Below are 57,671 nucleotides of genomic sequence, written 5' to 3'. Positions count from 1 at the left end.
GACCGGGATGATCCAGTTCATACAGGTTGCGGTATCGGGGCTGCTCCTGCCAGAGCTGCTCGTGACTGCCTCGCATGGATATGCCGCCCTGCTCCATAAAGATCACCTCGTCCATATGCTCCATTCCGGTCAGATGATGTGTAATCCAGATGAGCGTTTTGCCCTCCAGCACACGAAACATTGTCTGCATTAGTTCATGCTCTGTCAGCGGATCGAGTCCCACCGTTGGCTCATCCAGTAGAACAATGGGGTGATTTTGAAGCAAAATCCGCGCCAGTGCAATTCGTTGTCTTTCTCCACCGGAAAAGCGCAGGCCCGTTTCCTGCATCCGGGTGTCGTAGCCATCCGGCAAGGAATCAATCAGCGTTCCCAGTCCTACCTGCTCGGTTACTGCACGAACCTCTTCCAACGTAGCATCGGGCCGTCCCAACCGAATATTGTTTGCTACCGTTGTATCGAACAAATACGGTTGCTGGTTTAACACTGCAAACAGGCTGGAATACGCTCCGCCTGTATACACGGGCGCACCTGCGACAGTGACGCTCCCTTCATCCGGCTGCAATGCCCCCTGAATCAGATTCAGCAGCGTGGACTTGCCCGCACCGCTGCGACCAAGCAGTGCAACCTTGCCTCCTTGCGGCACACGCAGGGAAATGTCGCGCACGCTCCATTCTTGCGTTGCTGCATAGCGGTAGCTCACGTTGTTCAGCAGTAGCTCGTTTGAGTTGCCAGATAGCTGGGCGGTCACATGTTCTACCTCTGTTTTGTCTACTGTGCCACCTGCTGCTTGCTGCCCTGCTTTCACAGAAGCCGATGCCGAAAACGATGCAGGTGCAGCAGGTGTAGGTGTATTCTTCTCTGACCCTTTCAGGCGCCGAAGCGAATCCTGATACTCCGGCGCATGGACCACCGCTTCTCCAGCGCGGACGAAGGCATCCAGCAATGGAAAAGCAACAAGCGCAAAGGATGCCAGCCATGTTGCCTCTATGCGGTTCTCCGCTACCAGCCCTCCAGCCCATACGGTCATCATCACAATTCCGCCACCTACGAAGCACTGTGCGATCCAATGAGAACGCCATTCGCCCCGCCGAAGTGAATTTTCCACTACAGCAGCCTTGTTTTGCCGTTGGGTGAAGGAAGCCAGAAAATGTCCAGTCCGACCGCTCAGTACCAAGTCACTCATGCCGAATAAAGCATCGGTTAGCTCCTGATAGGCTGTATTCCGTTCCTGCTTGAACGTTCGCCGTTTGGCGAGCGAGGTCCACAGCGAGATGGCTGGGGCGATAAAAAGTAAAAATCCGCAATACAGTGCCATCATCAGGGCAAAGGTTCCGTCCATCCATCCGAGTGCTGAAATCCCCAGCGCATAGATGAGCAATGCCGATATCGCAGGCAGAACCAGCTTCAAATATATGTTTTGAAGCTGCTCAATATCCTCGGCCAGCAAACCCAACAGATCCCCTGTGCGAAACTTGCTGCGAATCATAAGTGCTTGCGGTTCTACCGCCCGATACAGCCGTACCCGCATACGGGACACGAGACGCAGCGCGGCATCATGCCCCACCAACCGTTCCAGATACTGAATGACTGCTTTACTAAAGCCGAACGTCCGTACAAGCACAATCGGAACGTACACCATCAATATATTTTCCGGTTTTAAAGCCGAACGGGTAATCAGATGACCGGACGTAAAGAGCAATGCGCCTGCACATCCAATCGCCAGAGCGCCCAAAAGCGCCGCAGCCAGAAAGGCCCAGAAATATTGTCTCAGATAAAATATAAACCAGCCTTGGCCGCTATTGTCCGTGACTCGCATATCGTCCGCCCCCTCCTTCCGTCATTCCCGTCAGCAAACGGTAATATCCTCCCTTGCGGGCAACCAATTGCTCATGTGATCCTGCTTCTTCCAGACGGCCTTGATTCATCATCCAGACACAGTCCATATCCGGCATCCAATGGAGTCGATGGGTCGCGAGAAACACTCTTTTATGTTGCAAAACAGATAAAATCGTCTGTTTTAGCTCCCATTCCGTCTCAATATCCAAATGTGCAGTCGGCTCATCCAGCAAAATCACTGGACGATTACTCAGTAAAGCACGCGCCAACGCTATCCGTTGCGCCTGTCCTCCACTCAGCGTCCGGCCCGCTTCACCAATCGGCTCATCCAATCCATTCGGAAGACCATCCACCAGCTCACGCAGTCCAACCGCGTCAATCGCCCATTCCACTTGCTCGTTGGATGCCTCCGGTTCATAAAACCGGATATTATCCGCCAAGGAAGCGCTGAACAGGTACGGATGCTGCGGAATATAGGCAATATGACGCTGCCATTCGGCTTTGTTATCACCAGCCAATGCCCATCCATTCACGTTCAGCTCGCCCGAGGTTGATTCAGCGAAGCCGCCAAGCAAACTGAGCAGCGTTGTTTTACCTGCACCGCTGGCTCCGACGATGCCGATCATACTCATATGCGGCTCAACACTCGCGGATATGTGGTCAAGCCGTGCGGAACCGTCCTCGTTGAGCAGGCATATATCCGACAACCTAATCGTATCCTGTCCCGTGATATTTAGGGCATTGCCGTCACCCTTAGCATTGTCTGTGCTGCCACTCCCCATAAGGATATCCACGGAATCTGTTTGTTGAGCCGCTTCATCCTCTGCACCGAGAATGGAGCGCATTGCACCCCAAGCCTCCTTGCCATCCAGCGAGGCATGATAGTCCGATCCCAACTGGCGTACAGGCATAAAATATTCCGGGGCCAGAATGAGTACCGCAAGTGCCGCTTCCAGTCCCACCGATCCGGTAATCAGTCGCAAGCCCAAGCCTACCGCCACAAAAGCCACCGAGAGCATACTAAAAAAATCGAGAGCAAAAGAGGACAGGAACGCGACCCGCAGTGTACGCATCGTAGCCGTGCGGTACTGGTCGCTGACCTTCCCGACCGTTTCTCCATGCTCCCGGCTACGGCCCAAAAAACGCAGCGTCTGTAGGCCGCGCAACGAATCCGTGAAATGATGCGATAACAGACGATAAGAACGCCACTGTTTATCTGCCTGCTTCCGCGCCGCCAAGCCCAGCAGGATAAAGAAGCCAACCAGGATGGGCATCGTAGCCGTCAAAATCACACCTGAAATTACATCCAATGTGAAAACAGACACAAGCACAAGTATCGTCACACACATCATGTCAATCATACGCGGAATGGACAACTCCAAATACGTGCGAAAACGATCCACTCCATCCAGCGCCAACGTCACCAGCTTCCCGCTACCTTCCTTTGCAGCAAAAACAGGCCCTCGCTCGAACAAACGAACAAGCAGACGCTCCCGCAAGGAAGCGCCTGATGCTTCGGCAAAACGGCCTGCTGTCCGGCGTTGCAGCCAGATCATCGTATGCCTCGCAGCAAAAGCCGCGAAAAACAACGCCAGTGGCGGCCAAGCCATCACCAGCGGATGTTTATCAAATAAAATCGTAACAGCCTTTGCCAAAAAAATCGCTTGCGCAATCACAGCGGCCCCCTGGGCCAGGGAAAGGGCGGCCAGCAGCAGCATTACCGGCCGAATGCCCTTTAATCCAAACCATGCTTTATCCATTAGTATTCCAAATGATCCTTTTCACTGAGACGCTTATGGAAAACAAAGTAGCTCCACGCCTGATAAGCCAGCACAAAGGGTAAAAGCGTTGCTGCAACAATCGTCATGGCTTTCAGTGTGTAATGACTGGAGCTTGCATTATATATCGTCAAATCAAATGCACTGTTGATCGAACTCACCATAAATCTCGGAAACAAGCCGACGAACAACGAAACGAATGTCAGCAAAATGATAGCTCCCGTCATCCCAAAGGCCCAGCCTTCGCGGCGCTGCTTCAGGAAATACCATGCCAGCACATAGGCGACGATCCCCACTGCAACTGCGGCATACATATAAGGGCCACGTCGTGTGAATACATCTGTTGCAAAATAAGTCCACACCACCATACCCGCGAGCAAAATACCTAATATCGGAAGGAATTTAGACGCAATCACACGGGCACGATCCCGCACTTCTCCAATCGTCCGCAGGGAAATAAACGTCAGCCCATGCATCAGGCACATCCCCACCACGGTCAGTCCAATCCATACCGTATATCCGTTAAACACATCGGAGAATCCGGCTTTCAAGTCCATGTTTTGCTGAATAGGTACACCCTTTACCAAAGCCGCAAAAGCCATACCGAACAGCATCGGCGGCAGAAAGCTGCCAATCAGAATGCAGGCATCCCACGTCCCTGTCCACCATTTTCCTTCTGCCTTACCCCGGAACTCAAAGGAAACTCCGCGTAAAATCAAACCAAGCAGAATAAGTACAAATACCAGATAATATCCGCTGAACATCGTCGCATACCAGTGCGGGAAAGCCGCGAACATCGCACCTGCTGCTGTGATCAGCCATACTTCGTTTGCATCCCAGAATGGACCAATCGTATTGATCATCAAGCGTTTTTGCTGGTCATTACGCGGCACCAGACCTGTAGCCATACCCACGCCAAAATCGAAGCCCTCCAGGAAGAAGAAGCCGGTGAACAGTACAGCAATCAATAAGAACCACAAATCATTTAACGTCAATGGTGTCACCCCCTTGAGCGAATGGATCATGAATTACCGTTTCCTGATATGGTTCGATATCCGGACCTTTGCGAGCTGTACGGACAAACAGGAATGCCAGCACACCCGTTAAAATTAAATACAGTGCGGTAAACGAGATCAGTGAGAACAGCACTTCCCCTGCCCCAACGGTAGGCGAAACCGAATCTTTGGTTTGAAGTAAACCAAAGACAGTCCAAGGCTGACGCCCCACTTCCGTCATGATCCAACCCGCAGTATTTCCAATGAATGGAAGTGATATACCGAGCATCATCAAGCGGAAGAACCAGCGATGCGAACCCTCCAATTTCTTACGGAATGTCAGATAAGCTCCGTACAAAGCAAGTGCAATCATCGCACATCCGGCCGCAATCATAATGCGGAAACTCCAAAAAGTAGTACGTACTGGCGGGATATAGTTGCCCGGTCCGTAAGCTTGTTCATATTGTGCCTGAAGCTCATTCATCCCCAATACCGCGCCGGACAGCTTGTTATACGACAACAAACTCAGAAGATAAGGAAGCTTAAATTCAAAGCTGTTTTCCTTCTTGTCAGGGTCAATGCCTGCGATAACCGTCCAAGGGGCAGGGTCACTACTGTTTTCCCATAACCCTTCACTGGCAGCCATCTTCATTGGCTGTGTTTCTACCAAATATTGAGCCTGTCCGTGACCAAACATCGGAATCAGCATCGAACTAATCAATGCGACAATAATACTCACTTTGAAAGAAGGCTTGAAAAAGTCCAGATTCTTTTTGTGCATCAGCTTCCATGCGCTAATTCCCGCAACGAGAAAAGCACCTGTGGCAATAGCTGCAAACAGTGTGTGTGGAAACTCCCACAACAGTTGTTCGTTCGTCAACAGAGCGAAAAAATCTTTCATTTCTGCGCGACCATTTTGAATCTCATATCCAACTGGACGTTGCATGAATGAATTGGCTGCCAAAATCCACAAAGCAGACAGCATCGTACCGATGGATACCAGCCACATACAGGTTAAATGGACTGCTTTGGACAGACGTTCCCAGCCGAATACCCACAATCCGATGAAGGTTGATTCCAGGAAAAAGGCAAGCAGTGCCTCAATCGCCAGCGGCGTACCGAACACATCACCGACAAACCGGGAAAAGTCCGACCAGTTCATCCCGAACTGAAACTCTTGCAAAATTCCGGTGACGACGCCCACTGCAAAGTTAATCAGCAAAAAAGTTCCCCAGAATTGAGCCATTTTTTTGTACAAATCATTTTTTTTGATTACATACATGGTCTCCATAATTGCCACCATCAACGACAATCCAATGGAGATCGGCACATAAACAAAGTGAAGAATCGTTGTGGTCGCAAACTGCAACCGTGCCAATTCTAATACGTCCATGATGTTATTCCTCCCCCTGCGCTTCTCTTAAGTATGAATAATAATAATTGGGCTCTGAATCCTTCTTTTATCCTTGTGATAGTATTCACATTATTACATATGGAACGATCACTTTTTATGAATGGCCCCCTCGGGCATCTTCAATACGGGATCTCATGATCGGGCTTCAGAATATCATCATTATATAGAATAGGTTTGAGTGAAATAGAATCGAAAGTGTGAACATCGTGTCAAAGTTGTGTCGTAATGATGGCAAATTTATGAAAACAGCTCTAATTCTCTAATTAGTGTGACATTTGCGATTGATCTATCCAAATTTTTTCAAACAAAAAGCCTCTCTTCGTTCGGAGACTTTTGCTCCGACATCCGCAAGAGAGACTTCATCAATTTAACCCACGGGAATCTATCAATCGCCATCCGTTCCTCTGTTCTTCTGAACCCGATTACGGTAGGAGGAAGGCGACATCCCCGCATATTTTTTGAATTTGCCATGAAAGTAATCGGCATTGGCATATCCGACCCGTCCTGCCACCTGATGCACCCTGATTCCCTGTGCAAGCAGTTCCCTTGCCCGCTCGATCCTCACCTTATCCAGGTAAGCGTTAAAGGCTTCGCCTGTATGACTTTTGAACAATTTGCCCAAATAGCCGCTGTTGTAATTAAACATATCCGCCAACAGCTCCAAGCGCAGGTTCTCATCATAATGGCTGTGAATGAAATCAATCAATTGTTTCATGATCGTTTCTTTACCGCCCGGATCGGTCTGACCAATCCATTGCAGCACATGCTCCAGCGACCGATCCACCAGCTCACCCAAGGTTGAATAAGCATATACATCCGTAATCAAGTGCGAATGCTCCTCCAGCACCGTCCGGCTCTGCTCCTGGCCAGCAGCATACTTGTTCAGCGCCAAGGTAAATGTCTGTGCAAACGCCGCCTTGATTGCAGCTTCTGTACGATAGATCTGAGGAAATTGGACCTCCATTTCCTTCAATACACGTATTGCAGCTTCACGATTCGCCATATCCAACGCGTAGTATAGCTTCTCTGCATAACGCATAGAGTCCGAGGTTTTATCAGTCGTTTCACACATTTCCTCGTCCGAAGTCTCCAAATCATGCAGGTCACGGGTAAGCATCACCCTTTCCGCACGGAACAGGAAAGTACGCTCCAGTAGACGCAGCGCCTGCTCAAAAGAGCTTGGAATATCATGTAGTCTGCCCACCGGATCACCAGCAGCTACGTATATTTCCGTTGTCCACGGCTTTAGTGCCTGTCGCCAGGAAGCCAGCAACCGAACAGCATCTTCTTGTATTTCCACCGTGGCAGGGAGTAGCAAGCCTGTATAAATTCCGGCTTCGAATACAATCCCCCTGCCCTGCTCCTGGCACATTTCCGTTAGCCGCAGCTTTGCTGCTGACTGCCGGGCTTGCCGATCCCAGTCGGGTATCCGCAGATCCAGCAGTACGACCTGATAGCTTCCCCAATCCAAAGCGGGTGGCGCTGGATGCTGGTCAGGATGTTCAGGAAACAGCAGGGTTTCGATCCAATCGCGCTCATGGGGAGACGGGCTCCCCCACTTGCCGTCTTCTTTTTCGCTCTCAATGCTTCGCCGTACCCGTTTCAGCTCTGTCGTCATTTCTTCTTCGTCCACAGGCTTTAATAAATAACCATCTACGCCAAAGCCCATCGCCTGCCGCGCATAATCAAAGTCCGCATATCCGCTTAAAATGAGAAAATGAAAAGGCTGACCGTTCATTTCGCGTATGCTTCGTATGACCTCCAGCCCGCTCATCCCCGGCATGCGTATATCAACAATGACCAGCTCCGGCCGGTGCTCCTTAAATTTATCCAATGCCTCGCGCCCGTTCCCTGCAGTATCTACAATATGAAAGCCGCAGTCTCTCCAATCAATAATGGAGGTCAATCCTTCACGGATCGCAGGCTCATCATCCACAATCATCGCTTTATACATTCGACTCCTCCTCCTTGGGTATTGAAAAGGTTACGGTTGTTCCTGCCTGCGGTACGCTCTCCATGTGCAGACCATAACGTTCGCCATACATCAGCGTCAGACGCTGGTGAACATTGCGCAGCCCGATACTGCTCCCTTCCGGCTCATCCGTGCCCATTATACGGTCTAGCAGACGGGACAACTGCTCTGCTTCCATGCCAATCCCATCGTCAGCCACTCTTATTTGCAGCTCTCGTAGCTCCATCGAAATATCGACTTTTACGGTAACGGGTTCTTCCTTGTTTTCAAGACCATGAATAATCGCGTTCTCTACCAGCGGCTGTATGATTAATGGAGGAATGGACATTTCCTCAGCGCTTTCTGCCAGATTCACTTCATAGACCAAACGATTTCCAAACCGGAACTGCTGAATTTGTAAATAGGATCGCACCATATCCAGTTCCTGACGCACCGTCGTTTTACCGCTGCCAATCTCCAGATTCCGCCGCATCAATCTGCCAAGCAATCGTACCGTCGTTGCAATCTCCGCTTCCCCGTTCAGATGTGCCTTCATTCGAATGGACTCCAGCGCATTAAACAGGAAGTGCGGGTTAATCTGACTGGCCATCATCTTTAGTTTGATATCCTTTTGCGCCATTTCGAGCCTGTTATTTTTCTCACTCGCTTCATAAACCTGCCCCATCAACTGGCGGATACTGGCAACCATATAGTTGAAGCGGCGGGACAAATCCCCGATTTCGTCCATTCCCTCCACGCTCGACACGACATGGAAATCCCCCGCAGCCACCTTACCCAGCTCATGGCTCAACCGCTGTAGCCGTTTGGTGATCAACCAGGAAATCATCGTAATTAGAACCAATGCCATGACCAGCACCGCAAGAACACATAATGCGCCGATCAAGCTGATCCGGTTCGCTCCCTGTACAATGTGTTCCGTCGAAAACACCGAAATAATCGTCAATCCGCTCACACTTGAGGCTGGCAGCAGCTCATCCACAATAATGTTCGAGGATTTCCCGTTTATTTTTGCTTCATATATCCCCTTACCTGCACCCTGTACATCAAAGCCCAAATGCAGATCCACCAATGTTTGACCCACGGACTGTGTATGGGTAGCCGCGACCACGATTCCGTTGCGATCCACAATCAGCGTTTCAAACGGTTCCTTGCTGAGCATATTGTTCAGCTCCGTCTGACTCAGCGCAATCATCAGAACTCCCTTGGTGTTGTATTCCGGAAAGGGAATTTGCCGCACTAGACTCAGCCGTTTTACCGGGTTATCCTCCTTATCCTGAATATAAAACCAGTTAATCGCCGTCCCCCCCAAGGCAGTCTGAAACCACTTCTGCTGCTCAATACCAGAATCTACAGGGATAAATTCCAGATTATTGACAAGCGTCGGATTATACGAATAAAAACGGATGGTCGCAATCTCTCTATATTGCTGTACATACTCATTAAAGTCCTTGTATTGATGATACGCATTCATCAGCTCTACCATGCCCGAATAACGGCGGTTCGCCATCTCCCTCAGCCTTTTATCGAACATCAGCCCATTTGAAATATCCGTGGGTACGCGCAATAAATTCGCAGTCTGGCTCTTGATCTTTTCCACGTTGTTCACCGTTTGGGCAATTGCACTGTCCAAAGCCTGCTCCCGTAAATAAAAGGTGACACAGCCACCCACCACCAGCACCGGGATCATGACAATCAGCACGTAGGAGAACAGCAACTTATTTCGCATACGCATATTATTCATCAGATGCCGAACTCCACGATACATGCCATTCCCCCCATTAGATAAGCGCTTACATTATTATGTATTCCTTAACTCACCGCATCACGATGTACACGATTCCAGTTTAAAGCTTCGCAACATCTATATCTATATTTTTTTGCAAAATAAAAATGTGGCGAACGGAGTCACCACACTTTACGGATCATGAACTATTCACGTACAAAAGGTTCGATATGCACACCCTGCGGCAGCTTTTGAGGATCGTCCGGGTTAATACGGTCATAGAACATGATGCCGTCCAAATGGTCCATCTCATGCTGTACCACAATCGCCGCGTAGCCCTTGAGGGTCAGTAGCTCCTGCGTTCCATCCAGCAAATTGGCCTTAATGCGAATTTTTTCATAACGCGGGACATATCCGGGTATGTAACGATCCACTGACAAACAGCCCTCGCCCTGTTCCAAATAAATCATGGACGTCGAATGGCTGACCAGCTTGGGATTAAACAGTGCATACTCTACCGTTTTGTCTCCATCCTGATAATAGACAGCACACATTCTTTTGTTCAGACCCACCTGGTTGGCTGATAATCCCACACCCGGACGCAGATCATAACGGGCTGCCATCTCTTCATTTTGACTATTTTTCAGATAATCCATCATCCATTGCATCTGTTGAATATCCTCTTCACGCAGCGGCAGGCATACCGGATCAACCTTCGTACGCAAAATCGGTTCCCCTTCGCGCACGATATCCTTCGTGAGAAGCATCTCCATCGGTTGATTGCTCATTCATCAGCCTCGATTCATTTAATAAATATACTCTCATGTGATCCTGCAAAATATGCGTAAAATCCCCGGTTTTACTGCAAGTTTTATCCCATAAATTATATCTATTAATGAAATGAATTGTCAAAATAAAGCGGCAGTGGAGTGTAAGCTAAACAATATGGCTTTTAATAATAATTCTCGTTGATCTATTGATTACAGTGACACAAAGTTTGCCCCTTTTTACATGATTTAAGTAGTCACCTTATGCCCAGGCGATTTTATCATGTATATAATTTTATTACTGTTCCGCAGGTATTGTTGCAATAATGTCTTTTCCTTTATAAGGAAGCGAAAAATTCTGCATATCATTTTTTCGGGCACATTGATACCTTCCGTTTCAGATCCTCCAATAGATTCAGCAATATCTTTCATTGACCGCAGGACCATTGGTCCTGCGCTTTTATTACCACCTACCCAAGCACAACAATTTTGGCATGGATGATATTGAAGCAAGGCGAGTTAAATTTGACGCACCTTCGTTTGAAGCAAGGTGTATGCAAATACCATCCCCCTTTATTCAAATTGAATAACTATGTAAAAAGCCCACTCCCCATTTATAGTTGAGGAGTGAGCTTTCATGTGAATCGAATCACCTGTCATCTCATTAGTCTTCAAACCTGTAAATAATACTTCCTTCTACTTAAGCATTATAAGAGACAGTACATTACAAGCCAGATTAGTAATTTACATCTTTTGGGTATTCGATGTTAATAGGTTTCTTTGTTCCATTAACATAAGTATACCCAGCATTTTCCGCTTCTCTTCCTTGATAGACATTTCCAAGATAATAATCATAATAATCATATCTAACAATTGTTGTATTATACTGATCGTAGTTGATAGCTGCGTAATAGTTTCTTGTATTGTACGATGAGCTTTCAGGGGGGCCAGTGTACACATCTGTAGTATTGTAGGTTTTAGACACTGTACCACTCACATTTCCTGTAAGACTTTCTTTAACTATATATGCAATATTCGCATCAACCGTTGCTGTAATTGAAACCGTTCCACTTACTGTTAGGCTAGAACTACGTGTTGCAGTCCGTCCTTTAGCCACACTAACAATAAGTGTTTGTTTCTGAACTGGCCCCACAGAATATCCAGTAATTTTATTATTACCAAGTGCATATTCTGACTTTACATAAACGCGATGATCCCCAGCTTGCGGCGTGATCACAGAATTTTTTTCAACAAGCTTTGGATCAACAAATTCAACGCGCGCATCTGGATTACCTTGTGTTTCAAATCTGGTAATTGCAGATGTTGGAACATCTTGAATACTGGACTCTGCAATTTCTGCGGTTGTGTTTTGAATGGTATTACCTGAATTTTCTTCAGCAAAAGACAATGGAGCAAAGACGGCTAGAGCAGTTGATAGGGATAAAATTACTGCGGTGAGTTTCTTCAAAAATCATCATCCTTTTTTCTGTTTTTTTGTAATACACTATATATATACTTCATAAAAATCCCATTTTCTTCTTTTTCTAAGCAAAAAATAGAAAAAATTATATAGTATGGATACAATCACTAAGGAGTGTGAAAAATGAATATAGATTCTAAAATAATCATATCCGCAATAATACTTGGTGCTTCTTTTATTTTTGGAAGCTATATTAACGCACATTTTAGTTCGAATGAAAAAATTCTTAACCCTCAGATATCACAAACTTCTTCAAGTGATAGTATTTTAAATAAAGAAGAAGCAGCAGCATATTTAAAGATTCCTGTGACACAACTGGATAATATTATAAAAAGAGATACTGAACAAAAAAAGAAACTATCGGTTTATGACACTTATCAATTTATTCCTTACGCTGATCTAGATGGTCAAATAGTGTTTTCAAAAGATAACTTAAATAAATGGTTGGATTTCATCACACAGAAAAAATAATTCACTTTTTCCTATTGCAAAGATATGTATTAGGTAACTAACATTCGTCTCGCAGTTGCGGTTTTGTATTGTACTTATTCACTTTATTTACTACTCAAAACTCCTAATTCTCGACCATATCCTGTAGCTCAGGAATAAGTGTCAGGAGTTTTTTATAATTATGTAGCTGTTGTTTGGTGATGCCAAGTTCCTGAGCAATATCCTCCTGCGTTTTTGCCAAAGTAAAATTATTTGACTTTGGCTCTTTTGGTGAATACTGGTTTCCCACTGTCTCCTGCGTGTTCAATCACATAAATCCTTTCTAGCTCAACAATACATTTGGCAAGCTTCAGCCATACATACTAAAAAGGCTAGACGGAATAACCGTCTAACCTCTGGAGAATAGTTGATTTTCTAGGTTCTACTGTGATCTTGAACTTGCAGCATTTTTACTCTCACATTCCTCCGTGTTGTCCAGTCGGCTCGTAAGTCGATCCTTTGTCTAGATGCTGAAGAGGGGGAACTACTATTGCTACTAATATAAAACCAGTAACTAAAAAAGATAGAATTATTTTACGCTTCATCTTCCTCCACCTCTTTAATCAAATTTCTGTATGCCGCCTTCGTCTCAGATGATGCATACTCCTGATAGGAATCATACAGCTTTACACATTTAATTATATACGATTTATTATTGATTAATGCAGATTTTGCCAAACAACTTAACAAAAAAGTAAATCCATCTGCAAAATCACTTTTGTTAAAGTAGTAAACCGCTAATTCACATGTAAAATGAACATAGCGTTCTGTAATGAATTGTTGATTGTACACACCTACACACTCAGGTTTATCCAGCAAAGCGAAAATTTCCGTTTCAAATTGCCTTAGAATATGATCAATATTTAAATGATGTCGATTAGCAGCTTTAACTACGTTATCTAATCCGGGAAGTGTCTCTTCTTTCTTTGAAGAAAAAAATGCTACATAATCAGCCAATACACTAACTTCACCAGCATGAAGTTTATTTACATAAGTGTTGGCTTTAGCCCATTCTTTATATCGCTTTTTCCATTCCAAGGTGATTTCATCGGTTTCCTTCACCCAGCTTAGTCAGCATATGTGTATGTATGTTGAAGTGCCTTCTCATAATCTTTATGGGCTTCACATACTTCAGCATGAAGTAGATGAGAAAACGCCCAATAAGCAAATGGTGGGGAAGCAGATTTCTTTAAATTCTCTTTTTTCGCATCATGATGTTGATCCAACTTGTATTGAATCTCTGCTTTAATCTCCAAAGCCTTAGCTGTTTCATCGAGCATATCCCATTCACGCAGAGAACGATACACATTCGCCAAATCCTTCAGAGCATCAAGCTGAACTATTTCATCCAATCGTTCGACAAAAGATTCAAAACGTGTAGCTACCTTGAGATTTTGACGTTGATCGTCTCCGACCTGAATTGTGAATATACGATAATGGCAGACTGCCAAGCGATCAGAATGTTGGTACTTCTCACCCTCAGCGATGTTCTCGTATAGGTAAGCCGCTGCTTCATTATAACCTTCTTCATAACAATCCTCGGCTAATTCAAAGAGATAATGGAGATAGGTCGGTTTATCCAGCAGGACACTTACTACTTTTTGTAAACAGTCTACGCGCTGAAACTGCACACAGCGATACAAGAACGGGCTAATTCTTTTCCAGTTCAGCGGTTCTTCCATAATGCACTCTTCAATGTAACGTTCATAAAAATGGTCTGCGGGTAAATCCATTCCTAACGTGATTCTATCTAATTGGTGCACCGAAATGGTACGATTGCCTGTTACAATACCGCTTACTGTGCCCGGATTCATGCCAGCGATGTGTCCAAACTTGGTCATACTCAATCCTTTCCGTCTCAGGTAGGTTTGAATTTCTGTGCGTATCGTGGGTGTGATTTTCATGGATAAGCCACCCTTTCAGCATAAAACCGTCATATGATGCATAGTTAAATAAATTATGTAGTTGAGAAACAAGTAGTAAAATAGATTTGTTTTATTGCTCATAATTGTACCATCTTTTGGTACAAAATCATATACCTCTCAGATATTTACTTAAGATACCTTTTTGGATAGTTTGCAAAGATTTCTTGATTAAGAGTATCATCACCTGATTGAACATTGATACTCATTTTCCTTTGTGTATTATCAGTAGATTCACCTTAAAATTGATGTGTGGAGCAGTCGAACAACGTCCACAATTTGCGTATGGTATCGAGTCGAAAAATAGGCTAAGTCGGGGAGTGGAAGTGCTAGGGGCATATTTGTGGAAAATGAATGGTAATTTGATTTTAATCACCCCTCACTTAAATTATATACTAATATATGGATGTTAATATGGATGTTAATATGGATGTTAATATGGATGTTAATAACAAAGAAACCTAGACATATTATCTAGGTTGTAACAGTGTACGTAGTGTACACATATGAATTTATAGTCTGTTCATCTTTTCACTTTTTAGCATTAGATCAAAGCGGGCAGGTTTGGGGCTGGGGTGATAATTCTCGGGGACAATTAGCCACCTTAAAGTCGGAACGCATCAAAATATGAGGTAACTGTCAATAATCAATAGAAGCCAAGAAAGAACGAGCGATCATACCATTAAATATGAATAGCCTTAATTATTCACAAGCTTAACTCTTAACTATCCTTATTAATTCAGCACCAAGCAAAAATCTCCTATACCAATGAAATGGTCAGGAGATTTTTGCCGTAATCAAACCTTTGGAATTAATCATGCGTATCTTTTCTTACTATTAAGACGGCTGTTCCAGTGCATCCGGTGTATCGCTGAACAGCTTCGCCTTGGGATTAGGCTGTGTCCAGGTGTTATAGTATTGCGAGTTTTTGCCGTAAGAATTATCAATCACGACATGCGGCATGTCGAGCAGGCAGGCGAGAATATGACCATGCAGCCGTGAGGTGCGAACCTCGCGGTAAGAGCTGAACAGCGTAACCGCTTTGTTCATGAGGTGGTCGGTGTACTTGTACCAAAAGGTACGTGTAGGCAGCGGACCGCCGATTTTCTTGTCCAGACGGTAAAACTTCTGAAAGTAGACGATCCCTTTCACTTCCAGCGGAGTGAACAAAGTATCCCAGTCCAGTCGGTGGGCGGCATCTGCCTCGTCGTCGAATTGCTTTTGCCCTCCTACGGTTTCAATATCCGTGCGCAGGAAGTACAGTACGTCCTTGACCGTTTCCGTAGTCGGCTTCAACGGCCAGAGCTGGTGCGCCATGTCCGGGCATAGCGTGATGCTGCACTGATTCAACTTCTCCTTGGCCCACTGATATGAACGTGTATCCCGCACAAACATATGTAAATCCGGGTGAGCATTGAACAGCGTAGCGACCTCATTCCCCTTCTGTTCAGATTGAAAATGGATCGTCTGCGGCATGATTACAATGCGGTGGCTCGGAAAATCCCGTACGATGCGTTCCCGCAGATTTTGGTGATTTGAATATAAATCACCAAAATTGCCACCTCCGTGACACACGATAATCCAGTCTCCCGGAATTTGAAGCTGATCGGGGATATCCATAGCACTGTAACGGGCACGAACACGGATACCGTTATCCTTGAAGAACGCCTCGGTGCCTTTCATGATGAGCACGTCCCCACCGTTGTTATACACGGGGTAGTCAACATAAATGATGTTCGAACCTTGGGGGACTACGTCGAGAATGACGCTCAGCTTATTTTTCAGTTTAGCCATGGGATGCGAATTCGGCATCTTTCAGTTCTCCCTTCCTGCGCTTCTTTTGTATGGTCTGAATGACAAATGTGATATCACTTTTATCAAAAATGATCCGTGATAGCGGAACATTGAAAAACATGGGGAACGAGAACAGTGAGAACGCCAACCGTATACAAGCGCCTACAAGCAAAGCAATCGCAATGCCGTCCAGACCAAAGATCGGTGTACAAATAAAAAATAGACCGACGGTGATCGCATAGGCTACAATTTGCCGGAACAATACTAGTCCCGGACGTCCCAGCGCGTTAAAGGCCGAAGCCAGAATCCAGGAGCCGCCTCCGATGATGCACTCCAGCGACAGCAGATAAAAGGTTAACGATGCTTCCAGAAAAGCGGGGCCGTACAGCAAACCCAGCATGTATCGTCCAATGAACAAAGCAGGCACGATGACGATCAACATCGCAGCCATGGAGATGCGAAAAGCACGACCGACGGTTTCGACAATTTTGCTGTGCTCCATTCCAGTCACCTTCGGAAAGGTTACATTCGTAACAGCGTTCTGCACCACATTGAACACACGCGACAGAGCATAGACGACAGAGTACAGACCGAATGCTTTGGGTGACAGCAGCGCCACGATGACGATTTTGTCTGTTTGGGTGGACAGCGTCCCCATCAATTCCATCCCGTAGACTCTCGCTCCATAGCTATAATAAGGGCGGAGCACCTGGCGGCTGGTGAACAGGCGGAAAGTACGCAAATTCATATGCTTGCGCAAACGGAGGAACGCCCATACCAGCGCAAGGAAACTCGCGGCAAAATTCACGGCCCCTGCCAACTGCACATTGAGCAGCCCCATCAGCCATAATGTCACCAGACCGATGAAGTTCAGCAGCGGATAGTAAAACAGCAGACCGTTATATACGCTAAACCGATCCAGTCCTTGCGACAATGCCGTTGTCAGTGCCGTAAGCACCGCCAGCGGAACCGCCGCCGCACAATAGAGCTGTGACAGGTGAACGATATCCGCACCATAGCCGTTCAGCCATAGCGGCATACATATCCACGCTACAGCTCCCGCCAGCATGCTGGCAGGCAACTGAATCCACAGCGACAGCGCCACCAGCTCCTCTGTCGTGCCTGTTTTCTTCTTGAGGTTATAAATCAGCGACGTAGGCAAGCCGAAGCTCAGCACGCTACCGATCAGCGTAGGCCAGAACAAAACCGCCGCCAGTTCTCCTTTCCCCTCGACTCCGAGCATACGTGCGGTCAGGATGGAAGTCAGGGTCGTGACGATCAGCACGAAAAAATTGTTAAAACTCGTGCGCATGATCGTTTTGGCGAGACTGTCACCCGTGAATACTTTCCTTGCTGCTGTCCATGTGCTCATGTTACGTCCAACTCCTGTTCCTTATTAAGCCTCTCGTCTCTATGTTCACATCGCGCTCCTGCCCACCTCCATCAGCCTACCGTTTTTTTGGAATTACGTTCAGGTAGCTGACCTCCGCCAACAGGCTCCTTCGGACTTGAAAAGATCGCCTTCAGCGCTTTTTTGTAGCCTTGAATGGCAGTATGATTTTTCTTGGGCTTCTCTCTCAAAATTTGATACAGCGTCGTCCAATACAGCGCAGCATAGCCAATCGGACCAGATCGCTCGTCCCGCAGCAGATGAATATGATTCATCACCCGCATATAAGTCACCTGCTCCATATTGTCGCGCGAGGACGGCGATTCGTGGTGAAGCAGCGTAAGCGCCGGGTTAATGTACAACGGACCGCTTTTCATGGCAATGCGCGAAAGTAACAGGTCTTCCCCTACGCTATAGCTTTGCAGCCAAGGCACAGGCTCCAGACTGCGAATCGCCTCGCGACGAAACGACATATTACAGCCGTGAAAAAACTCGGTTCGAAACGTCTTTTTCGCCTTGTGCCAGTTGTACATCGAGCCGGACTGACCGCTGAGGGACAGTTTTCCTTTGGACAAGGACTGTTGGAATGACAGCAGGCAACGAATGGTTCCCATGAAGCTGTTGCTCATTCCCTGTGCAATGCCACCGACACCAGCGGCCTGCGGATAAGCCTCATAGGTACATATCAGCTCGTTCAAGTAGTTGTTCGGCAGCTCAACATCATCGTCAAGGAACAAAATGATGTCACCCTGCGCAAGTTCAGCTGTCTTTACACGAGATAACCATAATCCCGGCTGCTCCTTGCGATGATATCGGTAGGTAATTCCTGCTCTGCCCAACTGACGTTCATAACGTTCCAGCACATGCCTCGGCAGTTCTCCATCATCAATAATCCACAGCTCGGTTTCACATGCCTCCGGTGCCCCAGCAATAGCAATTGAATTGATGCATCGGGTCAGATCGTCAACCCGATTTCGGGTGCACAGGGCAATGGACAAGCTTAACATCATACTCCCCCTTTATCCTGAAAATGTGTGTGGAATCAGATTACTGAACCGCCGGGCCTAAATATTCGTTATATTTTTGCTTGCGCGGGTTCAGAATGAACAGCACCCCCTGCTTGTATCCTTCTGCGGCATTAAAGTTACGGCGTAGTATTTCCTTGAACATCAGGTAGGACAAGGTCCATATAAGCGCTCCGTACTGGATGGCTCCCGCCTTTTTCAGAGCAAGAAAATAATAGTGATTGATCGCTGTAGCCTTGGCTACTTTGCCCGCCTTATCGCGCGAGCTTGGGGATTCATGATGAATGATCGTCAAGTCGGGATTGATAACCAATTTGCCATAACGGCTCGCCAACTGGCACATGTACAAATCGTCAGCCACGGCATAGCTGGTCATCCACGGATACGGCTTCATATCCCGAAGCGCATCCCGCCGGAACGACATGTTGCAGCCATGAAAAAATTCCGTATCAAAAACCTCCGTCGCTTCTCCCCAGCGCAGCAATGAACCTGCCAGGCTACTGGGCGAAAGCTTGCCGAGAGACGGAGACATCTGAAATGTCAAAATGCCCAGCAGCTTCCCTGCCCGGCTCGAATGTAGTCCCTTTGCAATCCCTCCAACACCCACAATCGTTTCATCCTGATCATAGGTATCGAGCAAGCGCCGGATATAGAGTTTATCATCCAGTTCGGCATCATCGTCAAAATACAGCACGATATCATACCGTACGAGAGACAACGCTTCATAGCGGGACAACCAAACGCCGGGACGATTTTTTTTATGATACTTCAAAATGCCTTGAGACAAGCCGGATACCATGTCACGGTACAGCTCGACCTGTTGGTCGGAAATATCGCCGTCATCCACAATCAGCAGCTCTACAGCCGTATGCTCCAGTTGCTGCTGTCCTGCAATAGATTGTATACAGCGTGTCAGATCTTCGATCCGATTGCGGGTACAAATGATGATGGAGACATCGGACATGCCATTACCTCCTGTGTGTGTATCCAGATGCTTTGGAAGAGATATTCAAAGTTTTTCCAATTGCTGGATGATATATGTTTATTGTATCTTTGACAGCGTTTAAGTGTATATACCTCTTTTGTATACTTTTTCAGTCTCCAAAAGGGTAGACAATACTCGAAAAAGGGCAAAAAAATAGGATCGGCTTCTAGCGCCAATCCTGATCTACCCTTGAAAGTCCAGAAACAACGTCGCATTCACATACCTACGTGCCATGGACAAAAAATAACTATTTTGCACCGATACCGCAGCTACCAGCAATGTATTCCGAACGGCTTGACACTGGATAGGGGTCAAATGCTGCAAACGACTCGTGTATTGATCTGCCGCCTGAATCAGCAATTCCTCTGTCGCACCTTCCTGACGCTGCTGCCCTGTACCGGAATTTTCGTTTTCTTTGGCAAGCCCGGCTCCTGCCACATCCAGCAGTTGATCTCCATTTGCATCCAGTTCCTCAAACAAGGTTGAATAAGCAGCGTACAAATCGACCGGCTGGATTAGATCATCCGTATCATCCTCCGGCTGTTGGAACAGGATATGAAATAACTGACGGATGGATTCAAAATCAAGGCATGATTTCAAATCCTCCACAATGAGCAGCAGTGCGGCCTGGTTGACTGAATATTTTTTACCGATCTTCGGTGATCCGAGAAATTCCTTAAAGTCACGTTTGACCCAATTCTGCATAGAGGCCAATGAAACATGACTATACTCGACCAGTTGGCCGAGAGAAACGATTTCCTGTAGCGAAAAAGCTGCGCTGTGTTTGCCCTTGATAATTTTATCCAGCACAGGCGTTACCTCAGTATACAAAAATGTCGGCATCGTACTGCCTGGACGGCCCGGATGGATATGGGTGCGTCTCCAGGCATCCTGAAGAACGGCCAACGGCTGCAATTCGCGGCGACCTTCCATCGCCAGCAGCAAATGGGCCATATCACGGCGTGTGAGGGTAAAAGACTCCATCTGCTTTCCTCCCTTTAAACCATTTCAAGTTCATTTGAACTCATCATACGCCCATAAACTAGGCTTGTAAAGTGAAGCAATGATCCGTGTGGGTTCTGTTTTGCCTTATTTTCCGTACAAATTGGAGGCAGGTGACCTGCTATGATTGGATATGAACCTTGTATATTTGCTTTTAAGTTCTTAAAATAAGTTCAAGTGAACTTAAAATGGAGTTCATTAAAAATTGAACGAAAAAGGGATGAGTGAAAATTACATGGGTATAGGTGTCAGTCTATTTTTGTTCGCGGTGTTGATTATATTTAGCGCTTTCTTCGTGGCTACCGAGTTTGCGATTATTAAAATCCGTTCCAGCCGGGTCGATCAGCTGGTAGTGGAGAACCGTAAAAACGCACTGGCGCTACAAAAGGTCGTCAATAATCTGGACGGCTACCTGTCCGCCTGTCAGCTTGGTATTACGATTACAGCGTTGGGACTCGGCTGGCTCGGTGAACCGACCGTGGTCAAATTGCTGGAGCCTCTCTTTCAACAGCTCAACATCAATGGGGAATTTTCACATATCCTGGCCTTTATTATTTCATTTGTCATTGTAACTTACCTGCACGTGGTTATCGGTGAACTGGCTCCCAAAACGCTGGCGATCCGCAAAGCGGAAGCAGTAAGCTTGTTGACCTCCCCGGTCATCGTATGGTTTAACCGGATTATGTATCCGTTTATCTGGCTCCTGAATGGCTCGGCCAACCGTTTGGTTCGTTTGTTTGGTCTTCAACCGGCAAGCGAGCATGAGGAAGCGCACTCTCAGGAGGAAATTCAGATCATTTTGTCCGAAAGCGTGGAAAGTGGTAAGATCAATAACACCGAATATGGCTACGTGAATCGTATCTTTGCTTTTGACGAGACCGTTGCCAAAGAAATTATGGTGCCACGTACAGATATGGTATGCTTGTTTACGAATCGCTCGCTGAAAGAAAACATGTTGACCATTCACGAAGAACAGTATACCCGTTTTCCGGTAGCGACAGAGAACAAGGATCAGATCATCGGTATGATTAATACCAAGCAATTGTTCCTTGAGTATGACCGCAACCCTGAGCTTGATTTCAATAGTCTGATTCAACCGATCCTGACTGTTCCGGAAGTTATACCTGTCAACACGCTGCTCAAACGCATGCAGAAGGAGCAGGTTCATATCGCCCTTCTCGTCGATGAATACGGCGGAACCTCCGGTCTGATTACTATTGAGGATATTTTGGAGGAAATTGTTGGCGAAATCCGTGACGAATTTGATAAGGATGAACGGAAGGAAATCGAGAAATTGACGGAGAACAGTTATTTGATGGATGGCAAGGTGATGCTTTCCGATTTGAGTGATCTGACTGGCTTGACGTTGGACGATGAGGACGTGGATACTGTCGGAGGGTGGGTGTATAGTCGGGTTCCGGAACCGAGACAGGGCAAGGAATTCATAGAAGATGATGTGAAATTTATCATTCGTGAAATGGGTAAAAATCGTATTCGACGGGTGGAGATTATTCTGCACAATGAATCTCCTGTATCCGAGTTGGAAGCGGAATCTGACACTTCTTCCAGGGAGTGAACCGCTGTGACCTGAGCGGCTTGCACTGTGCACTTGACACTTGCGTTCACTCCTACTGAAATGACATACTTCCAGGGCAAACGGCTTAGGCCGTTTGCCCTGCACGCGTGTAAGGAGGAACTAATAAAGTGGATATTTTATCATCTATTATTATGGGTATTATTGAAGGGCTGACAGAGTTTTTGCCGGTCTCTTCGACGGGTCATATGATCCTGACGGCTGATCTTCTCGGGTTAAACACGGAGAATGCTACAGTCAAAACGTTCGAGGTTATTGTGCAGTTGGGTGCTGTGCTGGCGGTTGTCGTATTGTACTGGCGCAGGTTCCTAAGCTTATTTGATTTCAGACGCAGAATCTCGACCCAGCCGCGCCTGAACCTGCTCCATATTATTTTGGCCATGATCCCTGCGGGTGTGATTGGCGTGTTGTTCCGTGATGTAATCAAGCAATACCTGTTTGGCCCTCAAACTGTTCTGTACAGTCTGGTCATCGGAGGCTTGCTAATGATCGCGGCTGAAAAATTCCATCCGCCCATTAAATCGCATACGGTGGATGACATTACGTATAAGCAGGCTTTTACGATTGGCTTGTTCCAGGTCCTGGCTTTATGGCCGGGCTTCTCCCGTTCAGGCTCAACCATGTCCGGGGGCCTATTCGCCCGTGTAAGCCATACAGCAGCCGCTGAATTTACATTTTTAGTATCTGTTCCGGTCATGCTGGGCGCATCGGGTATTGATATGATCAAAAGCATGGACCATCTGTCTATGAGCGATTTTCCGGTGTTCGCGGCAGGCTTTATCACTGCCTTTATCGTCGGAATGCTGGCGATCAAAACGTTCCTCGGTCTGCTCAAACGCTTGAGCCTGACTTCATTCGCCATCTACCGCTTCGTATTGGCGGCTGTGTTCTTCTTCATTATTTTGTAAGCTGTTGTTTGTTGCCGCAAAGCCTTCATGCTTTTCAGCAATAACAGCTTGTTTCGTATGACAAAAAAGGGTTATCCCATGGGCTTGATTTGTCAGCCATGGGATAACCCTTTTTCTATTTCAGCATTTTGCATCATTCATTATTGTTTTGATTCCAACGTGGTCAGGTATTCGGAGATTTGTGCTGGCGTCTTGGCATATTTGCTGTGCAAATGAGCGATTTTTTCGCCGTTACGGAAAACGAGCAGGCTCGGAATTCCACGTACCTGGTTTTCTTCAGCAATCGGCTGGAATTTCTCAGCATCAAGCGCAAAAAAGCGCTTATCTGCATTTTCCTCGATAATGCCACCCATGAATTTATCCAGTGTTTTGCAATCCGGACACCATGTTGTATCAAATTTTACGACCGTCAAGCCGTCACCGTTAATCAAATCCTGATACTGCTGCTGTGATTCGATGCGTTCCATTGGTTGGTTCCTCCTAAAGTATATTTATGAACGTCTCCATACTCAAATATGGATTATAAACCTGAGCTTATTCTTATATTGTAATGATTCTTTCATATATTGCAACTATGGCAAGTACACGTTCAAAAGTATGAACCAATTTATTCGCTGGCAAATCGCATTTCCGACCGTGTGACAAAGATTCCCTCTGCCCTACCTGTGCTCGTATCAGCGGTATTGCGCATCATAGCGGTTAGCCCGGCTAATCTGCTGTAGCGCCTCCCGCTCCTGTTGGGTTAACGGCGGGAGACTCGCTGCTGCGATATTATGCTCCAATTGTCCCCGTGAGCTTGCACCCGGGATGACAGCAGCGACAGCCGGATGAGACAGGCTATAACGGATCGCCGTCTGCCCCATGCTGCGCTCTGCACTCGTAAATGCCTTTAATTGCTTACGTATGTCCAGCAGCTCTGCCTCTTCGTAGTCCAGATAGCCCTTGGCTACCTTGCCTTCTCCTTCGTCGGTCAATACGCCGCTGGCGACAGGCCCGCGTGCAATGACACTGATTCCCCGCTCCTGCAGCAAAGACAGTACCTCTTCCTCTGCCCGACGGTCCAGCAAGCTATATTGATTCATGACGCTGACGATATTCGAACGCTCGACATATTCACGGATGACGTGAGGACGAATCGAAGAAATGCCATAATAACGGATGACCCCCTCCCTTTTGAGCTGTTCAAAAGCTTCAATCGTTTCGTCGATGGGATCGTCAATCGTCCCACCGTGAAGCTGATACAGATCGATATAGTCCGTTCCCAGACGGCGCAGGCTTTCTTTGACCGCAGACAGAATATACTCCTTGGACGGGTCCCACCCCCAGCCCACTTGGCCCGGCATACGCCGATTACCCACCTTGGTCGCCAAAACGACATCTTGACGCCGTCCACGAATCGCTGCCCCCACAATTTCCTCATTACGTCCGTGATGGTACAAATCCGCTGTATCCAGCAGGTTCACGCCCCGATCCAACGCTTCATGGATCAGGTAAACACCTTGCTGTTCCTCCGTACCAACCGACATACAGCCCAAGCCAATCTCGCCTACCAGCAAATCCGAAGACCCCAGACGATTTTTCTTCATCTATTGGTTCCCTCACTTTCATAAGCGTGTAACATTAAATTTTGAATATTACTCTATTATACGCAAAAAATAACCCCAAAGGGCATAGAGACTCCACGATCTCCAATCCTTTGGGATTATTGCATAAAGTCCATATTACATTCGTGCTATCGGAACAACCACTTGATGGCCTCGGGGAATTGACGCTGGTAATCCAGATGATCTTTCATCGTATGCAAATCTCCATCGTGTACAAGTTATCCATTACAGCGCGGCATCAATTTCCTTGATCATTTCGGACACGGATTCCAGACCATTACCTGACAAGTACCAGTAGTTCGGGTCAAGATACACAATATGACCGTTTTTAAATGCATTGGTTTTCTTCACCAGCTCGTTTTCAATCGTTTGTTTGCCTGTAACCTGTTCCTTGCCTTCCTCCACCACGACTGCTCCACGGTCAACGACAAAGATGTAATCCGGATTTTTTTGCTGTACATATTCAAAAGAAACCTTTTGTCCATGCGTGGATACTTTAATGTCAGGATCTACAGGGGTTACGCCGAAAGCATCATGAATGATACCGAAGCGGGATTGTGAGCCATATGCGCTCAGGCTTCCTTCATTCGTCAACACGATCAGTCCTTTAGCTTTGCTCGCTACAGCCTTGTCATGTACGGCCTTGATGGAGCTATCAATCGCAGCCAGTTCCTGCTTGGCAGCATCCTCTTTGTTGAAGATTTGACCCAGTGTTTCAACGTTTTTCTTAAAGGAGTTTATATAATCCTTGGTGTCTACAGCCAACGAAATGGTGGGTGCAATTTTGCTCAATTCTTTGTACGCATCTGCTTGTCTGCCACCGATGATGATCAATTCAGGAGACAGATCACTGATCTTCTCGTAATCCGGTTCAAACAGCGTGCCTGCACTTGCATATTTGGAATCTTTATATTTGCTCAAATACGTAGGAAGATCCTGCTGCGCTACCGCCGCAACGTCAACACCCAGCTTATCCAACGTATCCAATGAGCCAAAATCAAAAACAACGACATTTTTCGGATTAACTTTGACTTGGACCGGGTTTTCATCCAGTGCATGTTTAACTTCGATGGTTTTGGATTCTGTTGTTGCAGTAGAAGATGAGCCGTTGCCAGTCGCTTCCTGTGTAGCTGGAGCCGCTTTGCCACAGGCTGACACGATCAGTACCAGCGCCAGTATCAGCGTTAAAAACATCATATTTTTCTTCATTTAACATTCCCCCTAAGTGAAATAAACGCAAATTTTATGTTCCCCGATCTGTTGAATCGGAATATCCATATCGTACAAATCCTTTAATACCTGACTATCAATCATTTCGTCAGCGGTTCCCTGCTTCAGCAGCCTGCCGTCCTTCATCCCCACAATATAGTCCGAATAGCAGGAAGCAAAATTAATGTCGTGAAGCACGACCAGAATCGTTTTGCCGAGATCATCCACCAAACCGCGTAGCGTCTTCATAATCTGAACCGAATGCTTCATATCCAAATTGTTCAGCGGCTCATCGAGCAGTATGTATTCCGTGTCCTGAGCCAAAATCATGGCAATAAAAGCCCGCTGTCGCTGTCCCCCACTAAGCAAATCAATATGCTTGTCCTTCATATCCTCCAGCCCCATGTAGGCCATAGACTGCTCCACCATTTTGCGATCCTCGCTGTTCAATCTACCCTTGGAATACGGAAAACGGCCGAAGCTGACCAGCTCCTTCACGGTTAAGCGGATATTGACATCATTGGTCTGTTTTAAAATAGATATCTTCCGAGCCAGCTCCTCACTTTTCGTCAGGCTCACGGCCTGCCCGTCAATGAGGATTTCTCCCTCATCACTGTCAGTCAGGCGACTAATCATCGACAACAAGGTGCTTTTTCCAGCGCCGTTAGGTCCAATAAAGGAGGTAATGGTGCCTTTCGGTACAATGACGGATACCTGATCCACCACATTTTTATTCCCGTAGCGTTTGGATACGTTTTTGACTTCTACCATGATTTATTCTCCCGCAACAAAAGGTACAGGAAGTACACCCCCCCGATAAAGTTAATAATGACGCTCACCGTTGTCGATAAGTCGAATACTCTTTCTGCCAGCAGTTGGCATCCTGCCAACGCAATGACACTGACACAAATAGAGGCCGGAATAATATAACGATGCTGATAGGTTTTCATCACCTGATAAGCCACATTGGCCACAATTAATCCGAGAAACGTAATCGGTCCGACCAGTGCCGTGGATATGGAGATAAGAATCGCTACGATAATTAGCAGCCTTTTGATAATAAAACCATAAGGGAGCCCTAAATTAATCGCATGCTCTCGTCCGAGCGACAGCACGTCCAGATACTTGATGAATCTCCACGCATAAGCAAATACAAGCACAAGAATGAATACAGAAAGCCACAGTAGCTCGGTGTTTACATTACTGAAGCTGGCAAAGCTCTTGTCCTGGATTTTCGCAAATTCGTTCGGATCAATCAGTACCTCCATAAAGGTAGATAGACTGTTGAATAGTGTGCCGAACACCAGACCAATCAGCAAAAGCACATAAATCCCGCGTCCATCTTTGCGGAAAATTAATTTGTATAGCAGTCCTGCGAACAGCACCATCAGCCCCACCGACAGCAAAAAGTTCAATTCTTTGCTGGTCGAAATGAAAGGGACGGAACCCAATGCAAAAATAATCGTCGTCTGAATCAGCATGTACAGTGAATCCAGTCCGATAATACCGGGAGTCAAAATCTTATTATTCGTAACCGTCTGGAAAATAACGGTTGCAAAAGCAATGGAGCCACCTGTCAGAATGAAGGCTGCGATCTTTTTCAATCGTCGTGGCAGCGCGTAATGCCAGGTATGCGGAAGATCTATAAACACGAAAGCAGCAATCAACACAAGCGCGGCAGCGGCTAATATTCCGATTTTTAATTTAGGATTCATAAGCCCTTCTCCTCAGCAGCAAATACAAGAACAACGCGCTCCCGATCACACCCACCGTAAGCCCTACAGATATTTCATACGGATAAATGATGACCCGTCCCAAAATATCGCAAAACAGCACAAAGACGGCGCCCAAGGTCGCGGTATGGGCCAAACTTTTTTTCAGATTATCGCCCATATACATGCTGACCAGATTGGGTACAACCAGCCCCAGAAAAGGGATCGTTCCCACGGTCAATATGACTACGGAGGAAACCAAAGCCACGATCACCAGACCAACATTGAGGGTGCGCTTGTAATGTACGCCCAAATTTGCCGCGAAATCCTCGCCCATGCCTGCAATTGTGAAACGATTCGCATATATGTACGCTAATGCAACCAAAGGAACACTAAGATACAGCATCTCATAGCGACCACTCATCACCAGTGAAAAATCACCCTGCATCCACGAGGAAATGCTCTGGATCAGATTGTATTTATAGGCGAAAAAGGTCGTCACCGAATTTAAAATGCCCCCGAACATTAAACCGACCAGCGGGATAAATACTGGGTCCTTGAAACGGATTTTATCCAGTATTTTCATGAAAATCAGTGTCCCCGCCAGGGCAAACCCGAAAGCCGTCAGCATCTTCGTCCAAAATCCCGCCGCTCCAAACACCATAATAGCCATCAGCACACCCAATCGTGCCGCATCCATCGTCCCTGCAGTGGTGGGAGATACAAATCGGTTCCGGGTAAGCTGCTGCATAATGAGCCCACAGATACTCATACTCGCCCCTGCGATAATGATACTGATCAAACGTGGGAATCTGCTAATCAGGAGTACCTGCGCCTGATCCTCGGTTAAGTGGAACAAATCAAGTGGAGTTACATCATGAACACCGATAAAAACCGAGGCGAAGGCCAGTACCAGAACAGCCAGTATTAAATAACGCAATTTCATGTTCTAACCAAGGGAGCCTGTTCTCCAACAACCTGTACCAAGCTTCGGCCCTGTCCTCCCCTCCAATAATGATAATCATTATCAAAAATCAACTAGCATAAATTATATCAGTCCTCGCGTATCTGTCAAATCTTTTGAAATGAACAAACATGAAAAAAAAGATGCTGGCAAGTGCCTCGACAGCCTGAGAGCAAATGAGCAAATAAAAGCAATATCCTGTAAACTGGAAATAGAGAATTTTGAGTCCTCTTTTACATTTTTATTGTGAGCGGTTCTTGAAATCCGTGTTCAACGACTTGGTTAATCAAAATACAGGAGGAGAATGATGAACTACATATTAATCGTCGAGGACGATATCGCCTTGAGTAACGGTATTGTTCTTGCTCTTAAAGAACCTAACAACGTATTTACGCAAACGTATGACATAGCTACTGCAAAAGAACAATTGAACGTTACTGCCTTTGACCTAGTGATTCTTGATGTAAACTTGCCAGATGGGAATGGACTCGATCTTTTAACCCATATACGAAAAAAAACAAATATACCCGTCATCGTTCTGACTGCGAATGATATGGAAACAGATGTCGTCACTGGTTTTGAACTGGGGGCTGACGACTATATCACCAAGCCTTTCAGCCTCATGGTACTGAGAGCAAGAGTCGGCGTTCAGCTAAAAAGAGCTGGGTATCCACTTTCCGATTCCTTTCAGCTTGATGGTTTTTCTTTTTCTTTTAACAAAATGGAATTTATTAAGAATGGTACGCCCATTGAACTAAGTAAAACTGAACAAAAATTGTTGCGCGTCCTAATCGATAATCGAGGCAATACTGTATCTCGCGATCATTTAATAGACAGCATCTGGACTGATGGAGCTGAGTATGTAGGTGAAAACGCCTTGTCTGTTACAGTAAAAAGACTACGGGACAAATTGGAGGATTCCCCCTCCTCTCCCCGATACATTAAGACGGTTTATGGTATTGGCTACACATGGGCGGTGAGATAATTTGTCAGCACTTAATTACATATGTATTGGAATTACCATTACTGCTTTATTCGCTGTCGGGACTGCCATTCTTCTATATCGCAAAAACGTACATAAAACCATGAAAACCATTCAGGAGATGATTGATACTGCAATAGATGGCAACTTTTCAGAGCGTGTTTTCGACGAATCCGTTTTATCTGCAGTAGAGACAAAGCTGGCACGGTTTCTTTCCATTTGCTCCGTGTCCTCCAAAAATCTGCTTGCCGAAAAGAACAAAATAAATGAGCTTATTTCTGATATTTCGCATCAAACGAAAACGCCTGTGGCTAATATCTTGCTGTATTCCCAACTGCTTAGTGAATACGAATTATCGCAGGATGCGTCCACTTGTGTGAAGGCCCTCTCCACACAGGCAGAAAAGCTTAACTTTCTTATCCAGGCATTGTTGAAAACATCACAACTTGAAACGGGGATTATCACAGTATCGCCAAGGCAGGAATCTGTTCATAAGCTCCTGCACAGTGCAAAGGAGCAAATTATGCCGAAAGCGGTTGCCAAAGGTATCTCGGTTGTTATGGAGAATACAACGATTCATGCATGCTTTGATCTGAAATGGACGACCGAAGCAGTCTACAATATTATGGACAATGCTGTGAAATATACAGAAGCCGGCGGGAGCATCTCCATGAATGTGATCGCGTATGATTTGTTTTGCCAAATTGATATTACCGATAATGGCATAGGGATTGCAGAAAATGAACAAGGTAAAATCTTTACCCGCTTCTATCGCTCCCCTACTGTAAACACGCAGGAAGGTGTCGGTATTGGGCTGTTCTTAGCGAGAGAAATCCTTGCGGCTGAAGGTGGTTACATCAGGGTACGGTCACGCTACGGCCGTGGCTCTACCTTCTCTATTTTTCTTTCTATGGATACTTAATTCTTTCAACACCGTTAGATTTCAGAAAGATTGTAGAAAGATTGATATGATACAGTTTGTATTGCAGGGCGCCACAATACAGACTTTTTTATGGAGGAGAAAGTGTATGGCTCTATTAAAAACTCAGGAGTTGAAAAAGTACTACGGCAACGGGGATACTGCTGTCCACGCTTTAGACGGTGTGAACCTGAAGGTGGAAAGCGGAGAATTTGTCGCTATTGTCGGTACGTCCGGGAGCGGCAAGTCGACCCTTCTGCATATGCTGGGTGGACTTGATCGTCCAACAAGCGGAAACGTTACGATTGACGGCAAAGATATTTTTACATTGAAAGACGAAGAATTGACTATTTTTCGCAGACGAAAGATTGGCTTCGTGTTTCAAAATTACAACCTGGTGCCTGTCTTGAATGTCTACGAAAATATTGTGCTTCCTATTGAACTGGACGGAAAAGAACCGGACAAAGCCCACATAGATAAAATTGTACATACCTTGGGTCTTGACCAAAAGTTGAATAATCTGCCCAACCATCTTTCGGGAGGCCAACAGCAGCGTGTAGCCATTGCCAGAGCGCTAGCAGCGAAACCCGCAATTGTCTTAGCAGATGAACCCACCGGGAACCTGGACAGTAAAACCAGTCTGGATGTGATGGGGCTGATCAAAGTATCCAGTCAACAGTTCCGCCAAACGATGGTGATGATTACGCACAACGAGGAAATTGCGCAAATGGCAGATCGGATCATTCGAATTGAGGACGGTAAAATGGTCGGTGGTGAAGGCAAATGATTCAGGTTAGAAATAAAAAAACGATCCGCAATCTGGCAGGTAAGAGCTTCAAAGTAAACAAAGCCCGTAACCTCTTTGCTATTGTTGCCATAGCTCTCACTTCACTGTTATTTACGACGTTGTACACCTTGGGGCTTGGCACTGTTGAAAACTTACAACGGGCAACTATGCGACAGGTCGGTGGAGATGGACATGCCGTACTTAAATATATAACGGATGACGAATTTAATCATATCAAGGATCATCCATTGATCAAGGAAATAGCTTATAACCGTATATTAAGCGACAGAGTTATAAACGATAAATTCCTAAAACGCCATACGGAATTCTGGTATTACGATGATGTAGGGATGAAGCTTGGTTTTATTGAGATTAAAGAGGGGCACAAGCCTGCGGCGAAAAACGAAGTGATTGCAGACTCCAAGACGTTACAGCTACTGGGTGTTCCACTGGAGGTTGGAGCACCCTTGCGATTAAAGCTTAAAATACGAGGTAAAGAAGTACAGCGTGATTTTGTCCTCTCCGGCTGGTGGAAAAGTGATCCTGTGGTTAACGTAGGACAAATATTCGCTTCTAAAGCCTATGTCGATGCTCATGCTAAGGAATTACAAAGCAACTATAAAAAGGATCACTTCTATACAGGAACCATTAGTGCATATATGATGTTCGACAACAGCCTTGATTTGCGGGGAAAGCTCAGTAAAGTGATTACCGAAAGCGGGTATTCGCTTGACGAAGATGCACCGAACTATATCGCGAATAATGTAAATTGGTCATACATCTCGACCAATTTTAGTGTGGATACAGAGACAATCATAGCGTTAACTTCTGCCCTGTTACTGATCATGTTTACCGGTTATTTGATTATATATAATATTTTCCAAATATCAGTGATGCGAGATATCCGTTTTTACGGTCTCTTAAAGACGATCGGTACAAGCGGCAAGCAGATTCGCCGGATTATTCGCAGACAAGCGCTGATTCTATCAGCGCTAGGAATCCCGATCGGATTGATAGCAGGTTTTTTTATCGGTAAATCGTTTGTTCCTTATATCATAAATATGAGTGTGTTCAACGGTACTGAGATATCTGTATCCCCTAACCCATGGATTTTTGTCGGATCTGCTCTGTTCGCGCTCATTACCGTAATGATCAGCACTTTCAAGCCAGGCAGAGTTGCGTCATCCGTATCGCCGGTAGAAGCAGTCAGATATACAGGTGGAGTAAACAAGGGCAATGGTAAGCTGAAAAAATCAACCGGAGGTGCAAAAATCCACCTCATGGCTCGTTCCAATTTGGGACGCAATAAAAAACGCACCGTTTTAGTGGTTATGAGTCTTTCTTTAAGTTTGGTTCTTCTGAATACAGTATTCACACTATCTCAGAGCTTTGATATGGATAAATTTTTATCCAAATTTAATGATACCGATTTTCTCATTGCTCATGCTGAATATTTCCAGGTTCCCAGCAGCTTCAGCGGCCATGAAAATGAGACCACTGAAAGTTTTATTAAGGCTGTACAGGCACAACCGGGCTTTGAAGAAGGCGGCCGATTATACGGTGATCCAACAGCTTTCACGGCTGAGAATACAAAGGGAATTACGGATGATACCCAGAACACTGACGCTCGCGGCAACTTCCTTGTAGAAGTGTATGGGCTGGAAGATTTACCCCTGCATCGGCTGCAATTGATTGATGGTGAGCTTGATTTTAAGAAACTAGCTTCCGGTAAGTATATCCTGGAGGGAGTCGAACTGAACGACAATGACAAGCCTTACATGGAATTCATTCATCATAAAGTGGGAGAAAACGTTACTTTGCATAGTTATGTGAGAACAGCAGATGCTCCACTGGATAGAGAGTATATAACGCAAAAGTTTACAGTACTTGGCCATGTGGGTATCAAATCTTCCAATTCGGATCGCCTTCAGAGCTATAGCTTCTACCTCCCGGCGGATATATACAAGCCACTTGTAAAACAGCCCGCTGTAATGAGTTATGCATTTAATGTATCCTCAAATCAGGAAGTGTCCATGCAGGGCTTTTTGAAGCGCTACACTGAAACAATCGAACCGATGATGAACTACGAATCCAAAATCACATCACGGGACGCTTTATCAGGTATGCAAACCACCGTTGAGATGATCGGCGGCCTGCTCAGCTTGATTATTGGCCTGATTGGTATCCTGAACTTTATAAATGCGATTTTAACCAGCATACTGACCCGACGCAAAGAATTTGCTATGCTGCAGAGTATAGGCATGACTAAAAAGCAATTGCGGGGAATGCTGATTTATGAAGGGCTATATTATGTTTGGGCTACTAGCCTAACCTCTATTCTATTGGCAGTCTTATTCTCTCTTTTGATTGTGAAACCGTTTTGCAGCTTGCTGTGGCTTTTAAGCTATCACTTTGTAATTTGGCCGCTTCTAGTCTTATTGCCTTTACTGTTATTGCTCGGGATACTTATTCCAGTAGCAGTCTATTCTATGAATGACAAACAAAGTATTGTGGAGCGGCTTCGAGAATCAGAATAGATTTACCGAGAAAGTCCAAAGTACCCAGTGGGAATAAAAAAAGATGACTCCTGATAAATTCAGAGGTCATCTTTTTATGCTTAGAAAGGTATCTTTGTCTGAATATCTACAGTTCCCACTCTTCTCGCAAAAGCCCCATTCGGATCGAATCATAATACTGTCCATTATAAAATCTACACTTTCGAAGCCGGGCCTCCAAGGTCATCCCCAGCTTCTCCCCAACCTTCATCATCCGATGGTTTCCTGACCAGGTTGTAAAGCCTACTCTTACTAGAGGTAATGTATTAAACAAATGCGTGATCCACAGTCGAAGTGCCCTGGTACCATACCCACCGCTCCAATACTGCGCATCAAAAATACCAATTCCCATTTCAAGCCATTGGGAAGGCTTATGCTCCCAATAGTAGCTAACCGATCCAATGATCTTACCCTCCACTTCAATGAGCCAAAAGTCATCTTGCCCGATTCGCTTTTCCTTATCTTTTAAATAATCATCAAAAGAAAGTGTCTTATGTTCATAATAAGGCGCATCCCATTGCTTCCATTCCGGTGCTTCTTCTTTATAAGTTAACGTCCAAAGAGCCTGTAAGTCTTCTTCTGTAACGGGCCTAATGGTTAAATCCTTATCCGTATACAACGAACACACTCCTTTTAAATAAATTCCCAATCTGCTTTTAAGTATTTATTTTACATGATTATGCATTATTTTGTATTTCTTTTCCCCTACAGTTCTTGGAGCCAGGATACGTAATTGGAGTTGACAATCGCTCCAAAATCATATATCTTAATATCAAGACAATAAATATTAAGCAACGTTTACTACTGTTCATTTCGCTTTTACATGCTAATTATATAAAACCAAGGAGGACAATGACATGAAACTGTTAGGATTGCATCACGTTTCGGCGATTACGGCGGCGGCGGCTAAAAATGTTGATTTTTATACTCAGGTAATGGGTCTTCGACTCATTAAGAAAACGGTGAACCAGGATGATGTGAGCGTTTATCACCTCTTTTATGGAGATGAGCGCGGAACGGCTGGCACCGAAGTCACTTTCTTTGAGATTCCGCATGCTGGGCAAACTCGTACGGGGAATAACAGCATTTCGGCGCTTTCCCTGCGGGTACCGAATGACAAGGCACTAGATTACTGGAAAGACCGTTTCGAGCAATTGGATGTAAAACATGGTGAAATTACGGATCAAGCGGGACGTTTGGCGCTTTCGTTTGAGGATTTTGAAGGGCAGCGCTTCTTCCTGGTTTCGGATGAGCATGACAACGGAGTGCGGGGCGGTACGCCTTGGGAGAAAAGCCCTGTCCCTGCTGAATATGGCATCGTCGGACTTGGCCCGGTTCATCTGACCATTCCAAAAGCGGAGAACACGATCCTCATTCTGGAACAGGTGATGGGCTTCCGCAAAAAGGGCTCCTATCCTTCCACCGTTGCCGGGCAGCCTGATGTGGTCATCTATGAAACCGACGAAGGTGGAACCGGGACCGAGGTTCATCTGGAAGAACGTAACGATCTTCCACAAGAGCGCCCGGGACGAGGCAGTGTGCATCATGTAGCCTTCCGTGTTGCAACTGAGGAAGAACTTAGACAGTGGGTGGAACGTATTAACCAACTGCAAATTTCCAGCTCAGGGTTCGTGGATCGCTTTTACTTCCGTTCATTGTATTTCCGCGAGCCGAACGGCATTTTGTTTGAATTGGCAACCGATGGACCCGGCTTTGATACAGATGAAGAACTGGAGTTTCTGGGTGAATCGCTGGCGTTACCGCCATTTTTGGAATCGCGTCGCGCCTCCATTGAAGCCAACCTCAAACCGCTGAACACCAAGATTTAATAGAGTTATTTTAACTCCAAAATCACACAAAGCCGGGACTTCTACATCATGTAGAGGTTCCCGGCTTTTTTCATGCAACAGCTCTGTTTCCACCCAAAAGGACATCTCATCTGCAAGCCTTTAGGCCTTCATAGGTAAGCGAAATGCCCTTTTTGGTTAAGCTTACAGCTTTTTATCATCCACGCTATTCAGCCAAGCTTCGATTTCTCCGATCACAGAAGCGATACATCCATCCTGGAACGGCGAGATCAGACCAGCCAGCTCCACCAATCCGGTAAAAGAACGACTTCCCCCGGCACGGCACAGCTTCAAGTAATCTTCCCACGCAGCTGTCCGGTCGATGCTCATACGTTTCCAGAATTGGAATGCGCACAATTGCGCGAGTGTGTAGTCGATATAGTAGAACGGGGATTGGAAAATATGTCCCTGCTTATGCCAGAACCCGCCCTGCTCCAGATACTCGTTGCCTTCATAGTCCAAATGCGGTTTATACTTGCGTTCAATGGAGCGCCATGCGCTTTTACGTTCGGCTGGCGTCCAGTCTGGATGTTCATATACTGCATGCTGAAATTCATCCACAGCTACGCCGTAAGGGACAAACAACAACGATGAGGACAAATGTTCAAAGTGATATTTATCCGTATCGTCCTCGAAGAACAGCTTCATCCAAGGCCATGCAAAAAACTCCATACTCATGGAATGAATTTCAGCCGCCTCCATGGTTGGCCAGTGGTATTCGGGGATTTCAAAATGCCGACTTTCGTACACCTGAAAGGCATGGCCCGCTTCATGCGTCAACACATCGATATCACCGGATGTACCATTGAAATTGGAGAAAATAAACGGCGTGCCATACTCGCTCAAAAATGTGCAGTAACCTCCGCTTTGCTTGCCCTTTTTGCTAGTCAGGTCCATCAACCCACGTTCGATCATAAAGCTGAAAAATTCATGTGTTTCCGGTGAAAGCTCCTCATACATACGCGCTCCATTATGAATGATCCACTCCGGGTCGCCTTTGGGTGTAGGATTACCTGACAAAAAGTTAAAGCCTTCATCATAATAGCGAAGCTGATCCACTCCGATCCGCTCGCGTTGGCGTTCCTTGAGCTTTGTTGCCAGCGGAACGATATGTTTCAGCACTTGTTCGCGAAAATTAGCAACCATAGTGGCATTATAATCGGTACGACCCAAACGGGCATAGCCCAGCTCTACAAAGTTATCGTAGCCCAGCTTGTGCGCCATACGCGTGCGTACCTTAACCAGTTCATCGTAAATTCGATCCAGCTCATCCTCATGCTCGCTCATAAATTGATACTTGGCCCCGGAGGCCTGTTTGCGTGTCTCCCGGTTTGTAGCCATTTCAAAAGGCAGAAGCTGCGACAATGTACGTTCTTCTCCCTCGAACGGGATCTTCGCCGAAGCAATCAATTGGGAGTATTCGGAGGTCAGCTTATTTTCCTGCTGCAAATCCTCAATAATATCCGGGTGGAACGACTTGAGTGATACCTCGGCAATACTGAAAAGCTGGCTGCCCCACTGGCTCTCTAGCTCCGCTCTGAACGGCGAGTCTACCAATGCACGATAGTAATCGGTTACATACTCCTGAATGACTGGCATGAAATCATCAGCGTACTCTTGCTCTGCTTTGTAAAATGTGTCCTCCGTATCAATGGAGTGCCGAACCTCTACTAATTGCAATTGCGTTTCCACGTTACTGCGCAGCTTATTAATGGCATGAATAACTTCATTTTGACGCTCTACGCTGTCCGCTTCACGAAACTGCTGCAAAAGCGTTTTAAACCGCTGTTCAATTTCAGCTTGCTCTGGTCGAGTATAAGCCATTTGGCTGAATAATGTCATTGCTTCGAGTCCTCCCTAAATTTAATAAATCTGATGCTTATTATACAGTACGACTAGAGTAAACTGGAAGATATAATTCCAAAAAAATACATCAAAAACCGCAATACCAAGTATTGCGGCTTAAAGACTCTAGCCTAAACGCTAACGATCGGAGATGCACTACCTAATGCAGCCATTTTATAAGTGCATTCATGCTTTAATGATTTTGCAAACGATGTGCCGCATGCAGAGTCGGACCAACGAATTCGTTCAGCTTGAAGCTGCCTTCAATCGCCTGTGTAATGAATTTTTTGGCCTGATCCACCGCTTCACGTACAGTCAGCCCTTGGGCCAAGCCAGCCGTTACCGCTGCCGAAGTTGTACAGCCTGCACCATGGGTGAAGCTTGTTTTCACAACATCCGCCTCGAACCAGTCGAAGGTAATTCCGTCATAAAGCAGATCCATCGCTTTACCTGCACGGATTTTGCCACGGTCCTTAATCAGCACGTGCTTCGCCCCGCGCTCATGGATAATCGCCGCTGCTTCCTGCATCTGTTCCAGCGTCGTAATGGGTCCGTTCTTCGCCAGTTGCGAAGCCTCGAATAAATTCGGCGTGACCAGGTCAGCGCCCGGAATCAAAAATTCCAGCATTGCTTCTGTATTTTCCGGCTGAAGCACTTCATCCGTACCTTTGCAGACCATAACCGGATCAATAACGACCCGTTTAAGATCATGCTTGCGCAGATGGCTGGCAACCAGCTCAATAATATCAACGGAACCGAGCATACCCGTTTTCATCGCGTCAAAGCCAATACCTTCCAATACCGTACGCAGTTGTGCTTCTACCACATCCAACGCAACAGGATATACAAGATGGTCCCACGTTTTGGGTTCCATCGCAACTACGGTTGTCAATACAGTCATTCCATATACGCCAAGCTCCTGAAAGGTTTTCAGGTCTGCCTGAATACCCGCGCCGCCGCTGGTGTCGGAGCCGGCTATCGTTAATGTTTTGGGAATCGTCATTTTCACATGCTCTCCTTCACTTACTGTGCTGCATTTATCCTAATCCCGCATGGGAAACTTGTCAACGCGCAATGCGTTCTTCCTATGCTAAAAGTCACAGAAAAGAGTAGAATTAAAAAACGAGAACGTTCCCTTTTGACCAGGAGCATCCTCGCTAGAATAGGATCTATGAAGGCTTGAATGACAAAGATTATAAATACCTGCCGGTGCTGTGATCATAGGCATGATTCTTTTCATTTTCACGCACGCCCAGGCAAAACTTCTGATACAAATGCTGCTGTTCCGGGGTAGCGAAATTCCGATGCTGCTCAAACAAAGCCATGCAACCGATAATATGCTCAGTATAGCTATTGTCCACAGACAACTGTAAGCAATGCAGTGTTTGCCCCAGTCCCTCCGCATAATCACCCTTTCGAAAATGATATTCGGCATACACCTTACAAAAGGAGGCGAAGCGGAATGCATTAAAATGCTTGCGGTAGTGAGTGTCCCATTGATCCGGTGCAAGCTCCCAGAAGCTCTTGAGTTGCTGGCTGAATAGTCCCAGCTCGGCATCCACAAAGTAACCGAACCTGTTCGCTGATTCCAGCAGCGTATTCAAGCCTTCCAGCGTTTCGTCCGGATGCTCGCGCAAATACGTAATATATTCATAAATTGCAGAGGTATTGCCCATTTTAATTTCGATACAAAGCCGATTGCCTTGAGCATACACACGATGCATGTCCACTACTTTCTGGCCTTCCTCATCCAATCCTTCAAACCAGCTCAAATCTGCATACCCATCGATCCATTTCTTGGATTCCTCATACCTGCCCTGAAACTCATAGCAGCTGGCCTTGAGCAGATGACCCTGTGCATAATAGTAGACAAGCGGTTTGAGTAACTCCAGATGCTCATCTCCAAAGCGGTTCCGATTGCGGTATAGCGCATGAGCCAATTCTCGCAGCTCGTCCGCATACATTTCCATCTCGGACCATTGCATTTTTAACGCAAACACTTGAGATAGCATATGTAAGCCTTCCAATGCATAAGTTTCCGGCAACCGACTACGGTACAAGTGGAATTGCACAGCAGCCTTCAAGCTCCGCTTGTTATCCTTGATCTGAATCTGGAATATACGGAAATAGCTGATCGCTAACCGCTCGGAGTGGGTATATTTCTCACTCTCGATGACGCAATTGTACAGAAGCATGGCCGCTTCATATCTGTCGTCCTCAAACATCGCTTCTGCGGTTTCAAAAATAGCCGGAATGTTCGATAAATCATCCATCAGATAGCCAAGTACGCTGCAAATACATTCCAGCTTGTTCAGCTCCGAACAACGGAGCAGAAACGGACGCAACCTCCTCCAGTGCGGTAAGGAATGAATAAAACATTCATCCACATACATCTCGAACAAGGCCCCTTCTTCCAAACCCATAGCCCCGGTAATCAGATCAAGCTGATTTACTGAAATCGGCCGTGGGGGATTCCGGTTAAGTATGCCGCTAAGTGTACCCGGATTTACTTTGGAAGCGTCTGCGAAACATTGCATGGAAATACCTTCACGCTGAATATACTTTTCAATTTCTGCACGAATCGTGGTGTTTTTTTCCAAAGGGACACCCCCTCCATCAAATGATGGTGACTTTTTCATTACCTTTTAAACCAAAATTTGTTTAATCAAAGTATATGTCTAATCATAACGGAGGTCAATAACTTAAACGCGACTCAGGACATATAAAATTACGAATTTCGTACGATTTTAAATGATCCGTGTGCAAAAAGACCGCCCCCGGAGGGACAGTCTTTGCTTAACATATGATGCCATAGGCTCATGTCCGCCTTTTTCTGTGTTCCGTTCACGTCGACAATGTTTTTGCCTACCCAGAATTTCAGTGTATCGTTCCCGGCTCTCACCCATACCATTTGCGTTTTTGCATCCCATTTCACTGAGCGCCTATACCTTCACCCAGGTAACGCAAAGGAATGTATGTCTTACCGCTCCATATGAACGGAATGGTGTCCATTTGTGTCGTTTTATCATTAATTTTCAGCATATGGCTATCCACTTTCATCCAGACATTCGTCATGCCGCTGGCATTCATCGTATCGGATGGAGCAGGAGCTGCGGGTTCCGATGGTGTAGTTGGTTCAACAGGCGCAGATGCAATTTCTTCTGCAAATTTGTCACTATTTTGCGTTTGGATCACTTTAAATTTAAATTTTTTCCAAAAAAAATTCAGGATCGCCCGAAATCCAGAGCAAATTTGGCGTATCCCTCCGCGGTTAATCCTTCATAAAGCAACTCTGAATGGGCTTTGGCAGCATCCGTTGCTTGCGGTGAGGTCAGGAACGTCACATGCGGGCGGCCCGGCCATGGCGCGAGGGACCAGTGACCGTCTGCTTGGGGCGTTAACGTCTTCATATGCCGTACATATTCCGTTAGTACATGCCGATTCTCATCCAGTGAAGCGAGTACGATGCGTTCCCCGCCCGGATTGACCAAAGTAGAGGAAAACGCGCGATAGTTGTTCGTGACGACCAAATAGCTTCGCTGCATATCCAATGGTTCTCCATCCAAGGTCATATGAAGGATTCTGTGCGCACTCGCCTCCTTCAATATTCCGGCAGCATCATATCTGGCAGGCTGCGTCACATCAATCTGGTACCTGATCCCGTCGATAATATCAAAATTAAAGCTCGGAAAGTCGGAATCAATCAGCTCCTGCTCCTGTTCTGCATACGGATCAATTTGTTGGAATTGTCCAGCAGACCATTCGAGCCATTCCCGAATTTCTGCCCCGGTCAGCCGAACGACATGTAGTGTGTTTGGAAAATTGTACAGATCGGCGATATGCTTGATTGCCAAAGTCCCCGCCGGAATATCGGTATAATATGAAGGGCCATATCGGCCGCCTGTTTTAAAGGGAGCGGCTGCCGACAGCACAGGCAAGCCTTCGTACTCACTCCCCTGCATCTGCTGCTTCACATACCACATTTGCGCATCATTCACGAGTTGAACAGAAGCGTCGTCCATCACCTGGGCAAAATAGCTGTTTATTGCCACCGTTGTGCTACCAACAGGAGCGCGAATATAATCCAGCGTCCCGGCATGCTCTTCCGCAACCGCCTGCTGAATGGCAGCATCCGGCTGCACCAGCGCTTGCTTGCGTACCGAATCATACACCGGACGTACCTCCGCAGAAGAGGCAGCCACTTGCCATGTTCCATCCATAAGGGTCAGGTCCAGATCAATGATACCCAGATGATCTCCCCAAAAGCCCGGCTCCACCGCCGGAATATCATGGATGGTACCTCGCTCCGCGTCCACACCCGTTTTACCAACGAACGAAGGGCCGGGGAATACTTTATGTGCATGACCAAACAGAATCGCGTCAATTCCTTCCACCCTGCTCAGATGCAGCACCGCATTTTCCATATATGGCGTTTCAGGAATATCTTCGAAGCCCGCGTGAGGCATGGCAATAATCAAATCGGCTCCCTCTGCCTTCATTTGCGGAATAAACCGTCTTGCGGTCTCCAGCATATCCTTGACGATGATTTTCCCTTCCAGCCAAGCCTTGTCCCATTGCATAATTTGCGGAGGCACAAACCCGATCATCCCCACCTTCAACAGATGCTTGAAGCCTGCTTCATCCTCCACCGTCTTGTCCAGTATCAGATAAGGTGTAAAGTAATTTCGTTCTTTTTCCACGACTGTATGGCTATCTGTAAAAATATCTTTCTTCGTATCTATATCTGTATCCGCCTGAATATAGATGTTGGCATTGATATAAGGAAACTTGGCTCCTTGAAGGCAAGTCTGCAAATATTCCAATCCATAGTTAAATTCGTGATTCCCGATATTGCCCGCTTCGTACCCAAGCAGATTCATCGCTTTGTAGGCAGGATGCACGGCGTTCGGGTCCTGTTGGAGACGTTGTACTGCATAATCCCCCATCGGATTGCCTTGAATAACATCCCCGTTATCCAGCAGCAGGTGGTTAGGTACCTCGGACCGAGCCGCCTGGATTAGACTGGCTGTTTGCGCAAGACCGTACTGCAACGTTTTCCGATCCGTATAATAATCGTAATTCCACAAGCTGACATGCAGATCAGTCGTAACCATAACACGGAATTTCACCCTCACAGGACATAGCGTCTGCTGTTGTACCTCTTTATTGATATCTGAAATATCCAATCCTGTTCTCTCCTTCAGCTTCGGTCATAGAGCTTGAACAAGTCTAACAGGGTACTGTTAAGAGAATGTTAAATGAATAGAAATGAGAGAGTATAAGATATATTTTACATACTTTTTACCAAAGTCAGGAATGGTTTTTACCCTAGTGACCGGACTAGCTGTTAAGATTCTGTTTGTCACAGAATTTACAGACTTTTTCAATTTTTCGTTATTACTATTTTTAGGGGGAAATTATTTTGTTTAAAAAAGCACTGACCTTGTGCATGACTTTCACACTGGCTGCGGGTCTCGCAGCATGCGGCTCCAATGCGAGCAATAACAACAGCGCGTCCACTCCAGGCACAGATGGCACGAAAAGCGAAAGCACAGCCTATGTTCCTACAGAGTTAAAAGTACAGTTCGTTCCTTCCCAAAATGCAGATACGCTCGAAGCTAAAGCCAAGCCGCTCGAAAAGCTGCTGGGTGACAAGCTCGGAATTCCGGTGAAAGTAACCGTTTCTCCTGACTACAACACGATTGTGGAAGCCATGTCTTCCAAACAGGTAGATGTAGGTTTCCTTCCACCGAATGCCTATGTTCTGGCACACGATAACCGTAAAGCAGCCGATTTGCTGCTGCAAGCCCAACGCTACGGCATTGATGATGCCACAGGCAAGGACACAACTGAAAAAGTAAACTTTTATAAATCGATGATCGTGGTGAAAAAAGATTCTCCGATTCAAAGCCTGGCTGACCTGAAAGGCAAAAAAGTCGGCTGGCAAAATGTAACCTCCTCCGCAGGCTATGTGTATCCCGCAGCAGAGCTGAAGAAAGCTGGCGTGGACCCGGACACGGATGTGCAGGGCGTAACGATCAAAGGCCATGATGCCGCTATCCTGGCGCTGCTGAACGGTCAGGTTGATGCTGTAGCTGTTTTCCAGGATGCCCGCAACACGGTGAAGAAGGAAATTCCGGATGTATTCGAAAAAACACGCGTCATTCATTACACCGCTAAAATTCCGAATGACACGGTCAGCGTTCGTTCCGATATGGATCAGGCGTGGAGAGACAAAATCAGCCAAGCCTTTATAGATATCGCCAAAGACCCGGAGGGCGGTCAAATCATTAAAGAAATTTATACGCATGTAGGCTATGAAAAAGGTGACGATAAAAACTTCAATTCTGTTCGTGAATATGCCGAAGCCGTCGGCCAAGCAGTTAAGTAATAGGAGCAAACGCGTAATTGTAATGAAGCAGTAGCTACGAAACAGGCTTTACGAATGACAGGGCAGCACCGTCCATGTATTCATGGCGGTGTTGTTTTCATTCCACCCCATCGGGGGAGAAAGTTGGGAGCATATGATCGAATTCCGCAATGTATCGAAAACATACCCGAACGGCACCAAAGGGTTGAACAATATTAATCTGACGATTAAAGAGGGCGAAATGGTCGTCATTGTCGGCTTGTCTGGTGCGGGCAAGTCCACTCTGCTGCGTTCCATTAATCGACTGCTTGATATTACCTCCGGCGACATTGTTATAGGCAGCAGGTCTGTCACATCTGCCGGAAGCAGCGAGCTGCGCCGCATTCGCCGTGATATCGGCATGATTTTTCAGAGCTTCAATCTGGTCAAGCGTTCCACCGTACTCCGCAACGTGCTTTCCGGCCGGGTCGGCTATCATTCGACGCTTCGGACCATTCTGGGCCTTTTTCCGAAGGAGGATATCGAGCTGGCACTAACCGCGCTGGAACGCGTGAACATTCGTGAAAAAGCCTATAGCCGGGCCGATGAGCTGTCCGGCGGGCAGCAGCAGCGCGTATCCATCGCCCGCGCTCTGGCGCAGGAGGCCAAGATCATTCTCGCGGACGAGCCTGTCGCATCGCTTGATCCGCTGACTACCCGCCAGGTCATGGACGACCTCCAACGGATCAACCGTGAAATGAAGATTACAACCATCGTTAATCTGCATTTCATTGATCTGGCGCGCGAATATGCGACGCGGATCATTGGATTGCGTGCCGGAGAGGTCGTCTTTGACGGCACGCCGGAGGAAGCTACGGATGACGCCTTCGCGGAAATCTACGGCCGGGCCATCAAGCATGATGAGCTGCTGGGAGTCGGATCATGAAGCCCGACTCTACTGCGCGGACGCTCTCTTCGACGCCGCCGTCACCACAAGCCGGACCGCCGCAGCCGCAGCAATCCAAGCCGACCGCAGCGCCGCCCCTACCGGGGCGTTACAAGCGTTACGCCACCTGGATGATCTTTATCGTGGTGCTGGTGGCCTGCTCCATTCATACGGATGCTACGCCTTACCAGTTGATCGTCGGCTTGCCGGAGATGGGCAAATTACTTGGCGAAATGTTCCCGCCTGACTGGAGCTACCTGCCCACCATCTGGAAGCCGATGCTGGAAACCATCCAGATTGCCATTGTGGGCACGACGCTGGGTGCGCTGCTGGCTATTCCCGTCGCCCTGCTGTGCGCCTACAATATCATGCCGCGCAAGCTGATCTCGCTGCCGATGCGCACGATCCTGAACCTCGTGCGGACGGTTCCCGATCTGCTGTTTGCCTCCATCTTTGTGGCGGTGTTCGGCATCGGGCCGTTCGCAGGGATGCTCGCCCTGCTCTTCTTCTCCTTCGGCATCATTGCGAAGCTGACGTTCGAGGCCATTGAAGCCATTGATCCCGGTCCGCTGGAAGCCATGACCGCCGTTGGCGCGAGCCGCATTCAGGTGATTGCCTTCGGTGTCGTACCGCAGGCATTGCCCTATTTTGTGTCCTACTTGCTGTACACCTTTGAGGTCAATGTGCGCGCAGCATCTGTTCTGGGACTGGTCGGCGCGGGCGGTATCGGCCTGCTGCTCGACCGTTCACTTGGCCTGTTCCGGTATGACCGGGCAAGCATCATCATTCTACTGACCCTCGTCATCGTATTGGCGATTGATTACGGCAGTAACATGCTACGGAGGAAACTATTATGAATGATTCCACACTTCGCAGACCTCTTCGCTCCAGACTGCGTTTATGGGCGATAGCCATTCTGCTGATCATCATTTATATTTGGGCTTTCCGTGGGATGCAGTTCGAAGGATTGCAGGGAACCGCCAAAAACGTCTCTCTCGCTATACTGGACGGCTTTCTTCATCCTGACTGGTCATTCGTGTACATTCCTGAAGGAGAGGACTTGCTGCGCGGGCTGCTGGATACGCTGGTTATCTCCATTCTCGGAACCTTCGTATCCGCATTCATCTGTCTTCCGTTTGCCTTCTGGGCATCCAGCAATATGACCCGTTTGCGCCCCTTGTCAGGCAGCGGAAAATTTGTACTCAGCGTCATTCGGGTATTTCCTGAAATGATTGTCGCGATCCTGTTCATCAAGGCCGTAGGCCCCGGCTCATTTGCGGGTGTGCTTGCCCTTGGTATTCACTCCATCGGCATGCTGGCGAAGCTATTTTCGGAAACGATCGAAAGTGTCGATCACGGACCGCAAGAAGCCTTGATCGCCTGTGGTGCCAACCGTTTGCAGGTGATTTTCTTCGCCGTGCTGCCGCAGGTGATTCCACAGTTCCTTTCGTATTCGCTCTACCGTTTTGAAATTAACATCCGTTCCGCTACCACGCTAGGTCTGGTGGGTGCAGGCGGTATCGGTACTCCGCTGCTGTTTGCGCTCCAAATGCGCAACTGGAACCGTGTAGGTGTCATTTTGCTGGGCATTGTGGTCCTGATCATATTAACGGATTTAATTTCCGGCTGGCTGCGCAAGCGGATTGTATAATCAACAAGATTGAAAATGCCAAAAAAGCCTCTCCTGTGTAAAAGGGACAACATTATGCTCCCATTACTCAGAAGAGGCTTTTTAGATTCATCAAATGGCCGCTACCTCGTCCATCACCCGCCGGATTTCCTCTGCCGTATTATAAAAATGCGGAGCCACGCGGATCACATCCTTCCGAGCCGAAACGATGATATTTTGACTTCTCAAGCGGCTCTCAACCGCCGATGCATCGGCTACCTCAACAGCGATGAGACCAGGTAAAGCTCCTTCCCCGGAAGGCAAACGTCTGCTTAGCCCTTTGCGGCGGCAATACTCCATAGAAAATTCCAGCAATTCGCTCACGGAAATATAGCTGACGGTAGGACTGAATCCATATAAGTCATCTTAGAACAAGGGTCTCCCTTCCCATCTTATCGCCAAACATCGACGATAGACGCGAAGAGAGACCCTGTGGAATCAAGCACGTTCCTGCGTTTCATTAATGAACCCGTTTGCGTCCAAACCAGCTTTTAAGCACCAAGGTGGCGAGAGCCAGTAACAACAGCAGCGAAGCCACCGCAAAGGATGCCGAGAACTGATATTCGTTATACAAAATTTCCACATGGAGCGGCAATGTGTTCGTCTCTCCACGGATATGTCCCGAAACGACCGACACCGCCCCGAATTCACCCATCGCTCTCGCATTACACAAAATAATGCCATACAGCAGACCCCATTTGATATTCGGCAGCGTCACCTTCCAGAAAATACGCCAGCCGCGTGCGCCCAGCGTAACCGCCGCTTCTTCCTCCTGGTGTCCCTGATCCTCCATTAGCGGAATCAGCTCCCGCGCTACAAAAGGAAACGTGATGAACAGCGTCGCCAATATAATCCCCGGTAAGGCAAAAATAATTTTGATATCATGCTCGTCCAGCCACGGCCCAAGCCATCCCTGTGCGCCGAATACCAGCACATACATCAATCCGCCGACAACAGGAGAGATGGCAAAGGGCAAATCAATCAGGGTGACCAGCAAGCCCTTGCCGCGAAATTGAAACTTTGTAATCAGCCAGGCGGCGGCTACGCCAAATACCGTATTCAACGGTACCGTTATCGCCGCCACCAGCAGCGTCAGCCGCAGCGCCGACATAGCGTCCGGGTCGCGTAACGCTTCAACATATACGCTCCAGCCCTGCTTGAGCGCTTCGGTAAGTACGATGATCAGCGGCAGTATCAGCACCCACAGCAAAGCCAGAAAAGCGGCACCGATCAGCGTCCACTTCACCCAAGGGGCTTCGGTTGTAACCCTGTTGGGCGGTGCAGATGAAGGCACAGGTGCATGGGTAAGCTCCTGTCCGGTTATCGCTTGTGACATGATGTTTCTTCCTCCTTAAACAGCGGATGTACCGCTATCGTGTGAACAAAACGCATACTGTCCTGCGTGATAACGTTAGACAGTACGCCGCCGCGACCAGCGCTGAATGCTGTTAATCAGCAGCAGCAGCAGGAATGAAATGACCAACAGCATCAATGCTACCGCCGTAGCTCCGGCATAGTCATTTTGCTCCAGCTTGGACATAATGAGCAGCGGCGCGATCTCGGTCTTCATCGGCATATTGCCGGAAATGAAGACGACTGAGCCATACTCCCCGATGCCACGGGCAAAGGCGAGCGCAAAGCCCGTCAGCAGCGGTGGTATCAGCTCGGGCACAATAACGCTGCGAAAGGTACGCCATCTGCCCGCTCCCAGCGTAGCGGCGACCTCCTCCTCGTCCTTGTCCAGCTCCTCCAGCACAGGCTGGACCGTCCGCACGACGAACGGGATACCAATAAACATCAGCGCGAGCGTAATACCCGTCTGCGAGTAGGCCATCTTCCAGCCAAGCGGTTCGAACAACGAGCCGATCCAGCCATTTTGCGCATATAGAGCTGTCAAAGCAACACCCGCAACCGCTGTAGGCAATGCAAAGGGCAGATCAATCACCGCATCAAAAATCCGTTTTCCCGGAAATTCATAACGCACCAGCACCCAGGCGATCAGAAAACCGAGGAACAGGTCAATCAGCGCCGCAGCGGCAGCGCACAAAAAGCTTACCTTGTAAGAAGCCAGTACCCTGACGTCAGTCGCCACATCCCAAAACTTCTCCCACGTCAATCCGGTTGAATTCAGAAGCAGCGCCGATAAAGGCACCAGCACTACCAGACTGAGGTACAGCACACTATATCCCATCGTTAACCCGAACCCGGGAAGTACGTGTTTTCGGGTGACTTGCACTTGACTCATGTTCTGTCCATCCCTCTCTTCAATCCATTAACTTCCAGGTACATAAATTTGGTCAAAGATGCCCTTGTCGCTAAAATGCTTTTGCTGCGTCTCCTTCCATGTTCCGAATACATCCTTCAAGGTCACCAGCTCCAGCTCGGGAAATTGATTCTTGAACTTCGCCTTTACGCTATCCAGCGTTGGACGATAATAGTTCTCGGCAGCAATGGTTTGCCCCTCTTCGCTGTACAAATATTTCAGGTACGCATCCGCTACCTCGCGTGTACCTTTTTTATCCACAACCTTATCGACCGCCGCTACCGGAGGCTCGGCCAAAATGCTGATCGACGGGTATACGATATCGAATTTATCCGTACCCAGCTCCTTCACGGAAAGCAGCGCTTCATTCTCCCAAGCGATCAGCACGTCACCAATCCCGCGCTCCACAAAGGTCGTTGTCGCTCCACGCGCACCGCTGTCCAGTACCGGCACATGCTTATACAGCTCCTGTACAAACTGCTGGGCTTTAGCTTCATCGTTATTGTTTTTCTTGAGCGCATAGGCCCATGCCGCAAGATAGTTCCAGCGGGCTCCACCAGATGTCTTGGGGTTCGGGGTAATAACCTGCACATCGCCGCGGATCAGATCATCCCAGTCTTTAATCCCTTTCGGATTACCTTTACGCACCAACAGCACAATGGTTGAAGTGTATGGAGAGCTGTTATGCTCATATTTATCCTGCCATCCCTCTTTAATCAGCCCTTTTTCCTGTAACGCATCAATATCGTAGCCCAGAGCCAGAGTAACTACGTCCGCATCCAGCCCGTCCTGCACAGAACGGCTTTGTTTACCAGATCCTCCATGAGATTGCTTGATCGTAACCTTCTGCCCTTTCTCCTTCTCCCAGTGAGCGGCAAACGCCTTGTTATACGCCTCATACAGCTCACGGGTCGGGTCATAAGAAACATTGAGCAGCTCCACATCCTTGGAACCCGCAGCAGAGCTGCCATTCGCCTGTGTTTCTCCTTTGCTTGCTCCGCAAGCACTTAACGTCAACGTCAAAACCAAAGATAGCCCGAGAATAAGTCCACTTTTCCATTTCCCTTTCATCAAGACCCTCCTAATTCTATGTAATTAATAAAAACAAATTCATTTACGCCTGTTATTGACAGACGTATTCAAAAAAAAGAGCGGAGAATTCCCTGATGCAGCCCTGATAGGTCAAACCTGTCGCTTGGACAGTGTCTGCCTGCTGTTCTTAGAGGTTCTCCGCCACAATGGCGAGATCATACTTTAATACTTTAATTCTTTAATTCCTACCTGTTTAATGAGTTATGTAGATATAATACGAGAGTTTATGAGCGTTGTCAAACCTTTTTTTGGGATGGATGATCTGTGCTTCGCTAGCTTGAGGGGATCAGAGGGGATAAAAAGTCAGGAACATTCGAATGTTCCCGACTGCTTACAAACTATTTTCATACACAAGGAACTGCTTAATTTGCGACCGTTTCAAGATTGACGGAAAAAACTCCAAAAAGCTTCGGATTGTCTGTAGCTCTTCTCAACCACAGCTCGCCTGAGCCAACCATAACTCCCTGATAATTGACAAACAAGTCGTCTGTCTTTTGATTCACCAACGCTTCACGAATTGCGTCCGTAAAAATCTGATCATACTTGGCAATGAACTCTTTCTTATTCGGAATTGTTAGTGCCTTTTCGCTGTCGTTGACGCGCAGAGGGTAGAAAATGTAATTGGCCACCTTTTCCTTATCATTGTCGGCAACAGCCTTCTGCAACGCTTTGAACGTGTTCAAAAATGCCTTGGGGTCCTGAATACCTGCTACCTCAAAAGGATTGTGGGATGGATTGGCGGATTTTGGGGAGGAAGAAACATCCGATGAAGTAGCCGGGGCCGATGGACTTGACTTTTCCGCGTCATTTCCGTTGTTTTCCGCACTCTCGCTCTCTTTCGCTACTTTTTCATTTGGGGCTGAACCACTACGATCCGCATCAGCTCCATGCTCTATCGCACTTGTATTGCTTCCGGTCTCGACGGTTTCAGCATTCTTATCCTGGCCGCAGCCAGCGAGAGCTACAAATGTAAGTGTAAGTAAAATGGCTGTGAGTGACAGCCTCCGTGACATTTTCTGATTACCGTATTCTTGGTTTTTGGGCACAACGGGTCATCCTTTCTGCTTCTGCTTTCTGCTCTGACCTATTCTGTTCATTAAGTCTTCAACCGTTCTATTGTAACATAAGTAGGCTAATGACCGCATGTCGTGCCCATATGGAAGGGGCTTACAGCGTAATATACGCGAAGGTTTTCACTGATCCTTTGGAGCCACCGTCCGTATTTACATCCAAAATCAGCTCAGTTGTGGAATCCTTCGTTGCTTCATTTTGTTCCTCCGGCTTTACCAACAACAGATCATGCCGTTCTCCCGGCTGCAACGTTCGGCTGGAAAATCCATCTGTCTGACCTGACAAGCCTGACGTACCCGCGCTTTTAAGCTTATATCGTATAGGTTGCTTCCCTGTATTCTTGATGCTGATATACAGCTTCCGTCCCTCTTCAAATGTAAAGTTCGTATGAGCAGGCCCCTCAAATTGCATCTCCTGATCATGTACAATGCGCTTCGTTACGCCCCCTTGCTCATTCTGCACACTTAACGGAGCAGCCGGGTGCGTCACACTCGCCGTTGATGTAGTATGCGTAGTCGTCGATAAGTTGGCAAAAGCGGCATATCCCACAATTGCCCCTGCAACCCCCATCCAAACCCACTTATCTACCATTTCATTTCCTCCTTCATAGAACTATGTTGAATCCTAAACGATATAAGCCATTTTCCATAGCATTTAGTCGTCGCCGTGATTACATAGATGGAACGGCTTATCTTCCACAAGAAAACGATCCAACCAGGTCATTTTGAATATAAAATCGGGGGCAGATTCAATCAATCCTTACTATACAAAAAACCGAACTCATATCTATTATGAGTCCGGCTGTCATATTTTTCAAACTTGATCCAAGGCATCCATGCGCTTATACGTTCAGCGTGTTACGGGACTTTTTCTTATCCAATACACTATAAACCACAAATATAATTAAATATGCCGCAATCAGCAGAGTGGAGAACAAATACATCGTTTTATAGGAGGTTAATCCCGCAACCATACCCAAAATCAAAGAGCCTCCCCCGATGCCCAAATCGAAGAAATTATAAAACGAACCCACGGCATCCTCTCGCTCATCTTCTCCGACCACACTGATGGTCCAAACCTGCAAAGCCGGGAAAATAGCTCCAAAGCTCATGCCATACAGCACAGCAGCGACCAAAAATTGCAATTCCGTCCGCGATGAGGCCACCATGATAATGGCGGCGATAAGCACAACCCCTGCGGGAATCAGGATATAAGCCGGGCCTTTGGTATCAAAAATTCTACCGGACACCAGTCGGACGAGGAAGCTTGCCATAGCCACCGTAAAGAAGAACCATGCTACGTTGGTGAATCCCTGCTCCTTGGCAAATAAGGCCACGAAAGACATCACTCCACCTGCCACTACGCCGACCAGCAGTACAAGACAGGATTGCAGCAGCACTTTTTTTTCAAATAATTTGAGTGGAACCTTCGTTTTTTCCTTCGTTGTATCTGCACTCGTCGGTTGAACAGAATGGCGACGAGCCAATACGATCATAGCAAGAGCTAGTAGCATAATGACAGCGCCCATGGAAAACAGTCCGTTAAAGCCCGCTGCATGCAGCATCCATATGCCAATCAACGGCCCCACGGAGATCGCTACCGTCTCACCTACGCCAAAATAGCCCATTCCTTCTCCCATACGATGAGAAGGCAATTCATCCGAGGCAGAAGTCGCATATAGCGTACTGGCAATACCAAATCCAAAGCCATGCACCAGCCGGAACACCAGCAGCAGCAGCAAACTGGTGGAAAACATGTAGCTGCCCGTGGCAAGTATACAAATCGCCACCCCGATAATGAGAACATACTTCCTGTCCATAAGCTGGATCAGCTTACCAGAAAATGGACGAATGAATATCGCTGAGCACACAAACACACCTGTCACCAGGCCGATCTGTAACGGACTACCACCAAGACTTTCCACAAACAGCGGCAGTGTCGGCAAAAGCATTTCGAATGCCATGAATAATATAGCATTGGAAATCATCAAAAGTATAAAGTTTCTGGACCAAAAACTTTCCTTCACAGACACAATTCTCTTCCCCCAATAAAATTATGTTGACTCAAATGCCTAGATGCTCAGGCCTGAATCAAGCCATGCCAGTAAATATCCCAAGAGCTTTCCAGACGCGGATCAAAATCGGCGGTACCGTTATACACCAGCTCTACCAGCATGCCTTCGATCAAATTCATATAAGCTGTTGCAGCGGATCGAGCTGGAACACGAAGCTTAACCGATGTTTCGGCTGCCAGCCGCTCATATACCAAGCTGGTTTTATGCTCTACATAGCGTGTGACCAGGGCCTGAACCTGGGCTTCCAGCGTAGACGGAATTAGAAAGCCGACATACAGAATCAAACGCAAATTCATAGCGCTCTCATAGCGTTCCTTGAATTCAATGATTAACCCTCGCAGGACAGCTTCAAGGGACTGTTCGGATTGATCCTGAAAATAACGATCCAGCTCCAAAATCTCCTGATCCACCGCATCCGCAAATATATCCAAAAATAAATCGTCCTTGCTTTTAAAATGGGCATAAATCGACTGCTTCTTAATCCCTACCTCATCAGCAATCAGTTGCAAGGAGGCCGCATCGTATCCCTTTCTCGCAAATTGCTGCAAGCCAGCTGCTTTAATTTTCTGTAGTGTCATGTTCTTCCTCCAATAACCTTACGAACGGTCGTCAGTTTGTAAGTTCAGTATAGTACCCTCACTGGACATTGACAATAGCATTTTTTCCTTCCGGCTTACAATAGCTCCGCTCATTCTTTCTTTTCATCATTGAAATTCCTTGTTGTTTTAGTTAATCAAAGCGGGAGCTACAAAAAAGCCGGAGACCCTCAGTTTAGAGGGCTTCCGGCTCGATAACCATACTACTATTGCGAGTTTATGAATACGCCTTACTGCTTACTCTGTCACCGTTCCGTAGATCAGCACAGGTGCTTCGGCGTGATCCGCAATGCGGATGTTCGCGTAAATTTTCTCCAGCACTTGGGCCACATCTTCACGGTTGGCATGAATGGTAACCAGCGAATCGCCCACTTTTACAGCATCGCCGACCTTTTTGTTCAGCATCAGGCCGACAGCCAGATCAATCTCGGATTCTTTGGTTGCGCGTCCTGCTCCAAGCAGCATCGCAGCCGTACCGATTTCGTCAGCCACGATTTCAGCGACCACACCATCCTGCTTCGCAGGCACTTCGATGAGATACTGCGCTTGTGGCAAGCGTTCTGGGTGATCCACAACCGAAGCGTCGCCGCCCTGGTTTGCAATAAACTCTTTGAATTTCTCCAGTGCTTTGCCATTGCGAATGACTTCCTGGAGCTTCTCTTCGGCGTCTTCGAGGGAATCTGCTTTGCCAGCCAAAAATACCATCTGACTGCCCAAGGCCATACACAGATCTTCCAGATCCTTTGGCCCTTCACCGCGCAGTGTATCAATCGCTTCTTTGACTTCCAGCGAGTTACCGATGGCAAAACCCAGCGGCTGACTCATATCGGAAATGACAGCCATCGTTTTGCGACCGACATTGTTACCGATGCTTACCATGGCATGTGCCAGTTGTTTGGCATCATCTACGGTTTTCATGAACGCGCCTGCACCTGTCTTCACATCGAGTACGATGGCATCGGAACCAGCAGCAATTTTTTTACTCATAATCGAGCTGGCAATCAGCGGAATCGAGTTTACCGTGGCGGTAACATCACGCAGCGCATACAGCTTTTTGTCCGCAGGTGTCAGGTTGCCGCTTTGTCCAATGACCGCAATTTTGCTGCGATTGACCAGATCCACGAATTCGTCCTTGCTGATTTCTACGTGGAAGCCTGCAATAGCCTCCAGCTTATCAATGGTTCCTCCGGTATGTCCGAGGCCGCGACCTGACATTTTCGCTACCGGAATATCCAAAGCCGCTACGAGCGGAGCCAGCACCAGCGTTGTCGTATCACCAACACCGCCAGTAGAATGCTTATCGACCTTCACGCCTTCAATCGCGGACAGATCAATTGTGTCACCTGAATGAACCATTGCCATCGTCAGATCCGCGCGTTCGCGCTCGGTCATATCTTTGAAGAAAATGGACATCGCCAACGCACTTACCTGATAGTCAGGAATTTCCCCTTGCGTGTAGCCTTGGATAATAAAATTAATTTCCTCGGTGGTCAGTTCTTTTCCATCACGCTTTTTCTCGATCAAGTCTACCATTCTCATATGTCATTTCTCCTCACTGTACGTATGATCGTTTACAGGGATATTGCTGTATCCAGTGCAACTTCCATCATTTCTTTAAAGGTCGTTTGCCGTTCTTCCGCTGTCGTTTCCTCACCTGTCAGCAAATGATCGCTTACCGTCAGAATCGTCAACGCATTTACGCCAAATTTGGCCGCCAGCGTGTACAATGCCGAAGTCTCCATCTCGACACCCAGTACGCCGTATTCCATCAGCTTTTGTGTAATTGATTTGTCATCACGATAAAAGCTGTCCGAGCTGAACACGTTACCGACATGCATTTTTAAGCCCTTGGCAACACCGCGATCATAAGCGCCCTTCAACAAAGGGAAGCTGGCAATCGGTGAAAAATCATAGCCGCCAAAGATATGGCGGTTCATGCCGGAATCCGTACAGGATGCCTGTGCCAAAATAACGTCACGTACATGCACATGCTCCTTCATCCCGCCGCACGTACCTACACGGAATAAGTTTTTCACACCGTACTCGCTAATCAGCTCATTGACATAAATACTGATGGACGGCAGTCCCATTCCGGTTCCCTGTACAGACAGGCGTTTGCCCTGATACGTTCCCGTAAATCCGAGCATTCCGCGCACCTCGTTGTAGCAGGTCACGTCTTCCAGATAGGTGTCAGCAATAAATTTCGCCCGCAGCGGGTCTCCTGGCAGCAGAATTGTTTCTGCAATCTCTCCAGGTTTGGCTCCAATGTGTACACTCATGTTTTTATTCCTCCGTCCCATTTGTCCGAGCTTATACTCTAACTTATATCCAGGTTTAGTCCCGATTATTGAAGTTCTGCCAAAAAGCTTGTTCCGTGTTCAGGCAGCTTCACACCAAAGTTATCTGCTACTGTCGCTCCGATATCCGCAAACGTTTTACGTACCGCAAGCTCCTTGCCTCCAGCTGCAAAACGTGGGGAGTACACCAACAGAGGCACATATTCACGTGTATGATCCGTTCCCCGATACGTCGGGTCATTCCCGTGGTCTGCGGTGATAATCAGCAGATCTTCATCCGTCATTTTAGCGAATACCTCCGGCAGACGGGCATCATAATCGTCCAAAGCCTGACCATATCCCTGCGGATCACGACGATGACCGTATACGGCGTCAAAATCGACCAGATTCAAGAAGCTTAATCCGGTAAAATCTTCATCCAGCGTAGCCACCAGCTTATCCATACCGTCCATATTGGACACGGTGCGCACAGCTTTCGTCACACCCTCGCCGTCATAAATGTCGGAGATTTTACCCAATGCAATCACATCCAGGCCTGCATCCTTCAGCTCGTTCATTGTGATACGACCAAACGGCTTGAGCGCATAATCATGGCGATTGGAGGTGCGGGAGAAGTTCCCCGCCTCTCCTACGAACGGACGAGCAATAATCCGGCCCAGCATGTACGGGTCTTCCAGCGTGATTTTACGACAGAACTCGCAAATCTCATAAAGCTCCTTCAAAGGTACAACTTCCTCATGCGCCGCAATTTGCAGCACCGAATCCGCCGATGTATAGATGATGAGCGCTCCTGTTTTCACATGTTCCTCGCCCAGCTCGTCAATGATTTCCGTTCCGCTGGCAGGCTTGTTGCCGATGACTTTGCGGCCCGTATGCTCCTCAATGCGCTGAATCAGCTCATCCGGAAAACCATCAGGGAATACGCGGAAAGGAACTGCAATATTCAAGCCCATGATTTCCCAGTGTCCGGTCATTGTATCCTTACCGTTGGACGCTTCCTGCATTTTGGTGTAATACGCCAAAGGTTGCTCAGCGGCTTGCACCCCTTCAATAGAACGAATATTGGACAGACCAAGCTTACCCATATTCGGCATGTTCAGACCGCCGCGTTCGCGGGCAATATGACCCAGTGTATCTACATCGTAATCATCAAACTGGGCAGCATCCGGCGCTTCGCCGATCCCCACAGAGTCCATAACAACCAAGTGAATCCGTTTGAATTTAGACATGATGAAATTCCTTTCCTAACTCGCTGTTTTTTTTACAAAAACAACCCTGCAATAATTGCCGACAGCACGCTAACCAGCGTCGCGCCGTACAACAGCTTCAGACCAAAGCGGGCCACCACATTCCCCTGCTTCTCATGCAGACCCTTCACAGCCCCGGAAATGATACCGATGGACGAGAAGTTTGCAAAAGATACGAGGAACACCGATACGATCCCGATTGTCCGATCCGACAAGCCCGTTTGCTTGGTCAGATCCAGCATCGCCACAAATTCGTTAGACACGAGCTTGGTGGCCATAATGCTGCCCGCCTGAACCGCTTCGCTCCATGGAATCCCCATGACAAAAGCGATAGGCGCAAACACATAACCAAGCAATGATTGGAAACTTATTCCAAGTGCCCAGGAGAAAATCCCGTTAACCATGGCAATCAGCGCCACAAAACCGATCAGCATCGCAGCTACCGTAATGGCGACTTTGAAACCGTCCATAATATACTCCCCGAGCATTTCGAAGAAGGACTGCTTCTCTTCCTCCTGAACCTCCAGCAAATCATCTTCCTTCTCAATCTTGTATGGATTAATAATCGA

52 protein-coding genes and 1 pseudogene (2 of these 53 cut by a window edge) are annotated in these 57,671 nt (G+C 47.1%); 13 read left to right on the top strand and 40 right to left on the bottom strand.

The features are described from left to right. From cydC to ACQ4MX_RS19610, 8 genes are all read right to left on the bottom strand, one after another. A protein-coding gene (gene cydC, locus ACQ4MX_RS19645; RefSeq protein WP_431086836.1) for a thiol reductant ABC exporter subunit CydC crosses the window boundary here: on the bottom strand, window positions 1–1,816 show its 5' portion. 5 nt of this gene lie to the left of the window's left edge; 1,816 of the gene's 1,821 nt are visible here — the first part of the coding sequence; its start codon is at window positions 1,814–1,816; its stop codon lies beyond the left edge, outside the window. Beyond that, window positions 1,797–3,596 (bottom strand): thiol reductant ABC exporter subunit CydD, encoded by a 1,800-nt coding sequence (gene cydD / locus ACQ4MX_RS19640; protein ID WP_431086834.1) that lies wholly within the window; start codon window positions 3,594–3,596, stop codon window positions 1,797–1,799. The genes cydC and cydD overlap by 20 nt, the downstream gene beginning before the upstream one ends. Next, window positions 3,596–4,609 carry a cytochrome d ubiquinol oxidase subunit II gene (gene cydB, locus ACQ4MX_RS19635; protein ID WP_134912569.1) on the bottom strand — a complete coding sequence of 338 codons (1,014 nt, stop codon included), beginning with the start codon at window positions 4,607–4,609 and terminating at the stop codon, window positions 3,596–3,598. Before cydB ends, cydD begins: the two co-directional genes overlap by 1 nt. Next, on the bottom strand, window positions 4,596–6,002 hold the full coding sequence (locus ACQ4MX_RS19630) for a cytochrome ubiquinol oxidase subunit I (RefSeq protein WP_431086832.1): 1,407 nt from the start codon (window positions 6,000–6,002) through the stop codon (window positions 4,596–4,598). The genes cydB and ACQ4MX_RS19630 overlap by 14 nt, the downstream gene beginning before the upstream one ends. A 406-nt stretch (window positions 6,003–6,408) precedes the next feature. Beyond that, window positions 6,409–7,977 carry a response regulator gene (locus ACQ4MX_RS19625; protein ID WP_431086830.1) on the bottom strand — a complete coding sequence of 523 codons (1,569 nt, stop codon included), beginning with the start codon at window positions 7,975–7,977 and terminating at the stop codon, window positions 6,409–6,411. After that, window positions 7,970–9,760: a sensor histidine kinase gene (locus ACQ4MX_RS19620; protein ID WP_431086828.1), complete on the bottom strand. Its 1,791-nt coding sequence runs from the start codon at window positions 9,758–9,760 to the stop codon at window positions 7,970–7,972. The genes ACQ4MX_RS19625 and ACQ4MX_RS19620 overlap by 8 nt, the downstream gene beginning before the upstream one ends. A 164-nt stretch (window positions 9,761–9,924) precedes the next feature. Further along, a complete protein-coding gene (gene def, locus ACQ4MX_RS19615; RefSeq protein ID WP_431086825.1) occupies window positions 9,925–10,506 on the bottom strand; it encodes a peptide deformylase in 582 nt (193 codons plus the stop codon). 715 nt (window positions 10,507–11,221) lie between these two features. Then, complete coding sequence (locus tag ACQ4MX_RS19610; protein WP_431086823.1) at window positions 11,222–11,953, bottom strand: hypothetical protein; 732 nt, start codon at window positions 11,951–11,953, stop codon at window positions 11,222–11,224. 135 nt (window positions 11,954–12,088) lie between these two features. Between ACQ4MX_RS19610 and ACQ4MX_RS19605 the strand changes: the two genes are divergently transcribed. Further along, window positions 12,089–12,436 (top strand): hypothetical protein, encoded by a 348-nt coding sequence (locus ACQ4MX_RS19605; protein ID WP_431086821.1) that lies wholly within the window; start codon window positions 12,089–12,091, stop codon window positions 12,434–12,436. 103 nt (window positions 12,437–12,539) lie between these two features. On the opposite strand, the gene ACQ4MX_RS19600 is transcribed toward ACQ4MX_RS19605, so the two are convergent. Together ACQ4MX_RS19600 and ACQ4MX_RS19595 are read right to left on the bottom strand one after the other, a co-directional pair. After that, a complete protein-coding gene (locus ACQ4MX_RS19600; protein WP_431086818.1) occupies window positions 12,540–12,722 on the bottom strand; it encodes a hypothetical protein in 183 nt (60 codons plus the stop codon). A 266-nt stretch (window positions 12,723–12,988) separates the two neighbouring features. Then, a pseudogene (locus ACQ4MX_RS19595) lies at window positions 12,989–14,358 on the bottom strand (helix-turn-helix domain-containing protein). Between the two features lie 505 nt (window positions 14,359–14,863). On the opposite strand from ACQ4MX_RS19595, the gene ACQ4MX_RS19590 reads away from it, so the two are divergent. Next, window positions 14,864–15,007 (top strand): RCC1-like domain-containing protein, encoded by a 144-nt coding sequence (locus tag ACQ4MX_RS19590; RefSeq protein ID WP_431086816.1) that lies wholly within the window; start codon window positions 14,864–14,866, stop codon window positions 15,005–15,007. A 206-nt stretch (window positions 15,008–15,213) separates the two neighbouring features. Here ACQ4MX_RS19590 and ACQ4MX_RS19585 read toward each other — a convergent pair whose 3' ends face one another. The 5 genes from ACQ4MX_RS19585 to ACQ4MX_RS19565 all read right to left on the bottom strand — a co-directional run bounded on the left by ACQ4MX_RS19585 (window position 15,214) and on the right by ACQ4MX_RS19565 (window position 20,554). Then, window positions 15,214–16,188 (bottom strand): polysaccharide pyruvyl transferase family protein, encoded by a 975-nt coding sequence (locus ACQ4MX_RS19585; RefSeq protein WP_431086814.1) that lies wholly within the window; start codon window positions 16,186–16,188, stop codon window positions 15,214–15,216. After that, window positions 16,163–17,542, bottom strand: coding sequence for a lipopolysaccharide biosynthesis protein (locus tag ACQ4MX_RS19580; RefSeq protein ID WP_431086811.1), 1,380 nt, complete (start codon window positions 17,540–17,542; stop codon window positions 16,163–16,165). The genes ACQ4MX_RS19585 and ACQ4MX_RS19580 overlap by 26 nt, the downstream gene beginning before the upstream one ends. A gap of 71 nt (window positions 17,543–17,613) precedes the next feature. Then, a complete protein-coding gene (locus ACQ4MX_RS19575; RefSeq protein ID WP_431091368.1) occupies window positions 17,614–18,567 on the bottom strand; it encodes a glycosyltransferase family 2 protein in 954 nt (317 codons plus the stop codon). 40 nt (window positions 18,568–18,607) lie between these two features. Continuing rightward, window positions 18,608–19,549 (bottom strand): glycosyltransferase family 2 protein, encoded by a 942-nt coding sequence (locus ACQ4MX_RS19570; protein WP_431086808.1) that lies wholly within the window; start codon window positions 19,547–19,549, stop codon window positions 18,608–18,610. 204 nt (window positions 19,550–19,753) lie between these two features. Next, window positions 19,754–20,554 (bottom strand): DUF1836 domain-containing protein, encoded by an 801-nt coding sequence (locus ACQ4MX_RS19565; RefSeq protein WP_431086807.1) that lies wholly within the window; start codon window positions 20,552–20,554, stop codon window positions 19,754–19,756. Window positions 20,555–20,777: 223 nt separating this feature from the next. Here ACQ4MX_RS19565 and ACQ4MX_RS19560 point away from each other — a divergent pair, with 223 nt between their 5' ends. Both ACQ4MX_RS19560 and bacA read left to right on the top strand, forming a co-directional pair. Further along, entirely contained in the window at window positions 20,778–22,148 is a 1,371-nt protein-coding gene (locus tag ACQ4MX_RS19560; protein WP_134912556.1) for a hemolysin family protein, read from the top strand. Between the two features lie 128 nt (window positions 22,149–22,276). Then, on the top strand, window positions 22,277–23,074 hold the full coding sequence (bacA, locus tag ACQ4MX_RS19555; protein ID WP_431086805.1) for an undecaprenyl-diphosphate phosphatase: 798 nt from the start codon (window positions 22,277–22,279) through the stop codon (window positions 23,072–23,074). 140 nt (window positions 23,075–23,214) lie between these two features. Here the strand turns inward: bacA and ACQ4MX_RS19550 are convergent, their stop codons facing one another. The 6 genes from ACQ4MX_RS19550 to ACQ4MX_RS19525 form a co-directional block, all read right to left on the bottom strand. After that, window positions 23,215–23,541 carry a thioredoxin family protein gene (locus ACQ4MX_RS19550; RefSeq protein WP_044644532.1) on the bottom strand — a complete coding sequence of 109 codons (327 nt, stop codon included), beginning with the start codon at window positions 23,539–23,541 and terminating at the stop codon, window positions 23,215–23,217. 207 nt (window positions 23,542–23,748) lie between these two features. After that, the gene (locus ACQ4MX_RS19545) at window positions 23,749–24,660 is read right to left on the bottom strand and encodes an aldo/keto reductase (protein WP_431086803.1); all 912 of its coding nucleotides are present in this window, start codon (window positions 24,658–24,660) and stop codon (window positions 23,749–23,751) included. Window positions 24,661–24,903: 243 nt separating this feature from the next. Beyond that, the gene (locus tag ACQ4MX_RS19540; protein WP_431086801.1) at window positions 24,904–25,887 is read right to left on the bottom strand and encodes a siderophore ABC transporter substrate-binding protein; all 984 of its coding nucleotides are present in this window, start codon (window positions 25,885–25,887) and stop codon (window positions 24,904–24,906) included. A 12-nt stretch (window positions 25,888–25,899) separates the two neighbouring features. After that, window positions 25,900–26,658, bottom strand: coding sequence for an ABC transporter ATP-binding protein (locus ACQ4MX_RS19535; RefSeq protein ID WP_431086798.1), 759 nt, complete (start codon window positions 26,656–26,658; stop codon window positions 25,900–25,902). Further along, complete coding sequence (locus tag ACQ4MX_RS19530) at window positions 26,652–27,602, bottom strand: iron chelate uptake ABC transporter family permease subunit (RefSeq protein WP_431086795.1); 951 nt, start codon at window positions 27,600–27,602, stop codon at window positions 26,652–26,654. Before ACQ4MX_RS19530 ends, ACQ4MX_RS19535 begins: the two co-directional genes overlap by 7 nt. Continuing rightward, the gene (locus tag ACQ4MX_RS19525; protein WP_431086792.1) at window positions 27,592–28,545 is read right to left on the bottom strand and encodes an ABC transporter permease; all 954 of its coding nucleotides are present in this window, start codon (window positions 28,543–28,545) and stop codon (window positions 27,592–27,594) included. The genes ACQ4MX_RS19530 and ACQ4MX_RS19525 overlap by 11 nt, the downstream gene beginning before the upstream one ends. A 325-nt stretch (window positions 28,546–28,870) precedes the next feature. On the opposite strand from ACQ4MX_RS19525, the gene ACQ4MX_RS19520 reads away from it, so the two are divergent. The 4 genes from ACQ4MX_RS19520 to ACQ4MX_RS19505 all read left to right on the top strand — a co-directional run bounded on the left by ACQ4MX_RS19520 (window position 28,871) and on the right by ACQ4MX_RS19505 (window position 33,788). Further along, window positions 28,871–29,548, top strand: a complete 678-nt coding sequence (locus tag ACQ4MX_RS19520; protein WP_431091367.1) for a response regulator transcription factor — start codon at window positions 28,871–28,873, stop codon at window positions 29,546–29,548. 1 nt (window position 29,549) lies between these two features. Next, a complete protein-coding gene (locus ACQ4MX_RS19515; RefSeq protein WP_431086790.1) occupies window positions 29,550–30,467 on the top strand; it encodes a sensor histidine kinase in 918 nt (305 codons plus the stop codon). Between the two features lie 106 nt (window positions 30,468–30,573). Continuing rightward, the gene (locus tag ACQ4MX_RS19510; protein ID WP_149095211.1) at window positions 30,574–31,251 is read left to right on the top strand and encodes an ABC transporter ATP-binding protein; all 678 of its coding nucleotides are present in this window, start codon (window positions 30,574–30,576) and stop codon (window positions 31,249–31,251) included. Then, entirely contained in the window at window positions 31,248–33,788 is a 2,541-nt protein-coding gene (locus tag ACQ4MX_RS19505) for an ABC transporter permease (RefSeq protein ID WP_431086787.1), read from the top strand. Before ACQ4MX_RS19510 ends, ACQ4MX_RS19505 begins: the two co-directional genes overlap by 4 nt. 106 nt (window positions 33,789–33,894) lie before the next feature. On the opposite strand, the gene ACQ4MX_RS19500 is transcribed toward ACQ4MX_RS19505, so the two are convergent. Further along, window positions 33,895–34,425 (bottom strand): GNAT family N-acetyltransferase, encoded by a 531-nt coding sequence (locus tag ACQ4MX_RS19500; protein ID WP_431086786.1) that lies wholly within the window; start codon window positions 34,423–34,425, stop codon window positions 33,895–33,897. A gap of 238 nt (window positions 34,426–34,663) precedes the next feature. Between ACQ4MX_RS19500 and ACQ4MX_RS19495 the strand changes: the two genes are divergently transcribed. Beyond that, complete coding sequence (locus tag ACQ4MX_RS19495) at window positions 34,664–35,635, top strand: ring-cleaving dioxygenase (RefSeq protein ID WP_431086784.1); 972 nt, start codon at window positions 34,664–34,666, stop codon at window positions 35,633–35,635. Between the two features lie 162 nt (window positions 35,636–35,797). Here ACQ4MX_RS19495 and ACQ4MX_RS19490 read toward each other — a convergent pair whose 3' ends face one another. The 6 genes from ACQ4MX_RS19490 to ACQ4MX_RS19465 all read right to left on the bottom strand — a co-directional run bounded on the left by ACQ4MX_RS19490 (window position 35,798) and on the right by ACQ4MX_RS19465 (window position 42,684). After that, a complete protein-coding gene (locus tag ACQ4MX_RS19490) occupies window positions 35,798–37,495 on the bottom strand; it encodes a M3 family oligoendopeptidase (RefSeq protein ID WP_431086782.1) in 1,698 nt (565 codons plus the stop codon). A 196-nt stretch (window positions 37,496–37,691) separates the two neighbouring features. Continuing rightward, window positions 37,692–38,501 (bottom strand): pyridoxine/pyridoxal/pyridoxamine kinase, encoded by an 810-nt coding sequence (pdxK, locus tag ACQ4MX_RS19485; RefSeq protein ID WP_134912533.1) that lies wholly within the window; start codon window positions 38,499–38,501, stop codon window positions 37,692–37,694. 190 nt (window positions 38,502–38,691) lie between these two features. After that, a complete protein-coding gene (locus ACQ4MX_RS19480; RefSeq protein WP_431086780.1) occupies window positions 38,692–40,098 on the bottom strand; it encodes a DNA-binding protein in 1,407 nt (468 codons plus the stop codon). Window positions 40,099–40,226: 128 nt separating this feature from the next. Then, window positions 40,227–40,409: a hypothetical protein gene (locus ACQ4MX_RS19475; RefSeq protein WP_431086777.1), complete on the bottom strand. Its 183-nt coding sequence runs from the start codon at window positions 40,407–40,409 to the stop codon at window positions 40,227–40,229. Between the two features lie 20 nt (window positions 40,410–40,429). Next, window positions 40,430–40,693 (bottom strand): stalk domain-containing protein, encoded by a 264-nt coding sequence (locus ACQ4MX_RS19470; protein WP_431086774.1) that lies wholly within the window; start codon window positions 40,691–40,693, stop codon window positions 40,430–40,432. 29 nt (window positions 40,694–40,722) lie between these two features. Beyond that, complete coding sequence (locus ACQ4MX_RS19465; protein WP_431086773.1) at window positions 40,723–42,684, bottom strand: bifunctional 2',3'-cyclic-nucleotide 2'-phosphodiesterase/3'-nucleotidase; 1,962 nt, start codon at window positions 42,682–42,684, stop codon at window positions 40,723–40,725. A gap of 236 nt (window positions 42,685–42,920) precedes the next feature. Here ACQ4MX_RS19465 and ACQ4MX_RS19460 point away from each other — a divergent pair, with 236 nt between their 5' ends. The 4 genes from ACQ4MX_RS19460 to phnE (ACQ4MX_RS19445) all read left to right on the top strand — a co-directional run bounded on the left by ACQ4MX_RS19460 (window position 42,921) and on the right by phnE (ACQ4MX_RS19445) (window position 46,444). Beyond that, window positions 42,921–43,889, top strand: a complete 969-nt coding sequence (locus ACQ4MX_RS19460) for a phosphate/phosphite/phosphonate ABC transporter substrate-binding protein (protein WP_431086771.1) — start codon at window positions 42,921–42,923, stop codon at window positions 43,887–43,889. 133 nt (window positions 43,890–44,022) lie between these two features. Further along, window positions 44,023–44,793 carry a phosphonate ABC transporter ATP-binding protein gene (phnC, locus tag ACQ4MX_RS19455; protein WP_431086770.1) on the top strand — a complete coding sequence of 257 codons (771 nt, stop codon included), beginning with the start codon at window positions 44,023–44,025 and terminating at the stop codon, window positions 44,791–44,793. Next, complete coding sequence (gene phnE / locus ACQ4MX_RS19450) at window positions 44,790–45,650, top strand: phosphonate ABC transporter, permease protein PhnE (RefSeq protein WP_431086767.1); 861 nt, start codon at window positions 44,790–44,792, stop codon at window positions 45,648–45,650. The genes phnC and phnE (ACQ4MX_RS19450) overlap by 4 nt, the downstream gene beginning before the upstream one ends. Further along, a complete protein-coding gene (gene phnE, locus ACQ4MX_RS19445) occupies window positions 45,647–46,444 on the top strand; it encodes a phosphonate ABC transporter, permease protein PhnE (RefSeq protein WP_149095219.1) in 798 nt (265 codons plus the stop codon). Before phnE (ACQ4MX_RS19450) ends, phnE (ACQ4MX_RS19445) begins: the two co-directional genes overlap by 4 nt. 90 nt (window positions 46,445–46,534) lie before the next feature. Here the strand turns inward: phnE (ACQ4MX_RS19445) and ACQ4MX_RS19440 are convergent, their stop codons facing one another. From ACQ4MX_RS19440 to ACQ4MX_RS19385, 12 genes are all read right to left on the bottom strand, one after another. Then, on the bottom strand, window positions 46,535–46,762 hold the full coding sequence (locus ACQ4MX_RS19440; protein WP_431086766.1) for a hypothetical protein: 228 nt from the start codon (window positions 46,760–46,762) through the stop codon (window positions 46,535–46,537). Window positions 46,763–46,922: 160 nt separating this feature from the next. Beyond that, window positions 46,923–47,798, bottom strand: a complete 876-nt coding sequence (cysW, locus tag ACQ4MX_RS19435; protein ID WP_134912521.1) for a sulfate ABC transporter permease subunit CysW — start codon at window positions 47,796–47,798, stop codon at window positions 46,923–46,925. Window positions 47,799–47,873: 75 nt separating this feature from the next. Next, entirely contained in the window at window positions 47,874–48,707 is an 834-nt protein-coding gene (gene cysT, locus ACQ4MX_RS19430; RefSeq protein WP_431086765.1) for a sulfate ABC transporter permease subunit CysT, read from the bottom strand. 27 nt (window positions 48,708–48,734) lie between these two features. After that, window positions 48,735–49,796: a sulfate ABC transporter substrate-binding protein gene (locus ACQ4MX_RS19425; RefSeq protein ID WP_431086763.1), complete on the bottom strand. Its 1,062-nt coding sequence runs from the start codon at window positions 49,794–49,796 to the stop codon at window positions 48,735–48,737. Between the two features lie 383 nt (window positions 49,797–50,179). After that, window positions 50,180–50,863, bottom strand: a complete 684-nt coding sequence (locus tag ACQ4MX_RS19420) for a hypothetical protein (RefSeq protein WP_431086760.1) — start codon at window positions 50,861–50,863, stop codon at window positions 50,180–50,182. Between the two features lie 121 nt (window positions 50,864–50,984). After that, window positions 50,985–51,479: a hypothetical protein gene (locus tag ACQ4MX_RS19415; protein WP_431086759.1), complete on the bottom strand. Its 495-nt coding sequence runs from the start codon at window positions 51,477–51,479 to the stop codon at window positions 50,985–50,987. 250 nt (window positions 51,480–51,729) lie between these two features. Then, entirely contained in the window at window positions 51,730–52,920 is a 1,191-nt protein-coding gene (locus tag ACQ4MX_RS19410) for an MFS transporter (RefSeq protein ID WP_431086758.1), read from the bottom strand. 47 nt (window positions 52,921–52,967) lie between these two features. Further along, on the bottom strand, window positions 52,968–53,540 hold the full coding sequence (locus tag ACQ4MX_RS19405; RefSeq protein WP_283653381.1) for a TetR/AcrR family transcriptional regulator: 573 nt from the start codon (window positions 53,538–53,540) through the stop codon (window positions 52,968–52,970). A 255-nt stretch (window positions 53,541–53,795) separates the two neighbouring features. Beyond that, window positions 53,796–55,097 (bottom strand): pyrimidine-nucleoside phosphorylase, encoded by a 1,302-nt coding sequence (locus tag ACQ4MX_RS19400; RefSeq protein WP_431086755.1) that lies wholly within the window; start codon window positions 55,095–55,097, stop codon window positions 53,796–53,798. A 32-nt stretch (window positions 55,098–55,129) separates the two neighbouring features. Next, window positions 55,130–55,837 carry a purine-nucleoside phosphorylase gene (deoD, locus tag ACQ4MX_RS19395; protein WP_431086753.1) on the bottom strand — a complete coding sequence of 236 codons (708 nt, stop codon included), beginning with the start codon at window positions 55,835–55,837 and terminating at the stop codon, window positions 55,130–55,132. A gap of 65 nt (window positions 55,838–55,902) precedes the next feature. Further along, on the bottom strand, window positions 55,903–57,084 hold the full coding sequence (gene deoB / locus ACQ4MX_RS19390; RefSeq protein ID WP_431086750.1) for a phosphopentomutase: 1,182 nt from the start codon (window positions 57,082–57,084) through the stop codon (window positions 55,903–55,905). A 32-nt stretch (window positions 57,085–57,116) separates the two neighbouring features. Then, on the bottom strand, window positions 57,117–57,671 hold the 3' portion of the coding sequence (locus ACQ4MX_RS19385; protein WP_431086749.1) for a NupC/NupG family nucleoside CNT transporter. The gene runs 624 nt beyond the window's last position; the window shows 555 of its 1,179 coding nt (coding positions 625–1,179); its start codon lies off the right edge, out of view; the stop codon is at window positions 57,117–57,119.

Origin of the sequence: Paenibacillus sp. 8b26 (assembly GCF_050626875.1) — a bacterium.
GTDB lineage: Bacteria > Bacillota > Bacilli > Paenibacillales > Paenibacillaceae > Paenibacillus.
This window is presented reverse-complemented; position numbering and strand designations above follow the sequence as displayed.

Coding starts and splice junctions, on each gene's coding strand:
- cydD (WP_431086834.1), bottom strand. CDS start 3,596: ATGGATAAAGCATGGTTTGGATTAAAGGGCATTCGGCCGGTAATGCTG.
- ACQ4MX_RS19630 (WP_431086832.1), bottom strand. CDS start 6,002: ATGGACGTATTAGAATTGGCACGGTTGCAGTTTGCGACCACAACGATT.
- ACQ4MX_RS19625 (WP_431086830.1), bottom strand. CDS start 7,977: ATGTATAAAGCGATGATTGTGGATGATGAGCCTGCGATCCGTGAAGGA.
- ACQ4MX_RS19620 (WP_431086828.1), bottom strand. CDS start 9,760: ATGTATCGTGGAGTTCGGCATCTGATGAATAATATGCGTATGCGAAAT.
- def (WP_431086825.1), bottom strand. CDS start 10,506: ATGAGCAATCAACCGATGGAGATGCTTCTCACGAAGGATATCGTGCGC.
- ACQ4MX_RS19605 (WP_431086821.1), top strand. CDS start 12,089: ATGAATATAGATTCTAAAATAATCATATCCGCAATAATACTTGGTGCT.
- ACQ4MX_RS19585 (WP_431086814.1), bottom strand. CDS start 16,188: ATGCCGAATTCGCATCCCATGGCTAAACTGAAAAATAAGCTGAGCGTC.
- ACQ4MX_RS19580 (WP_431086811.1), bottom strand. CDS start 17,542: ATGAGCACATGGACAGCAGCAAGGAAAGTATTCACGGGTGACAGTCTC.
- ACQ4MX_RS19575 (WP_431091368.1), bottom strand. CDS start 18,567: ATGTTAAGCTTGTCCATTGCCCTGTGCACCCGAAATCGGGTTGACGAT.
- ACQ4MX_RS19570 (WP_431086808.1), bottom strand. CDS start 19,549: ATGTCCGATGTCTCCATCATCATTTGTACCCGCAATCGGATCGAAGAT.
- ACQ4MX_RS19565 (WP_431086807.1), bottom strand. CDS start 20,554: ATGGAGTCTTTTACCCTCACACGCCGTGATATGGCCCATTTGCTGCTG.
- ACQ4MX_RS19550 (WP_044644532.1), bottom strand. CDS start 23,541: ATGGAACGCATCGAATCACAGCAGCAGTATCAGGATTTGATTAACGGT.
- ACQ4MX_RS19545 (WP_431086803.1), bottom strand. CDS start 24,660: ATGAAGAAAAATCGTCTGGGGTCTTCGGATTTGCTGGTAGGCGAGATT.
- ACQ4MX_RS19540 (WP_431086801.1), bottom strand. CDS start 25,887: ATGAAGAAAAATATGATGTTTTTAACGCTGATACTGGCGCTGGTACTG.
- ACQ4MX_RS19535 (WP_431086798.1), bottom strand. CDS start 26,658: ATGGTAGAAGTCAAAAACGTATCCAAACGCTACGGGAATAAAAATGTG.
- ACQ4MX_RS19530 (WP_431086795.1), bottom strand. CDS start 27,602: ATGAATCCTAAATTAAAAATCGGAATATTAGCCGCTGCCGCGCTTGTG.
- ACQ4MX_RS19525 (WP_431086792.1), bottom strand. CDS start 28,545: ATGAAATTGCGTTATTTAATACTGGCTGTTCTGGTACTGGCCTTCGCC.
- ACQ4MX_RS19520 (WP_431091367.1), top strand. CDS start 28,871: ATGAACTACATATTAATCGTCGAGGACGATATCGCCTTGAGTAACGGT.
- ACQ4MX_RS19510 (WP_149095211.1), top strand. CDS start 30,574: ATGGCTCTATTAAAAACTCAGGAGTTGAAAAAGTACTACGGCAACGGG.
- ACQ4MX_RS19505 (WP_431086787.1), top strand. CDS start 31,248: ATGATTCAGGTTAGAAATAAAAAAACGATCCGCAATCTGGCAGGTAAG.
- ACQ4MX_RS19495 (WP_431086784.1), top strand. CDS start 34,664: ATGAAACTGTTAGGATTGCATCACGTTTCGGCGATTACGGCGGCGGCG.
- ACQ4MX_RS19490 (WP_431086782.1), bottom strand. CDS start 37,495: ATGACATTATTCAGCCAAATGGCTTATACTCGACCAGAGCAAGCTGAA.
- pdxK (WP_134912533.1), bottom strand. CDS start 38,501: ATGACGATTCCCAAAACATTAACGATAGCCGGCTCCGACACCAGCGGC.
- ACQ4MX_RS19475 (WP_431086777.1), bottom strand. CDS start 40,409: ATGGTATGGGTGAGAGCCGGGAACGATACACTGAAATTCTGGGTAGGC.
- phnC (WP_431086770.1), top strand. CDS start 44,023: ATGATCGAATTCCGCAATGTATCGAAAACATACCCGAACGGCACCAAA.
- phnE (WP_431086767.1), top strand. CDS start 44,790: ATGAAGCCCGACTCTACTGCGCGGACGCTCTCTTCGACGCCGCCGTCA.
- phnE (WP_149095219.1), top strand. CDS start 45,647: ATGAATGATTCCACACTTCGCAGACCTCTTCGCTCCAGACTGCGTTTA.
- ACQ4MX_RS19440 (WP_431086766.1), bottom strand. CDS start 46,762: ATGGAGTATTGCCGCCGCAAAGGGCTAAGCAGACGTTTGCCTTCCGGG.
- cysW (WP_134912521.1), bottom strand. CDS start 47,798: ATGTCACAAGCGATAACCGGACAGGAGCTTACCCATGCACCTGTGCCT.
- cysT (WP_431086765.1), bottom strand. CDS start 48,707: ATGAGTCAAGTGCAAGTCACCCGAAAACACGTACTTCCCGGGTTCGGG.
- ACQ4MX_RS19425 (WP_431086763.1), bottom strand. CDS start 49,796: ATGAAAGGGAAATGGAAAAGTGGACTTATTCTCGGGCTATCTTTGGTT.
- ACQ4MX_RS19415 (WP_431086759.1), bottom strand. CDS start 51,479: ATGGTAGATAAGTGGGTTTGGATGGGGGTTGCAGGGGCAATTGTGGGA.
- ACQ4MX_RS19405 (WP_283653381.1), bottom strand. CDS start 53,540: ATGACACTACAGAAAATTAAAGCAGCTGGCTTGCAGCAATTTGCGAGA.
- ACQ4MX_RS19400 (WP_431086755.1), bottom strand. CDS start 55,097: ATGAGAATGGTAGACTTGATCGAGAAAAAGCGTGATGGAAAAGAACTG.
- deoD (WP_431086753.1), bottom strand. CDS start 55,837: ATGAGTGTACACATTGGAGCCAAACCTGGAGAGATTGCAGAAACAATT.
- deoB (WP_431086750.1), bottom strand. CDS start 57,084: ATGTCTAAATTCAAACGGATTCACTTGGTTGTTATGGACTCTGTGGGG.